This is a genomic window from Rhodococcus sp. 14-1411-2a (assembly GCF_002259485.1).
Lineage (GTDB): Bacteria > Actinomycetota > Actinomycetes > Mycobacteriales > Mycobacteriaceae > Rhodococcoides.
Genome location: NZ_NPGA01000018.1, coordinates 228,762 through 286,432, shown reverse-complemented (window position 1 = coordinate 286,432; position 57,671 = coordinate 228,762). Strand labels below are relative to the sequence as shown.

Here is a 57,671-nt window from a genome sequence, read left to right as displayed (position 1 = left end):
CCACGGCCGTGTCGGCGGGCTCGTCCGTCTTCTCGGGGTGCTCGGTCTCGCTGGTCACTCCTACCTCGGGCTGGGCGGGCGCGGCGTCGTGAGCGTGAGCTGTCAACGCGGAGTACGACGTCCGACGCCACAGGAGGTCGAGGGTTCGATCGAATCGTGCGGCAGCGACGGCGAGGTGCGGTTGCTCGGGACGAATCCAATGTGCGGTGGACGGCTCGCCGGGCCCCACCGGTTCGACCGAGATGAGGCCTGCTGCCGACCCGACCCAGGATTGGAGCCGGTTCGCCGTCGTCGCGTCGTCGAGAACCTTGTACGACGGCTCCGGCAGAGCAATTCCGGGGATGCGTCCGAACAGCATGCGGTGCAGCGAGGACGTCGCGGTGTTTCGGCCCGGGGCCCACCACAGCACGATCCGACTCTCGGCGCGGGTGAGGCCGACGTAGAGCAGTCGCAGTTCCTCGCCTGCTTCCTCCTGGTCGTTGAGGATCTTCCTGGCCGCGTAGCCCGTTCCGGACGGTCCGCCGACGTCTCGGATTCGCGTGCCGTTCTCGTGCAGCAACAGCGTCGACGGCTTGCTGAAGTACAACGTGTCCCACGCGTAGGGCAGGTAGACGACCGGAAATTCGAGCCCTTTGCTGCCGTGTGTCGTCATGATCTGCACTGCGGCGGAATCACTGTCGAGTCGACGACTGCGGTCGGTCGACCCGCCCGCTGCCGGTTCCTTGATTCGGTCGGTCAGCCAGCGAGTGAGGGCGGTGATTCCGTAGGACTCGGATACCGCGACGCGATTGAGCAATTGGGCGATGTGCCGCAGGTCGGTCATCGTGCGTTCACCGGCTTCGACCGCGAGCAACCGGGCGTCGAGTCCGGACTGCGCCGACACCCGCTCGAAGACTGCCGCGAACCCGGCCTCGTCGAACAGCACCGAATACTCACGCAGCCGGCTGCTGACCTGGGACAGCGCATCCTCGGCCCCGGCGTCGAGCTGCGCAGCGGTCCACCCGAGCAGAGGAGTCAACGCGGCCAAACGTACGCGATCGGTGCGATGCGGTTGCTCGATCGCCTGCAGCAACCACAGCCAATGTCGGGCACTCTCGGTACCGAACACACTGGTGCTGCTCGACACGACGGACGGCACCCCTACCGCGTCGAGTGCGTCCCGAATCAACGCCACCTGCTTGGTCGTTCGGGTCAACACCGCAATGTCACGCGGTTCGATCACCCGGCGGCCGTCGGGTCGCTCGAGCTCGGCATGTCCGGACAACAGCTCGACGATGTCCGCCGCAACGTCTGCCGCAACCCTGGATCGGAGCCGGTCGACTGCCGGAAAGCCTTGCCGCAGTGGACCAGCGCCGGTTCGCGGTAGGTAACGCAGCCGCAGGGGAGGATGTCCGACCATGCGCGAGAGAGGGTTTCGCGCTTCGACTGGGTGCACCACGATGTCGTCGTGGCCGAGGGCTGCGCCGCCGTACAGATGGTGCAGGGCGTCGAGCAACCCCGAATCACTACGCCAGTTGGCGGTGAGCTCGTAGAGGTGGTCCGCGGTCTGCACGGCGTCGAGGTAACTCAGTACCTCGGCTCCGCGAAACGCGTAGATGGCCTGCTTCGGATCGCCGACGAGGATGAGCGTCGTGGAGCCGTGAAACGCCCGCCGCAGAATGTCCCACTGCATGGGGTCGGTGTCCTGGAACTCGTCGATCAACACGACGCGGAATCGATCTCGCACTCGCGCACAGGCAGCCTCACCGTGGACGGGGTCCGACAACACCGAATGCAGAAGTCCCAGAAGATCGTTGTAATCGCGCACACCGAGCAGGCGTTTGCGACGTTCGATCTCCCGGCGCGCTTCCCGGGCGAACCGCACACGCAGTGCCGGCTCGCGATTGCCGTCGTCCGAGTCCTCGGTGTCGGGATACAGAATCGACTGCTGGTCACCCACGGCCGACAACGCCAACTGCTGGGCATCCCGCCTGCTGAATGCCGGTGCTTCGTCGTCACCGCTGAACATCTGCAGATACAGATCGTCCACGACCTGTTCGAGTAGGTCCGAGACGGATTCGACAAACGTCGATTCCGGTTCGCGCTCGCCTGCGATGCCGAGTCCGTCGAGCATGCGCTGACAGAAACTGTGAGTGGTGACGATGGTGCCGGCGTCGAAGTCCGACAGTGCCCTACGCAACCGTCGACGCCGCCGGTCGACTTCTGCGTCGTCGACTGCGGCCAGAAATGCCACGAGTGGATCCCGAGATGCACGAGCGGTGTCCGGGTCGGCCAGGTCCCGGGCGATCGACGCGAACCTGCTTCGGGTGCGATCGCGGAGTTCCTGGGTCGCGGCTCGACTGAACGTCACCAGAAGCAGGTCCGAGATCTCGGCGATCCCTTCGGCGATGTAGCGCGCGGCCAACCCCACGATCGCGTACGTCTTGCCGGTCCCGGCGCTGGCTTCGAGGACGGTCGTTCCGGTCGGCATCGGACCGAGCAGATCGAATCCGCGGGCGGCGGTCATGCGTTCCCCATGTTCTCGGCGATCAGCAACGGATCCCACAGCTTTCGAGCGAGAATCCCGAAGCGGCTCTTCTCGTTCGAGGGCTCGGTCTCGTCGTCGAGCGGGGCCGCAGCGAGCAATGCCTGAAACGACAAGGCCGAACCGTGGACGTACCGCAACGATCGATCGGTGCCGTCACCGAAGTCGCCCCGCCAAGCCCACGTGGCCGAGTCGTAGCCGTCCTCGATGGACCCGCCACCGAACCGCTTCTCTGCGTACGCCGATGCGGTACCGGTCGATATCGGCAGCGGCGACGTCATTCCACGATCACGCAAGTCCACCAGATCTTTCAGTACGGCAACGGGATCCCGCGGGGCGCTAAGCCGAGAGCGACGAGGCGGGCGCATTCCGCTCGCGCGGCCGATGGTGACGGCGCTCCAGTCCCCTGCCTCCGATGCCGCTACCGCCAGCAACCGCACCCACGCGGCCAGCCGGTGCTTGGCGGCCAGTCGCGAGTACGACGAACGTGCCAGCGTGCGGCCGTGGATCCCAGTGACGGTGCCGGTCAGGCGTCGGCCGTCGCCGAGATCGACCGCGACGTCGATCGTCTCGGCCGGACCCTCGTGGAAGGGAGCGGCCGCGTCGGCGATGATTCCGACGATCTGCCGGATGTCGGACATCTCGCGGCGGCCCTGATGAAACGGCGGCAGGGTTCCGCGCCGCCACTCGGCGTCGGCGAATTCTCCGATGTCCCCACCTGCGAGCACTGCTGCAAGCATCCGATCACCGATGTTCCACCGGGACAACGGATCCAGCTCGATGTCCAGGCTGTCTGCCAGGTCGTCCTCGAGCTCGGGAACGCGGAAGCCGAGTCGTTGCCGCAGAAAAGCCTGCACCGGGTTCTCGACGAAGGCGATGAGTTCGGCGAGTTCGACGTCCCCTCGATCGGCCGGAGGGAGCGCGTCGGGCAGAAACGGTGGTACTGGATCGGGCGTCCGTTGCTGGGAGACGGCTCCGGCCAGGGCCACCGTGTCGAAGCTGAACGGGTGTTCGGCTTCGAAATTGTGTGGGTCGAACGGCTGCAGCGGATGCCGATGTTCGACGCTTCCGCCCGCGGTCACCTCGAGCACGTCCATCAACTCGCGCAGCGGGATCGCGGGTGGCTTGGCCGACCCGTCGACGGGGTCCGCTCCGGTGTAGAACAACAGCAGTTTTTCCTCGGCCGACATCACTGCGTCGAGCAGCAGTTGCCGATCCTCGCTGCGAATGTCTCGTTCGCCGACGGCCGGATCGCGGGCGAGGATGTCGTCTCCGTCGATACTGCCCACTCGGGGGAACACCTCGTCGTCGAGCCCGAGCAGCACCACCACTCGGTGCGGCACCGAGCGCATCGGCACCATGGTGCACACGGTCAGCTCGCCGGTTCGAAAGTTCGCTCGGGTGGGTCGGCCGGCCAGTCTTCCGGCCAGCATGGCACGCACGTCCGCGAGCCGCAGCTCGGCGGTGCCGCCGTGTTCGGTGGCGTCGGAGATCTCGCGATGTGCTTGTGCCAGTTGCCATTCGTCTGCTGTTGGCACGTCGGCGAGGAGATCGAGGGCGCGCCCCAGCTGCCGCGTCCACTCGGTCACCGATGCCGGACCGGCCAGTGCCCGGAGCACCGACGCGAGCCGGTCCACCAGCTCGGCGAAGCGGCCGGCGAGGGTGATGTCGTTGCTGTCGACATCGTCGAGAGGCAGCGCCAGGTCGAGATACTCGTTCCGAGTCTCGTCCGCGGCCACTCCCAGCAAGATGCGATCGAGCGCCGACTTGAAGGTATTCTGCCGAAAACCGTTCAGGCCGTATGCTTCTCGTTGTCGAACTGTCAATCCCCAGCGGGCACCGGAGCTCGTCACCCACTCGCGCAGTCGCTCGAGATCGTCGTCGGTGAACGAGAACTTCTCGCGCACCGGACCACTGGCGGCGAAGTCCAGCAACTCGCTCGCCGTCACCCGGCCCTCCGAGAAATCCAGCACCGTGGCGATGACGTCGAGGACGGGGTTGGTACGACGCAGGCCTCGATCGGCCAGCCGCACCCGTAGCCGATGTCCGGGATGTACCAGTGCCGTCTGCCCGAAGTTCGCGCGGATCAACGGCGCGTAGGTCTCGACATCCGGACACATCACCAGCACATCCCGTGGTTCGAGCGTCGGGTCGCCGGCGAACAGATGCAGCAACGACTCGCGCAGAACTTCCACCTGACGAGCGGGTCCATGACACGCGTGAATCTGCACCGATCCGTCGGCGAACGTCCTGCCGTCGTCGAATTCGGGAGTAGGAGCCGAATCCGCGGTGATGTCCGATTGAATTCGACCGAGCAGGGTGTTCGCTGCTTCCGGTCCCTGGTGATGCACGGTGTGCGTCGCCACCGACGCGATGGTGGCCTGGAGTTCTCGCACGTCTCGCGACAGGCCGGCCAGCAGTGGGTGCACGACGGCCAGAGCTGTCGTGTCGTCTCGTCGGCGCGTCACCGCCGGGATCTCGGCGAGGGTGCGCCACATCGACGGGCTTGGATGCGGAACCCAGATGTGCACGTCGCGAGCCTGCGACAGCGCACCCAGTATCTCGAGCTGATCGGTCGCCAGCCGGGTCGGACCGAACACCGACAACCGGCTCGGTAGGTCCACCGACTCCGGTGCGTCCCGGAGTCGTGCGCAGGTCTGCGGCAGGCGCTCGGCTGGGCTCGGGCTGCCGATTCGCTCGCGCAGCGCGGCCCACACTCGCGGTTGCCACAGCAGGTCCTCGTCGAGATCACCACCGTGGCCGTCGGTGAAGCGCCCGTCGAACCAGTCGCGCAGCATCTGGGGACGTTGAGATCCGTAGGTGCGGAACAGTTCTGCCACATGCGATGCCGTCGACCAGCGGCGTCCCACCCGATGATCCTCGGAACCTGCACCGAGATGCTTGAACAGCACCGACGCCCAGGTTTCGGTGCGACACTCGTCGATCACCTCCAGCGCGGTCCAGAGAACCCGGCCCGGAGCCCAGGGATCGTCGTCGGGATCGATGTCGTCGACCGCAGCAATGGCGCGCGAGACCAATCGCGTCGGGCTCGGGAAGTCGATGTTGGCTGCGATGCCGTCGCCATCCGAACCGCCCAGCGTGCTCGACAGTCGCTGCGTGAGCCACCGCTCGACGCCCTTCGCCGGGACCGACACGATCTCGGGCACGAACGGATCGTCCAACGGCACGGACAGGATGTCGGCCAGTGCAGCCGCGAGCGTTCCGGCGCGTTCGGCGCGATGAAGCGTCAACACCGTCGCGGTCCCCTGCCTGCTCGTATCGATGCCCGATTTCGGGTTCGTGACGACCCTACTCGAGCCACCGACAGATTCTGCGCGATGAGTCGGGCCGTCGGATCCGGTCCATATCTGCGCAACCGAACGATACGAAGGAGAACGCGATGATCGAACATGTTCTTGCCGTGGTGGCAGTACACGATATCGACTCGGCACGAGAGTGGTACGAGAAGCTGTTCGACCGGCCTGCAGACAACAATCCGATGCCGAGTTTGGTGGAGTGGCAGGCCGCCCCCGCTGCATGGGTGCAGGTGACGGTCGACCCCGAGCGAGCAGGGTCGTCGCAGTTCAACGTTGCCGTCGAAGACATCGAGTTGTTCGTCGATGCCGCTCGTTCCCGCGGCATCGACTTCGGCAACATCGTGGACGCGAACAAGGGAGTAAGACTGTCGACGGTCTCCGATCCCGACGGCAATTCCGTTTCCGCGATCGGCGGCTTTCGCGAGCACTACTGATCGAGCGGCCCTCGATCGTCACCCCACCAACCGCCGCGTCAGGTTCGCGGTTTCGCGGGAGTAGGCGATCAGCATGACGAGGTCGACCGACGGCCGGGCAGCTTTGACTGCCACCACCTGCTGGGTGACTGCATCGTGCATCGGCCATCCGTAGGAGCCGCCGGAAATCAGGGGAAATGCGATGGACTTCAGGTTCATCGACGCAGCCAGCGCCAGGCTTCGGGCGTAGCAGAGTCGCAGCAGCTCCGATCTGTCCTCGTGCGGGGAGTAGCGCGGGCCGACGGTGTGGATGACACAGCCGGCACGAAGTCGTCCCGCGGTGGTGGCGACGGCTGCGCCGATGTCGAGGCCGTGGGGCAGGGTGGTGGCCCGCAGCGCCTTGCATTCTGCGAGGATGTCCGGCCCACCGGCCCGGTGGATGGCACCGTCCACTCCCCCGCCGCCGAGCAATCGCGTATTGGCGGCATTGACGATCGCGTCTGCGGCCACGTCCGTGATGTCGCCCTGGACGACGTCGATGATTGTCATGAACTCCCCTTCGCTGCAATGATGTTCGAGGTGATTCGGTCGAGATCGTCGGCGCGCAACCCTGGGTAGCCGTGGACGATGTCGCGCCATTCGCTCGGCACCGCCGATGCGCCCCAGAGCGCTCCGAGGAGCCCTCCGGCTATGGCCGCCGTGGTGTCGGTATCGCCGCCGGCTCGGACACACAGTTCGAGAGCGGCAGGCAGAGGCCGGTCCGCGTCGGCAGATCGATGGATTGCCCACCACGCCGTCTGCAGAGCGTGGACCACCCAGCCGTTGTTAGGGAAGTCGGACGGCTGTCCCTCCTGTGCCTGGTGGAGCAGGGGCTGCCAGAACTCACGGACGTCGGCTTCGGCGGCGGCCAGAAATTCACGCACCCCGCCGTATGTACCGCGAAGAACCGCGTATCGAATTGCGTGAGTCCATAATTGGCATGCCTCACCGGCATGCGGGTCGAAATGGGTGAGGGCACTGATCCGTGCAGCAGCAGCTCGACATCCGGCCGCATCGTCGAGGTAGGCCAAGGCGACGGGTGCGGTACGCATGAGCGATCCGTTGCCGCCGGTTCTACCCGACAGTGACGCTGCCGCCGCGGTCATCTCTGAGCCGCTGAGTGTGGTCTGCGCGAGCACGGAGCGCGTTTGATTTCCTACGTCCGGAGGGTTCTGGGCAAACCACGCGCGAAAATTCTCGGCGATGTCGTCGATGTCTCCGCCCTGTTCGAGAGCACGCGCGACGCAGAGCGCCATCGAGGTGTCGTCGGTCCATTCCCCCGGGGCCCAATCGAATGCGCCGCCGCCGACCATGGCGATCGTCGTCTCGGGTGAGGGGTATCCGAACTCGTAGCCCGCGCCCAAGGCGTCACCCACTGCCGTTCCGAGGAGAACGCCCCGCGCTCGATCGCGCTGAATGTCCGTCAACTGCATACCTACCCCTTAGATCGATGTTGAGCTAACTATAGATCATTACTGCGCTAAGCTACAACGCATGACCTGGCGAGACCGAGACGGCAACGCGCTGACCGACTACCCGCGCCCCTCCGTGGCAGTCGACGTGGCGGTACTGACCGTCCGCGAACAGCAGTTACACGTCGTCGTGGTGCCGTCGGAGCGCGGCCCCGCGCTACCGGGCACCTTTCTGCGACCGTCGGAGACTCTCGCCGACGCGGCAGACCGCGCCTTGAGGACGAAGGCCGACTTGATCGATCTCACTTTTCACCAGCTGAGGATGTTCGACGATCCCGACCGCGACGACCGCGGCTGGGTCCTGTCGATGGCGCACGGCGCAGCAATCTCGGCTCGATCATTGGCTCCCACAACCGAATCGATGCCGATAGACGACTCCGCACCGGTGTCGACACTGGCCTTCGACCACGGCACCATGGTGACCGAGGCAGTTCTCGACCTCCGTGATCGCTACGCGCGTGAGGTCGATCCCGCACTGTTGACGGACGCGGAGTTCACCCTTCTCGAACTTCGCGAGGTGTACGAGATCGTGTTCGATCGCGCTCTGCCGAAAGACACGTTCCGACGTCACGTCATCGGGTCGCTCGAAGGGACAGGCACAACCTCGACCGCAGGCGGCGGCCGACCCGCAGAGCTGTATCGTCGCGCATCGAATCCAGCTCTTCCTGCATCTGCGGGCTCGTTCCTACTTCGCTGAGGGCACGGATCGACGAAACCGGACATGCCTACCGATAAGCTGGCAGTCATGGGATCGAAGCGGCCTGCCAACCGCGGACAGAAACGTGCAGAAAAGACCAAGGCCCGGCAACGGCGTCACCAGCAATCCCGACCGGCCCCCACCGGTGCCGTCACCGAACGCATCGCCGATCTGATCGACGGTTTCGTCGAATGGCTCGACGAGAGCGAGATGTCGGAACAATCGGAGGCGATCTCTCGACTCGTGTCGTCGACACTGACCCAGCTGGCCGGAGCCCGTAACGGCTTTTCCCCCAGTGCCTGGCTGCCCGCCGATGCACACTTGCTGGTGGACGCCGCGGAACGCATCCTGCAGGACGAGTCCGACACAGCCGAGGACACCGCGGTCAATCTGGTACTCACGTCACTGCAGTACCTGACCTTCCTCGACGAGACCGATCTCTGGGACGGCACTCCCGAGGACTACTCGCACTGCATGGAGGATCTCTCGGACTTCCTCCAAGGCGACGAGCCGGACATGCTCGACGCCGACGACATCGATCTGCCCGACGTCTCGCTGGCCCAGGAACTCGCCGCGATCTCCGCGTTGCCGCTGCTACCCGCCCTCGACGACATCGTCGCGCGCGTGGCCGACGGGTTGGCGGTGGGCGAGGACGCCGACCTGCAGCGCGCGGTCGGCTCCACCCCGCTCGATCCCGCCCGGCTCGAGGTGGGTGCCGCGGTCGACTACTGGTCGACGGCCATCGCGACCGAATTGATTCGCATAGACGGTGACACCGCCAGGCCGGGCGACAATGCGCATTCGCTGGCCGGCCGAGGCGCGGAGACGGTGCACGAGCTGGTTGCCGAACACGTTCGCGTCCAGCTGTCGGGAGATGCCGACGACCCCGATGTGTCACGGTCGCTGGCGAACACGTTCGCGGTACAGACGCTGCTCGCCGCCATGACGGACGAGCTCCCCATCAACAACGAGGGCGAGGACTACGCCGAACTCGACGGTGAGGATCTGCGTACGGCGCAGTTGATCGACCACCGCGTCCGATCCCTCATCGAGCAGGGCATCCTCGTCAAGATCGAAGAAGTACTTGCCGTTCCGCACGCGTTGCGTCCGGCAGTGCTCGACGGTGTCGCCGAGGCCCTGCCGTTCGGTGTGATCGACGAGGAGTCTCAGCACGACCCGCTCCACAGCTCGGTCGAGGATTCAGCGTCGTCGTGACGGCCCCCGCGAACACCGAGACCGTGTCGGTGGTCGCCGCTAGCGTCACCGACTGTGCGTTACGCCAACGCGATCTGGGTAAGGAGCCGACATGAGCGATTCACTCGAGTTCGACTTCGACGTCGACGCTGCCTGGATGCAGTTCCAGCGCAGACTCGGCGACTACGTCAGCGCGATGCGCGACGGCGATGCGCTGGTGATCGAGTCGCGATACGACAGCACCGACGGCGTGCCCGACACCGCAGCCTGCGTGCAGTTCTACGCCTGGGATCTCGATATGGTTCGCTGCGAGATCCCGCCGAACGAGCACCTGCATCACAGCCGTGCCATCACCGAAGAGCAGCGGGAAGCGCTCAGCGCGTTGGGGTTTCGCATGTCGGTCGATTCCGAACCGACTGCACCGCACGTGGACCGGAATCGATCCTGGTCCGACGATCTGGCCAAGACGACCGTTGCGGTGTTCCGTGACATCTGGGGTCTCCCGCATCCGTCGTTCCTGAGCTCGCGCGCCACCGGCCGATACGACGTACCGAGTTTCGACGTCGCCACCCCCGAGCCCGGCATCACTGTCGTTCCGATGTGCGTACAGCCCAAGGGCAAGGAACACCTGCAGCAACTGGTCGATCGAGCGCTCGAGCCGTGGTTCGGTTTCCCGCCGGATCACGACCCCGACGGCGACATCCCCCTGCGGTTCGTCAACGGCACCGCATACGTGTCGGTCAAGCCCACCGAGCCTGTGGTCGAGATCAATTCGACGCTGGTGCACGCCGTGTCGGGACGAACCCGCGCAGCCGAGTTGTTGGTCGATCTCAATTTGCAGCTACCCGATGTGATGCTGCACCTGGTCCAAGACTGCATCGTCGCCCAGGTGCGGGTGAGCGGCTCCCCCTTCGTCGCCGATCACTTGCTGTGGGCAGTGCGGATGCTCAGTCACGTATGGGAGCAGGTCGACGAGAAATTCGCCGAGGATTTCGGTGGAGCGCTCGGCGAACCGACGCCGCCCCCGATCGAGGCCGAGGACTTTCCGGACGGTCTGCTCGAATTGGTCGATCTGATAGCCGAATCCGCGGAGCCACTCGACCTCGACACCGTCCTCGAACGTTGTGACTCCGATCGCGATGTAGTCGCCTCCTACCTGCGCATCAGCGCCGAGCAGGAGGCGTCGTGGCGTGGCATGGCGGTCGCTGCCGATCTCGGGGACGAGCACTGCGACGTCGACGAGGCCGACCGCGAAGCCGGCAAATGGGGCCGCGCCGTGGCTGCGCTGCGCGAGGTACTGCGCAGCACACCCGAACAGGTCGCGCCGGTGGTCGATCCGTCGGCGATCCAGTTGCAACTGTTCGAGACCGACGAGGTGGCCGAGGTATCCGACGAACGTTCGGACGAACAGTAGACGGAAACCGAACACGGTTTTTCAGCGCGCTTCCCTTTCGTGTTAACTGGGGTTACATTAACTCCATGTTCGCACCTCGTTTGGAGAAGCCATGACACTGACGACAGGCACCACGTCCGTTTCGGTCGATACCGACACCGCGGACGAGCAGCAATACATCGAGACACTCACCCTGTTGTCCGAGGGTTCTGTTCACAAGCACTTCGACCCGTACGTGGATATCGACTGGGAGTCCGAGAAGTTCGCGGTGCCCGCGAACGATCCTCGCTGGGTACTGCCCGCGAAGACGGACCCGATCGGCGGCCACGCCTGGTACCGAGCACTGCCGCTCGAGAAGCAGATCGAGATCGGCATGTGGCGTCAGGCCAATGTCGCCAAGGTCGGTCTTCAGTTCGAGAACATTCTGATCCGCGGCATGATGCAGTACGTGTTCTCGCTGCCCAACGGCTCGGCCGAGGCACGCTACTGCACCCACGAATCCATCGAAGAGTGCAACCACACCCTGATGTTCCAGGAGATGGTCAACCGCGTCGATTCCGATGCTCCCGGCATGAGTCGGCCGATGAAGATGCTGTCGCCGTTCATCCCCCTGTTCGCCACTTTGTTGCCCGAGTTGTTCTTCGTCGGCGTTCTCGCAGGCGAGGAGCCCATCGACCACATTCAGAAGTCGGTCCTGCGGTCCGGTGAAGAAATCCACCCGATCATGCAGAGTGTCATGGCAATTCACGTCGCCGAGGAAGCGCGGCACATCTCGTTCGCACACCAGTTGCTGCGTCGCCGCGTCCCCAAGATGTCCAAGGCCGGACGGTTCTTGCTCTCGCTGGCCTTCCCGATCACGATGCGCATTCTGTGCGACGTCATCGTCATTCCGCCGAAGAAGTTCTGGACGAAGTTCGACATCCCGAAGCAGGTGAAGAAGGACCTGTTCTGGGGCACTCCGGAGTCGCAGCACGCACTGCAGGACTACTTCGGAGACGTCCGCATGCTGGCCAACGACACCGGAATGATGAATCGCGCCGCTGGCCTGATGTGGAAGCTGTGCGGAATCGACGGCAAAGCGTCCCGTTTCCGCAGCGAACCCGACCGCAGTTCCAGCCAGTTCGCCGCATAGCTCGCGCCCCAGCCGTCAGGAAACCTCATGCCCCACGTCGTCACCCAGTCATGTTGCAGCGACGCATCGTGCGTCTACGCGTGTCCTGTCAACTGCATTCATCCCACTCCCGACGAGCCGGACTTCCTGACGGCGGAGATGTTGCACATCGACCCGCAGTCGTGTGTCGACTGCGGCGCGTGCGTCTCGGCCTGCCCGGTCGATGCCATTGTGCCGCAGGCGAAACTGACAGAGGCACAACTGCCGTTCCTGACGATCAATGCGGATTTCTACAAACAGGAGCGCCCGCCTCGGCCCATCCTGGCACCGGTCACGCCTGCTGCGTCGGCCTCGCGGGATCGTCAGCCGCTGCGAGTCGCGATCGTCGGGTCGGGCCCATCGGCCATGTACGCCGCGGACGAACTGCTCACGCAACCAGGCGTGAGCGTCGACGTCTACGACCGACTCCCGCAACCACACGGCCTCGCTCGCCTCGGCGTCGCACCCGATCATCAGAAGACGCGTCAGGTATCGCGCTTGTTCGAAACCATCTCTGCGCAAGAGGGATTCACGTACCACCTCGGCGTGGAGGTCGGCAAGGACGTCACGCACGACGAGTTGATGGACACCCACCACGCCGTCATCTATGCGGTCGGGGCGTCATCGGATCGTGAGCTCCGCATTCCCGGTGCCGAATTGCCCGGGCGCAGTTCGGCTACCGACTTCGTCGCCTGGTACAACGGCCACCCCGACCACGCACATCGCACGTTCGATCTCTCGCACGAGCGCGCGGTGGTCGTCGGCAACGGCAACGTTGCCCTCGACGTCGCCCGCATTCTGACGATGAATCCGGATGCCCTCGCTCGGACCGACATCGCTCCGCACGCCTTGGACGCATTGCGCCACAGCTCCATTCGCGAGGTGGTCGTCGTCGGTCGCCGCGGCGTGGCGCAGTCCGCCTTCACCGTTCCCGAGTTCGCCGGGCTGCTGACCGTCCCCGATATCGACTTGGCCATCGACCGCAGCGAACTCGCGCTCGATCCGGTCACCGTCCGACTCGCGAGCACCGACGACCTTCCCCACGCCGTGGCGCAGAAGCTGCAGTTGCTTCGCCACGTCGACGAATCCCCCGAACACAGCGACGGCCGCAGGCGAATCACCCTGCGCTATCTTCTCTCCCCCACCCGCATCCTCGGCACCGATCGAGTGACGGGCGTCGAGTTCGAGCGGATGGGCCTGTCCGCCGACAGCGAGGACGTGGTTCGCAGCGTCCCGACCGGCGACGTGGACATCGTCGAGGCCGGGCTCGTCCTCACCTCGATCGGCTACCGCGGCGTCGCGCTCCCCGGAGTTCCGTTCGACGATCGTGCCGGCATCATTCCCAACAACGGCGGGCGCGTCCTGGAGGAAGTAGGTGGGTCGACCGCGACCGGCACCTACGTCACCGGCTGGATCAAGCGTGGCCCCTCGGGATTCATCGGCACCAACAAATCCTGCGCCCAGGAAACCGTCGGACACCTGGTCGACGACTTCAATGCCGGTCGCCTGACGGACCCCATCGAGTTGCCCAGCACGTGGCCGGCCGACTCGAGTCGAAGCCCACTGCGACGCTCGAAAGCACTGCTCTCGACGCTGCGCCGCTCCTGACCGATCGCGCACCCCGGTTGGGATCAATGTGCCTTTCGGTCGCTCCGAGTGCAACAACGTCGCATTCATCCGGACGGCCTCGAGGTTGAAGCGTCTACTATCGGGGTAACTACAGTCATCGGTCACCGACTCACGGCGGGCCAACACCTCGAGGAGCACGAGATGCCGGCCCTGCGACGCATCTTCACCAGAACCGCTGTCCCAATTGTCGGTATTGCCATGGCGTTGGTATGCGCGGCACCGGCCCAGGCTTTGCCGACACCCGGCGACCTCTCCGATGTCCCGGCACGGACGTCGTTGTCGTACGAACATCTCCCGACAGGGACCTATGTGGGCAGCGCTGAGGACAATTCGGCGCGCCCGGGACTGTCGACGGTCAAGCTCTACATGGCCGATTACGTCGTCCGCTTCGGCGATGGTTCGCCGAGAGACCTCGACCTCGCCGCGCGGATGATCCAGGTCAGCGACGACGGTGCCGCATCGACCCTCGACAACAAGTACCCCCAGGCAATATCGGCGACCGCCGCGGAGTACGGACTCACCTCTACCTCGCGGGGAGGTTTCTGGGGCAGCTCGTCCACGAGCACAGCCGACACCGTGCGATTCTTGGCGGCGAAGAAGCGCACCGACCCCGCCAGCCCGGTCCTCGCCTGGATGAACACCGCGGCTCCTGTGGCACGCGACGGAATGGTTCAGGACTGGGGCACCCAGCAGTTGGCCGGCGTGACGGGGAGCAAGTGGGGATGGGCCGACGACCGGTCGAGTGTTGTCGCGTCAGCGTCGATCGGCGATGATTTCGTCGTCGCCTCCAACACGTACGGACCGAGCAGCACCAACACCGACGACGTCTTGGGCGCGCTCGGCGGAATCGAACTGACGGCACCGCCCGCCGCCGTCTCTGTTCCCAACCTTCCTGTGATCCCCGGTCTGCCGTCGGTCGAGGAATTGCTACAGATGCTTGCCCCTCGCTGACACGTTCGAATAGTTTGTCGGACCCCTCCCCTACTCTGCGTCTCACCGAACAGTTCGGTGACCACACCGGGGGACGTGGAGGGGACGACGATGAGTCGTATCGATTTGGACAGTTTTTTCAAGTACACGCGGGCGACCAGCGCGTGGCAGGATGCCGATCCGAGCGAATTACTCGACAGCGGAATCGGATTCGCCCAACTCGGATCAGCGGGAAAAGACAGGGTCCGGCTGGTAGCGGAACGCTTGGCCGCTCTGGATGCGCAACAGAGTCGTTCGGTGCACGATTGCGCGGCGCGAACACTCGACGATGCTCTCGACACGGCGTTCGAGAACGGTTGGCAGCCAACCGAACTCGTTCATGTCACGCTTCAGTGCGCCGGAGGCGACGGCATAGTGGTCATCGTCGAGGCCATCGGAGCACACACGGCACGAAGCTCGGCCGAGCGCCTCGCTCCGGATTCATGGCGTGATCAGCTATCCGAGCTGCGAGTCGACTCCGCCGGGGGCACGACCGCCGAGAGACTTCAAAGGTGGCGTTCGTACAACCGACGATCGTCGGCGCAGTCCTGGTACACCCTTTTGCTCGTACTCGGTTGTTCGACATGGCTGTTGCCCCTCGAGAAGCTCCTGCCCCCTCCGGCCAGGTGGACCTCACAGTCGGCAGCGACCGGCCCCCGGCGAGCCACGGACTCGAAGATGCTCGGCAGAATCCGAGGGCTGCTGGCCAAGGCCGAGTCGACGCAATTCCCCGCTGAGGCCGAGGCGTTATCGGCCAAAGCCCAAGATTTGATGACGCGCTACGCGATCGACAGCGCGCTTCTCGATGTGGGGAACCCTCGCAGCCTGATCGACGATGTCGTCACGCGACGCATCATGGTGAGCAATCCGTACTCCAAAGCCAAACTGCTTCTGCTGCACTGCGTGTGCCATGCAAATGGTGCCAGGACACTGTGGAAGAAGAAGTACTTGCTGGCCAGCATCATCGGCATGCCCGTCGATCTCGATCTGTGCGAGCTCCTCTACACCTCGCTACTCGTGCAAGCGACGCGCGCACTCGACGAGGTGGCCGATTCGCCGGCAGCGCGGACCCGTAGTTTCCGCAACGCATTCTTGATCGCCTACGCCCACCGTATCGGCGAACGACTGACCGAAGCACGCGACCGCGCCACCGCGGCCGCCACTCGACAACACGGCTCTGCGCTGGTGCCCATCATGGCGGAACGAACCGACGCAGTCGACCGAGCGTTCGCGGCCCGGCATCCGACGACGAGAACGATCAGGTTCAGCAGCGACAATACAGCGGGATCGCATGCCGGCCGCGCCGCCGCCGAACGCGCGGACCTTACCGGTGGGCGCGAACGTATCGACAAATCCGATCTGGCCTCGTAGTGCGCGCTACATTGACTGCCATGACCGGTCTCGATACTCCCCTGACGCCCCTTCGCTTTCTCGAACGCGCAGCGGAGGTCCACCCCCACAAGACCGCCGTGGTGGACGGGCCCAGGACATTCACCTACGAGCAGTTCGCTGCCGACGTCACCCGGCTCGCGCACGCACTGCGCGCGTCGGGTGTCGGCCACGGAGATCGGGTGGCCTACATCGCGTCCAACTCTGCAGAGCTGTTGTTCGCGCACTACGCGGTTCCACTGGCCGGTGCCGTTCTGGTCGCAATCAACACCAGACTGTCGCCCGCCGAGGTTCGCTACATCTGCGATCACTCCGGTTCGGTTCTGCTGGTGGGTGATTCGGAGCTGCTGTCCGGACTCGGAACAGATCCGATCGCCGATTCGGTCCGTGAGATCGTCGAGACACCCGCCGTCGACGGCAGTTACGCAACGCTGCCGCACGCCACTCGATACGATGCCTTCCTCGAGAGAGGCTCCGACGATCCACTGGAGTGGGAGGTCGACGACGAGACGTCAACCATCACGATCAACTACACCTCGGGCACCACCGGTCGACCCAAGGGCGTGATGTACACCCACCGCGGTGCCTATCTCAATTCGCTCGGAGAACTGCACCACCAGGGATTCGGCATCGACACCCGATACCTGTGGACACTGCCGATGTTCCACTGCAACGGATGGTGCACCACCTGGGCGGTCACGGCCGCGTCGGGCACGCACGTGTGCCTCCGCGGAGTGCGCGGAGACGCTATCTGGTCGGCCATCGACAACGGTGTCGATCACCTTGCCGGCGCGCCGACGGTGCTGACCACTCTTGCCACTGCCGCAGAGGCGCATTCGCTCGACAGACCCCTGACCATCGTCACGGCGGGCGCTCCACCGAGTCCGACGATCATCAGCAAGATCCGAGCGCTGGGAGCGACGCTCGTACACGTGTACGGCCTCACCGAGACCTACGGTCCGTACTCGGTGTGCGAGGCGAAACAGGAATGGCTCGAATTGGACGCCGACGACCAGGCTCAGCGCTTGGCTCGACAGGGAGTCGGCATGCTCACTGCCGACCGTTTGCGCGTGGTGCGAGACAAGCCGGATGCAGGCGGAACGTTGATCGACGTCGAACCCGACGGCGTCGAAATGGGTGAGATCGTCATGCGCGGCAACAACGTCATGAAGGGGTACTACGACGACGCAGCCGGTACGACGCAGGCCTTCGCGGGCGGCTGGTTCCATTCAGGAGATCTCGGGGTGATGCATCCCGACGGCTACGTTCAGCTGCTCGATCGTGCCAAGGACGTCGTCATTTCCGGCGGCGAGAACATCTCGACGATCGAGGTCGAACAGGCACTTGCCAGCCACCCAGCCGTCGCCGATGTGGCGGTCATCGGAGTGCCGGACGACAAATGGGGAGAGCGACCGAAGGCATTCGTGGTGCTGGTGCCGGGTGCGGACGCCTCCGAGGCAGAGCTCGTGTCGCACGTGAAATCGGCTATCGCGTCGTACAAAGCCCCGCGCGCAGTCGAATTCATCGTCGAGTTGCCGAAGACATCGACCGGCAAGATCCGAAAGAAGGAGTTGCGCGACGCCGAGTGGGGCACGTCCACGTCGAAGATCAACGGGTAGCCCGGAAGGTCAGGCCATCTGCACACCAGCGATTTCGGTGACGCCGCCCTTGCCATCGAACGACAACTGCCGAAAGGCCACCTTCTCGACGAAGAACCTGTCGTGACTCACCAGAATCACCGCACCGGGAAACGCCATCAAGGCGCGTTCGAGTACCTGAGTGCTCTGCAGGTCGAGATGGTTGGTGGGCTCGTCGAGCACGATGACGCCTGCGCCGAACAGTAGGCACTGAGCCAGGGCAACGCGCGCTTTCTGGCCTCCGGACAGAACTCCGATCTTCGACTTGAGATCCAGCTCGGAGAACTGCAGCAGCGTCAGGAAGCGGTGCACTTCCTTCTTCGTTGCCGTGAGTGCGAGACTGCCCGGCATTGCGTTGACCGAATGCGACACGGTGTCGTCGAGATCGAGATCGGCCAGCACCTGGTTGTAGTAGATGAACGACGGAGCCTTGGTCTTCCATTTGATCTTGCCGTCGTCCGGTTGCTCGGCACCGACGAGGATGTCCACCAGAGTGGTCTTTCCACATCCGTTGGGTCCGGTGATGGCAATGCGGTCGCCGCGGTGCACGGTGAACGAGATGTTCTCGAAGAGTCGTTGCTCGCCATAGCTTTTGGAGATCCCCGTGATCTCGGCCAGGTTGTCGTGCACGTGCAGTCCGCCGTAGATTGCAGTGACCACTGTGTCGACCGGGCGCGGACTCTTGCTCTTCTTGATGTTCGCCAGCCGACGCTTGAGCACCCCGCTGGGGTTCTTCACGGCTTCCTTGCGATCGCTGATCGCTTCCTGCTCGTAGGCCAGCAATTGTTGTTCGTTGCTGAACTCACGTTCGAGGTTCTTGAGCCTGAACTGCTTCTGCTGAACGTATTCCGAATAGCTTCCGTCGTACGTCTGCAGGTGATGGTTCTCGATTTCGACGATGCTGGTGACGACCTGCTCGAGAAACGCACGGTCGTGCGAGACGACGAGGAGCGCACCGCGGAAGTCACGTAGCCACCGTTCGAGCCAGGCGATTCCGGCAACGTCGAGGAAGTTGGTCGGCTCGTCGAGCAGCAGGACGTCGGGTGCCTCGATCAGGATCTTGGCCAGCGCGGCGCGGTTGCGCCAACCACCCGACAGTCGATCGACGGGTAGCTCACGTCGTTCGGCGTTGAATCCGAGCATCGACAGCACCGTGTCGATCTGCTGGTGGTAGGTCCAACCGCCGCTGTTCTCCATGGCGTCGAGCAGTTCGGCTTGCCGATCGACGAGCTTGTACATCTGCTTCTCGTCGAGATCACCGCCGAGTGCTGCCTCGACTTCGGCCAACTCGACCTCGATCGCGTGGACAGCGACGAAAAGCGATTCGAGCTCCGCTTGGATGCTGCGATCGCCGTCGAGTTCCGAGAACTGTGAGAAGTACCCGATTCGTGCGCCCTCGGTGACATCGACGGTTCCGGAATCGGGCGTCTCACGCCCGAGAAGGAGCTGCAGCAGGGTGGTCTTGCCCGTGCCGTTGCGGCCGATCAGACCGATGCGATCGCCGTCAGCGAGACGAAAGAACACCTCGCGCAACATCACCTTCTGGTCGTATCCCTTGGCGACGTCGTTCAAGCGGATCCAGCTCAAGCGTTCACTTCTCCTGAAAAAACGGGTCCGCTGAGTCGTCGAACCGGGCCAGCTCACTGTAGCCGGGCTGGAGCCGTCGCCATCCCCGTCGTCCGCCTGATCGGCTCCCCTACTTCGAATGACCGACGCCGATCGGAGGCACATATCCAGAACCGAGGGGCTGATTCACACCTCGCCGTCGGCCACACTCATCGGTCGGTGATGGTCGCGAGCGAATCGACAGGCGGGGAGACCACCACGGGATCGCGGCCGGACCACAAATCCAGCACGGCCTTGGGACGCGCCAACAACTCTCGCGCGTAATTACGCACCACCGCAAGGGTATTGCAGTCGATGCACTCCGCCGTGACCCCATCGACGTCGAGGTCCATGTCCTCGCACAACGCTACTGCTCGCGATACATGAAGGGGTTGGCTGATGATGAGTCCGCGTTCGACCCCGAAGGTCTCTTTCGCCCGTGCGCAGGTGTCGTAAGTGTCGATGCCGTGATCGTCTCCGATGATCACCGCAGGATCGATTCCGTGCTCGATCAGATAGTCGGTCATCGCTTGAATCTCGTTGCCCGAGTTACCGTCTGCATCACCGGAAACCAAAATTGCCTTGATCTTCCCCGCCGCCATCAACGCAATCGCAGTGTCGAGACGTCCGGAGAGAAATCGCATCGGCTTGCCGTCGCGCACCTGTGCACCGAGGACGATGGCCACCGGTGCGTCCGGCGCATCCTCGACGTCGTAGACCTTCCCCGCCGTCGTGTATGCCACCCACCCGGCCGATGCCAGAACGACGGCCACCAGGGCTGCGACCACCGCGCAGAAGACACGAACGAGTCGCCCGGCCAATCCTCGGGGCTTCGATACGGTACTCATGATCTCGTTTCGTCGGTGGGAAGAAACCTCAAGCTAACCCACCAATACGGAGTCCGAGCGTCCCCGAAGCGCACCCATACCGATTCCACAGTGATCCCTCAGAGCCCGCCCCTGCTTGATTGCACTGTTCGGACACGGAGTACCGTTCGATCAGTGAATCCGCTGCTGACCTCTCGACGCTATGTCGACTTGCGTCTGCAAGCCAGCGCTACCTGTTGACGGTTCTCTAGACCGCATCCCCTCCGCTCGGCCGATCGGCCGGCGAGTATTTCTGTCGTCCATCCTCGGCGACACCTCTCCTTTTCGAAAGGCATATCCATGTCTGCGCCCAGCGCTACCCGAACGCGCCGTGTCCCTACCTGGGCAACCGCGTTCGGTCCACAGATCGTTGCCGGTCTCGTCCTCGGTGTCGTATTCGGACTCATCGCCCGGTCGATGCCCGATGCTGCAGACGGCAACGAGAACTGGTTGGTCGGCACGCTGTCGACCATCGGTTCGAGCTACGTCAAACTGCTCACCGTCGCGGTGATCCCGCTGGTGTTCACCGCAATTGTCAGTTCGATCGCCAACCTGCGCGAAGTCACCAATGCCGCGCGTCTCGCCATTCAGACGCTGTGGTGGTTCGCCATCACGGCATTCATCGCCGTCATCATCGGCATCGTGATCGGGTTGGTCGCGCAGCCCGGTTCGCGTACCAGCGCAGGTGCCGATTCGGCGGGCGATCCGTCGAGTGTCGGATCGTGGTGGTCGTTCCTCACCGGACTGGTACCGAACAACTTTCTCGCACTCGGCGCGAAGACCACTGTCGCCGAGAGCGGCACCGCAACCACATCATTGAGCTTCAACATCTTGCAGTTGCTGGTCATCGCCGCTGCCATCGGTATCGCAGCGCTCAAGGTCGGCAAGAAGGCCGAGCCGTTCCTCGCGTTCAACGCGTCGCTGTTGGCCATCGTGCAGAAGGTTCTGTGGTGGATCATTCGCCTCGCGCCGATCGGCACCGCCGCACTCATCGGCAACGCGGTGGCGACCTACGGCTGGGATGCCATCGGCTCGCTCGGCGTCTTCACCGTGTCGATCTACGTCGGTCTGGCTGTGGTGTTCTTCGTGATATACCCGGTGATCGTTCGCGCACATGGACTTTCGGTACGCAACTTCTACTCGGGAGTGTGGCCTGCCACCCAGCTGGGCTTCGTTTCGCGTTCGTCGATCGGAACCCTGCCACTGACCGAACGCGTCACCGAACGTAACCTCGGAGTCCCGCGGGAGTACGCGTCGTTCGCTGTTCCTCTCGGGGCGACGACCAAGATGGACGGTTGCGCGGCAATCTATCCCGCGATCGCGGCACTGTTCGTCGCTCAGTTCTACGGCATCGATCTGACCATCACCGACTACCTGCTGATCATCGTGGTGTCCGTGATCGGTTCTGCAGCAACGGCAGGAACAACAGGTGCGACGGTGATGCTCACCCTCACGCTGTCGACCCTCGGATTGCCGTTGGCCGGCGTCGGTCTGCTGCTCGCAGTGGAGCCGATCGTGGACATGGGTCGCACCGCAGTCAACGTCACCGGTCAGGCATTGGTGCCGACCATCGTTGCCAAGCGCGAAGGAATTCTCGACCTCGAGCGCTACAACGCTCCGCGGAACGGCGATCCCTTCGTCGACGAGGAAGCGGAAGTGAAACTGGCCCGCTAGCAGCGTATTTCGAACGATCGATCCCGACGACCGAGCAACTGGGTCGTCGGGATCTTTCGTCTATCTCGGCGGGGACAGCGCCTCTACGGTGGCGGCAGTCGCGATATCCGTGGCCTCGACACTCGCGAAATAGTGTTGAAAGAACTCCCGCATCGTCTTGACGATCTCGATCTGCTGCTCGATCGCAAAGCGCGCGGAGCCCTCCTCGGCCACCGCGAGGCGATGAAATTTGGCTTGAAGTTGTTGGGCTGAGTCCAAGTCACCCCAAGACTGCGGCCAAGCAAGCGAAGTCGTCATTTCGAGCATCCGGTCGAGCTTCGTCAGATACTCGGCGCAAACAGCGTCGCAGCGAGCGGCGACTCCTGGTTCGACATCGAGTTCGCCCGCGACCGCCTGATCTCGGAGTGAACGCCAGTGGCCGAGATTGTGGTTCAGCCCGTACGGCTCCATTGTTTTCAGTGTCCTATCTAGGTCGGAAAGAACGGTTCCAAATCAGCTGCATGACGATTGACTTCGGTGCACGGTTCACCCTCCAGGTCGCGTGAACCCTTCTTTTGAAGGTCGAGCACGATCAGACCGTCATCCGTGTTCAGAGCGACTGCGCAACCGAGGAACTGCATCTCGTCGGCATGGCGCAGTTGGGTGGCGGTGCGCTCGGACAGTTTCAAGTCCACCCCGCGCACGAACGAGGGGCTGAGCAGCAATTCGTCGATGGACTCCAGCGATGACAAGACAGCAACGTAGTACCAGCTTTTCTGCGCGACCCCATCCCAGGTACAGCCCTTCCAGCCGGGGTACGTCGTGATGCCCGCGAAGTCCGGTCGCTCGGTGCTGACGTCCAATCCACTTGCGGTCACGGCAGATTTGGGGATGGTGCAGGGGTCGAATGGCTCCGGGCCGGCTGCCACCGTCGTCGATTCCGGCGAAGAGGATTCACTGGCGGCGGGTGTTCCCTGCGTCGATCCCGTGCAACCCGCCAACACCAGGGCCGAAGCACACACCGCCGCGAACCGCCGCCCACCCATTACCCGCATTCGTTCAACCTCTCGACACAGACGTCACTGAGAGGTTGGACGCGAGGGGCACCCGATCGGTTCCCTATACGCGCTGCGAGGCCTTGATCTTCTGCGACTCGACCGCGTGAACACTCCTACGCTCCGCCGCCCACACCCACAGGGCCAGCGATATCAGCGCGATCACTTCGGCGACGACGAGCACTCGCTCCACGTAACCGAGGGTGACCACCCGGTACCAGGGTCGCGGGCCGGTGGCACCGGCGACCAGTGCGTAAACGATGGGCAGCAACGTCACGACCGACAGCATGCTCAGTCCCAGAGTGATCCGGGCCCGAGCCGCCCACACGGCGTCACGAATCCAAGGACGGGAGAAGAGAAAGACGGCTACCGGGATGCTGACGAACGCCACAGCCGCACCGAGTCGGTGAATCGTCCCGCCGACGCTCAGCGACGCGTCGTTGGACCAATCCTGTTTCGGCACCGCGACGACGGCCACGAGTCCCACGGTCCACAGAGTCAGGCAGATCGACGCGGCCGATGTGGGCCGAGTGAGTCGATGCCGAAGTGCGGCCGCAAGAGTGAGTGCCGAACCGAAGGCGAGCAGGACGACCCCGATCGAGAACACCCATTGCTGCGCACCGAGTCCGTATTCGCTGATCGTGCGGCGCAAGTGCGAGGGCGTCTGCAAAGCGGTGTACAGATCGAGAACCAGCACCACCAGCGCACCCAACACGATCAACAGAGCGCCGATCCTGGCCGGTCGAATCTGCACCTTGTCTCCACCCTCCGGGACGACGTCGATCGCCGTCCACACTCCATGTTGCCCGAAGAACCGATCTACATCCCTTGACCGAGGCTGTAGCGTCGAATAACGTACAACCACATGGTTGTAGATCAGCTGGATGACGTCGGCATCGATCGCCTCTTCCAGGCATTCGCAGACACGACGCGTCGTGACATCGTCGCGAAGGTCACTGTCGGCGAGCAGTCGGTCTCTGAGTTGGCTTCCCACTACGCCATGAGTTTCGCCGCCGTACAGAAACACGTCGCAGTTCTCGAACGCGCTGCGGTGATCACGAAACAGAGGCGCGGCAGGGAGCAGATCGTGCGAGTTCGATTGGAGACCATCGCCCGAGCCCGCGCCTTGCTCGACGGATACGAAGAAATCTGGCGAGATCGCGTCGGGAGGATCGACGAACTTCTTTCCCAGGACGAGAAAGGCTGAATCATGCCGTTCATCAGCTCACACAAGGATGCAGAAAACTTGACCATGACCGTGGTCGCGGAGTTCGACGCGAAAGTAGAACGCGTCTGGCAGATCTGGGAGGACCCCCGTCAGCTCGAACGGTGGTGGGGTCCGCCGACATGGCCTGCGACATTCGTCTCCCACGACTTCGTTCCGGGCGGCAAGGCGTCGTACTACATGTCCGGGCCCGACGGCGAAAAGGCCGCTGGCTGGTGGCTTTTCACCGATATTTCAGCTCCGACCACGCTGTCCTTCGACGACGGGTTCGCCGACGATTCCGGCAACCCGTCGTCGACGCTGCCCGTCACGCACGCCGTGGTAACTCTCGAGGACGTCGACGGCAGAACGCGCATGACCATCCGGTCTCGATTCGACAGCCTGAGCCAGCTCGAAGAACTGGTCGCGATGGGCATGGAGGAAGGCATGGCGTCGGCAATCGGTCAGATCGACGCCGTCGTCGCCGAGTGATCGTCGTGCGTGGAAACTCGACCCCTGCTACGAGTTTCCGTGCACCTGCGGCGCAGCCGCTCTACTCGGGAACGGAGCTGACGGTGAACGGCTCGACGGGCTCTCCCCCACGCTTGTCGAACTGACTGTTGACCACGAGCAGTCGATCGTCCACTGCCGCAACGGTTGTGGGGTAGGCGAACGATGCATCGGTGATCTCACCGGTGACCGCGCCGGTTCTGCCGTCGTCATCGAGGTCGACCTTGGCGATGAGCCCGTCACGATTGCGGACGACGTACAAGGTGTCGTCGTCCATTTCGAGGCCGTCGCCGTTGGTCAGGGTCGCGCCGCCGAGGTCCACCTGCGTGACCTCTTTCGAGGTCTTGTCGATTCGATAGAGGTTGCCGGTACTGGACTGCACGACGATCAACGCCGATTCGTCGTCGTTCTCGACGATGCCGTTCGCGTTGAAGCCCTCCCCGTACGCGAACGGAGTGCCGTCGAAGCTCACGAACGTCTCCAACGGAGCGTCCTGCGTTCCGGCCGTCATCTGCTCGACGGGAATGCGGTACAACGCCGGGCTGCGTGAGTCCGTGATGTAGGCATCACCGTTGTCGGCAATGGCGACGTCGTTGAGGAATGTCGCATCGGTGCCGAGACCGTTGGTGAACGTTCCGATCAGATCACCGGAATCGGCGTCGTACACCCACACCTTGCCGGTGGCCCCACCGGCGATCACCAAGTAGTCGGCGCGATCGTCGTCGTCGGTCACGTCGATTCCGGCAGCCGCGGTGCGTCCGTCCGCGCCGCCGGGCAGGAACACCGAGACGTCCGGGGAGCCGACGGTTCCGCGGAACACCGCGCCATCGGATGTGGACGTCACATAGAACGTGTCGTCCGCGGCCGTGATGCCCTCGGGGAACACTCCACTGCCGGGCAGGTTGTAGACCGTCGCCGAGCTCGAATTCGGAGATGTCGACGCAGGCGTGGACGAATTGCTCGTCGTGGCCGGTGCCGGATCGGGCGAGTCCGAGGACCCGCAGGCACCCAGAAACAGTGTGGCGACGGCAACAGCGGGGGCTACTCGGGAGACTCGGTTCACACCGTCGAGTGTTCCATATGTCTCAATCTCCGAGCATTTCGCCTGGTGAGCAGATTTCAGGCCTATCAGTTTCGTACTGTCGTAGTCATGAGTGCCTCCTCCTCCCTTGCCGCAGCCGACAGCGACCTCGGAGGGATCGCCGGATGGGCAGTGAGTCTGATGGAGGCCATCGGTGGCCCCGGCGCAGGAATTGCGGTGGCCGCCGAGAACTTCTTCCCGCCGCTGCCGAGCGAGATCATCCTGCCGCTGGCGGGCTTCACCGCATCCCAGGGCGGGATGACTCTGCTGAGTGCGCTGTTCTGGACGACGGCCGGATCGGTACTCGGCGCACTGGTTCTGTACTGGCTCGGCGTCAAACTCGGACGCGACCGGATGTACGCCATCGTCGATCGGATGCCCTTCGTCGGAACCGACGATCTGACCAAGGCCGAGGATTGGTTCGCCCGCCACGGACGGTCGGCGGTGTTCTTCGGCCGCATGATCCCGATGGTCCGTTCGGGCATATCCATCCCGGCCGGAGTCTCCCGGATGCCGGTTCTGCAATTCCTGCTGTACACCACCCTCGGCAGCCTGATCTGGAACTCGATCTTCGTGCTTGCCGGCTATTTCCTCGGCGAGAACTGGCACTACGTGGAGAGCTACGCGTCGGTGTTCCAGTACGTCGTCATCGGCATCGTGGTCGCGCTGATCGGCTGGTTCGTGGTCAAGAAGGTGCGGTCCCGCCGCGTCGAGGTGCAGTGACTGCTCACAGATCGTCGATGTCGATGAACCCGTCCTGCAGCGCACGCACCAGCAACGTCGCTTTGGTCGGCGCCGTTCGTCCCACTGCCGTGTACTTCGCTCTGATGCGAGTCAGGTGTGTGTTGACGGTTCCCATCGAGAGATAGAGCGAGCGCGATGCCTCCGCTTTGGAATCCGAGATGAGCCATGCGGTGAGAACCTCGATTTCACGAGCGCTGAGCCGTGGGTCGGGGGCATCGCCGATGCGGATGTCGAGCACTGTCATGAAGATCCTCGTTTTCGGGCGTCACCGCTGTCCCGGTGGCGCTGACACGGCCAATGACACAGCACTCGCTCCGCTGCGTCACTCCAAGGAATGACCGAGGTTGCTCTCACCCGAGAGTGAACACTGTCACCTGCGCCGTCACAGTGGGCCTCACCTCGGTAAAGTCCGCCACTATGACCGAGCTCGACGCGACCGCCGCCCACTTCGTCGAGGCGGGTGTCACACTGTTGGTCACCCATCCGCAGAAGATTCTCGAACGCGGATTACGTATCGAAGACGTCGTTCACGAGGCCGACTCGTCGACGGCAACGTTCTTCCGCAAGTTCAGCACCAAATCCGACTTTCTCGCCACGGTCGTCGAACATTTGTCTCGAACTCCTCCACCCACCGACGTTCACGAGACTGTTCGCACCCAGATGACGGACAGCGGTGCGTCGATTCGCGCGACGGTGACTGCGCTTGTTGCGCGTTACTTCCCGGCGATCGTCGACCGGAGGAGCATCACCGAGTCTCTTCTCGATCTTGTTTTCAGCGGGCCGACTTCCGGGGCCCTCGCCGGAAGCTACCGCGTTCGAGACGATGCCGTACTCGAGGCATTCGAGGCACTGTTCGATCCCGACGGTGGAGCCTTTCGCCGTCCCTTCACGGCCCGATCGTTCGCCATGACAGTCAATGCTGTCGTCGACGGTTTTCGCATCCGCAGTCAGGTGGACGCCTCCTCCGTATCTCCCGATGTGATGTCCGACGCGGTGCTGGCCTTCCTCGGGGCCGTCGTCGACACGTCCGGACATCATCAGCACCTCGACGACGTCGTGCGGGATGTCGGAACACCGGTCGAGGAGCGGCCGCTTCCTCGCGATCCGCGTGCCGCGATCGTCACCGCGGCGCGCGACGAGTTCGGTAAGCGTGGGTACTTCATGACGCGTATGGACGACGTCGCCGATATCGCCGGAGTGCCGAGGGCAGCATGCAAGACTCTGTTTCCGACCAAGCCGTCCGTCATCGTTGCGGCACTGCAGAGCCGGGTCGATCGTCTCCGTGAGTCGGTGGCCGACGACCAACTGCTCGGCCTCGACGAGCTCACGATTCTGCAGAATCACATGCTGCGGTGCGCGCAACTCGCCTCCGAAGAACTCGAATTCATGGACGCTCTCCTCGTCGCCGTCGCCCACGACACTTACGGCGAGCCGGAGGGACTGATCTCGATCAAGGAGAAGCTCAACCTGCCGGCGATCATCGCACCGGTCATCGCGCGAGGGCAGGACACCGGCATCTTCCGAAAGAGCTCGAGCCCAGTCGATCTCGCGGCAGGCATTACCAACACTCTGCTGATGCGGTGTTTCACCCGACGACAGAACAGCCCGCAGGACAACGCGACGTTCGTCGGTGAACTCCTCCTCGACGGACTCAGTGCGCGCTGAGCATCGACCGCGTGCCATCGGGTCCCGCTGGATTTCTCCGGCGAACCGGTCGGGTGCAGTGAGGATCTCGTCTGCCTGCCACACCCACCTCGATTAGCAAAACGAATGGTATGAATATTGCGCGACGTTCGTCGCAATGGTGACGAACGGAGCGAGGGCGATGGACGAGGACACGCAGCCCACCGAACGCAACCATTCTGCGCTGCTGACCACACTCGTCCTGACGTCGATCGTGGCACTCGGCGTGGTCGCAGCGGGATTGACCGCTCCAGCCGAAGAGCCTGAATTGACTTCCCTACCAACAACATCGGCGACTCCCGTTCCGGAGCCCCCGCAACCTGAGTACGTGGTGGTCACCCCGGAAGTCGACGCGTCGGCGAGCATCCCGGGGTGCGATACCGTCGAGCCTCCGAGCGAATCCTCGTACTTCGGCATCGCCACGATGGGCGACGAGTCGTACGACAATCCAGCCGCCCCCTGGTACGACGGACCCAGAGCTCACCTCATGTCCGAGGCGTTGATGGCAGCGCTTCCCGCCGAGATCTCATCGACAAGGTCCTTGTACTTCGGCCCGATACCCGCGTCGGACGAATCTCAGGATTTCGTCCTCGACTCGGCGCATGCATCCGCCCCACTGGCTGCGGGTGGCGGGTCCGACTATCTCAGTGTTTCTGTCGGCCCGGCAGACTCGGCCGAACCACCACCGTGTGTGGCAGGACAAGTGGACGAGCGACGGAGTCTTTCGGACGGAACGGTGCTGGACGCCGACGACACGTGGCGCGAAACCAACGGTCAGCGGTCCTACTCCCGGACGGCCACCGCGTACACCCCGGACAACACTGTCGTGTCTGCCTCCGTCTCGGGCGGGAACGACCCGGACACGTTGACACTGACGCTCGACGACCTGGTCCGAATAGCCACCGATCCTGCGCTCAGAATCACTGCTCCCGTCCCTGCGGGAACACCGGGCAATGTCACCGACTGCTACGGCGGCTGGGACGACTCACCGACGGCCTCGTTCTCTCGCGACGAGACTCGAAGGCTCAACGACGCCTTACGCCGAGCCGACGTGGCAGCTCTAGCACCGACTCCACCCCTCGGCGCACTGCACACCAGTGACTTCGGTTCCGGGCTCTGTCAGACGGTGAACAGCACTGCCGGGCAACTCACGATCAGCGTTACTCGGGCCACGTCTGATATCGAATCCGATTCGACGACAACGGAGGAACCCCAGCTTCTGTCACCGAACGAGTACGGGACAGGGTCCTCGGTCTTCGTCGTCACGCCGTCAGGGCTCGAGATCGCGGTGTCGACGGACCGACCGACGGCGGATCCAGCATTGCTCGAGAATCTGGCGAACACACCAGGATTGGACCTTCCATGACGCGATGGAACGAGACGACGAAATTGGTCGTTGCGGCGGTCGTCACGACGCTGTCGGTCGGTGCTGCGGTAGTCGTTGTGGCACAGGACCGATCGACGACCATCAAGAAGATCACGGACTCCTCGGACGACGCGCCGGGGTTGGCGTGGGCCGTCGACGCGGCGGACATGGGGCTCGAGGGAGCTACCTTCGCCTCTCCGCGTACCGGTTCCATGTATGCGTGGGGTCTCGGCTCGATAGTGATCGGCGGTACAGCTCTCACACTGGCCGTGGTGTCCTCGGAATCCGGCAACGACGAGGCAGTCATGGTCGGAATCGACACCACGGACGGCACAGTTCTGTGGAAGACCCCGGCCCCGGACCTAGCGGCGTGCGCCGACGAGCCGCTCGACGGACAGCTCGTCTGCCACCAGCCCACCTGGGGCGAGACTCCCGGCTACGTCACCTTCGATCCGGCCACCGGCGAATCGCGAAACTACCCTACTGATCTCGATCTTTTCGCCGTCACCGTCGCAAACGATCGCGTGTACACGACATCGGGCGACCTAGAGGGCAACGATGTTCTGCTGCACCGCGGAACGCTGGAGAATCCGAGCGCAGAGTGGACGGTTCCGCTGCACGCGTGGGCCGGTTGGGAAGACGACTACGCCACCGCACTGAAGGTCGATGACGACATCGGAACCTTCGACGTCGGGGGCGGTTTCTCCACGTTCGACGCCGCGACCGGCCGACAACTCTGGAAGACGGACAGCCTCGAGGATTGCCTCGGAGCCGTGAGACGCACCGCAGGCGACCTGGCCATTGCATCGGTGCAAGATTGCGAAGGTACGGGTTCGGAATCGAAAGGGTCGGTCGCCTTCCGACTGGACGGCACGGTCCTCGCACGGTCGGACAGTCCTGTCGTACAACAGCCTTCACTGGACGAGCCCACCGACACGTCGATCCCGATCGTTCTCGGCGATACGGCCTTCGATCGCACCACAGGTGAGCAACTGTGGCGCGACGACGCCTTGTCGTACGACTTCCCCGGAGACGAACTCAACGAGCCCCGCACGTACGCCACTCTGAAGTACGTGATCGGCCATGTCGGGTTGCTGCAGGCATCCAACGGCACCACAGCGCTCGATCTGCGAGACGGCGAGCATCTGTGGCAGGCCGGGCTGACCGGCAGCATCATCGGGCGCGACGGTGATCTGATGTTGACCTCGGCCGGCACGGATCTGTCCGCGGTCGACGTGACCACCGGTGAGACCGAGTGGACTGCGTCGACGTCGATGATGTTTCCCGATGACGAATCGATGAGCTTCGAGATGCTGGTCGACGCCGCCGAGGGCAGCTATCTGGTGCAGTCGGGCACCAAACTGGCGATGCTGCAACCACTCCCCTGAATCAGTCCTTCGGAACGCGGTACCGGCCACCTTTGACGACGAACACCACGTATCCCAGAATGGCCAGCACGTACAGCGCCGTCGGTACCGCGAGAACCCAGACGCTGACGGAGTCGCCTGTGGTCGCGCCCGCAACGCCGGTGATCCAGGCGAAGAGCAATGCCGTTGCTGCGCCGATCCACTCGAGGTCCTCGGCCATCTTCCGGTTCAGCTCCGGTCGATTCTCGGCGGCAGTCCAGTACTCGTGCATCTTTCGACTCGGCAGATTCACCATGGACGCCGGAACCTTGGGCAACCACCAACCGATACTCGCGAACAACCCGATCATCGCGAATCCGATGCCGCCCATCGTGAGCAGGAAGGACAGCTTCGACTCCATGCGATCGACCTGACCGGACGCGTCGAAGTGCGCGGGAACTCGATCCCCCGCGGTGACGGCGACCCAGATCAGAGCAACGATGAACACCAGAGTTGACAGCAGCAGGGCCGCACGCGAAAGCTTCATCGAAGTCCACATTAGTGCCTCCAGCATCGGTGTGGTGCCGTGGCTCCGGGGCTTCCGCTCCCGTGTCACGGAAGGCACTTGTCCGCACCACTGCCGGAGGCACCGATGCCCAACAACGAGTTCGGGGACTTCCAGACCGCTATCGAGTTGGCACGTGCGTTGGTCAGCACCCTGCCTCGAACGGCGTGGACCCGCGTCCTCGAACCCACGTGCGGTGTCGGGAACTTCCTGTCGGCCATCGGGGAGCGTCATCCCGATGCAGAACGTGTCGGAATCGAGGTGCAACCCGAGTACGCCGCGGCCGCATCGGCATTCGGCCGAGTGATCACCGCCTCGATTTTCGATTTCGACCTTGCACGCGACATCGCATGGACATCTGCGACCGGCCCGACTCTCGTCGTCGGCAACCCACCATGGGTGACCAATTCTCAGCTCTCGGTTCTGGGCTCGAGCAACAGACCGGCTCGCGCGAACACCGAGAACGCGCGCGGAATAGATGCGATCACCGGAAGCTCCAATTTCGACATCGCAGAATTCATTTGGATCAAGCTCCTCGCCGAGTTCAGCGATAGACCGGTGACCATCGCGATGATCTGCAAGACCCAGGTTGCTAGAAACGTGCTGTTGCACTGCGCTCGGCAGCAGCTTCCGGTGACCGGTTCGAGTCTACGAATGATCGATGCGAAGAAGTGGTTCGACGCAGGGGTCGACGCCTGCTGGTTCACCGTGGAACTCGGGCCGGGTAAGACCGACTACACCGCGGCGACCTATCCGAGCATCGTTGCGTCACAACCGGACAACAGAATCGGGGTCATCGACGTCCAACTCGTCGCGAACGTCGATGCGTACCAGCGCAGCAAGCAGTTCGATGGCATCAGTTCACTGATGTGGCGGCAGGGCATCAAACACGACGCGTCTGCCGTCATGGAACTGACCGAGAACGACGGTCCACGAACCAAACTCGGAGCTTCGGTGGACGTCGAGAGCGAGTTCCTGTTTCCACTGTTCAAGTGCACCGATGTCTACCGCGGTAAGCTCACCGAAGTATCGCGGTGGATGATCGTTCCGCAGTCGCATACCGGTGACGACACCGCGCAGTTGGCGGACAGCGCGCCGAAGCTGTGGAAGTACCTGACCGACAACGCGGGTGCTCTCGATGGCCGAAAGTCGTCGATCTACCGCAACAGGGCGCGCTTCTGCATCTTCGGAGTGGGGCCGTACACGTTTGCGCCCTACAAGATCGCGATCTCCGGATTCCACAAGGTTCCGCAGTTCAGAATGATCGGCCCCTACGACGGCAGACCTGCGGTGTTCGACGATGCCACCTATCTCCTTCCGTTCGAGGACCCAGCGGCCTGCGCGGTTGCCCATGCGCTGTTGACCGGCCAGGAGGCCACGGATCTCATTGCTGCACTGGCTTTTTGGGACAGCAAACGACCGGTGACGAAGAAGCTGTTGCAACGCATCGACCTGAGCGCCATCGCACGTGCAACCGACCGGCGCGCCCTGCGGGACCGGGCGCGAGCCGTGCACCAGGACAGCAGCTCGATCGATCAGGCGATCGACAACTTCACAGATCCGACTTGATCGTTTCGGCAAATCGGTCGAGGAATGCGTCGTTGCGTTTGTAGTGCACCCAGGGACCGATCTTGGTGCTTGTCACCAGCTGCGCGCGTTGCAGCACGGCCATGTACTGCGAGGCGGTGGATTGAGACACGCCCGCCCTCGACTGAATGTGCTTGAGGCACACTCCCACATCTTCGGCCGGCTCGAGCTGCGGCGGAAAATCGCTCGGGTCCTTGAGCCACTGCATGATCGCCAATCTCGCGGGGTTGCTCAGCGCACCGAACACTGCTGCGAGCTCCGCGGGGTCCAGTTCGTCAGCCACCCTCGAAGCTTACTCCGATATCGCGATATCCCGATATGTGGTCTACTTGAGGCATCGCAATATCGCGATATCGAGATTGGAGTAGGTCATGTCACGCGTAGCAGTAGTAGTGGGAGCCAACGGAGTGATCGGCGGCAACTTGGTCGATCACCTGCAACGGACGGGCGAGTGGGACATCGTCGGGCTGTCACGCCGAGGTGGTACGGACGCCGGACGCGTCCGGCACATCGCGGTGGATCTGCTCGACGCCGACGAGACCCACCGTCGACTGGCGGAGCTGACCGACGTCACACACATCTTCTACGCCGCTTACCAGGAGAGACCGAGCTGGGCCGAACTCGTCGCCCCCAATCTCGCGATGCTCGTCAACGTGGTCACGGCCGTCGAGGAGAGCTCACCGGACCTCGAGCACGTGAGCCTGATGCAGGGCTACAAGGTGTACGGCGCGCACCTGGGCCCTTTCAAAACCCCGGCGCGAGAATCGGATCCGCCGCACATGCCGCCCGAGTTCAACGTCGATCAGCAGCAGTTTCTCGAGGCGCGGCAACTCGGTAAGCGGTGGACGTGGTCGGCGATCCGGCCGTCGGTGGTGTGCGGTGTCGCGCTGGGCAACCCGATGAATCTGGCCACCGTCATCGCCGTGTACGCCACCATGTGCAAGAAACTGGGCGTCCCCATGCGGTTTCCGGGCAAGCCCGGTGCCTTCGACGCACTGCTCGAGATGACAGATGCATCGTTGCTCGCCGAGGCGACAGTATGGGCGGCCACCACGCCGAGCTGCGCCAACCAGGCGTTCAACATCACCAACGGCGATCTGTTTCGCTGGAGCGACATGTGGCCGCGTGTCGCGGGTCTTTTCGACCTCGATACCGCAACTCCCCTACCGATGTCCTTGGCAGATGTCATGGCAGACAAGGAACCGCTGTGGAATTCGATCGTCGCCGAGAACGGGCTGCAGAAGATTCCGTATTCCGACGTATCGTCCTGGGCCTTCGGCGATTTCGTGTTCGCGTGGGACTACGACGTCCTTGCCGACGGTTCCAAAGCGCGTCGACTGGGTTTTCACCGTTTCGTCGACACCGAGGCGATGTTCGCCGAGATAGTCGCCGAGCTACGTCGCCAGCGAATCATTCCGTGAGGGAGCCACCCTGCGTACCGCCCGAGTGGGCCGGATAGTTTGAATCGGCACGAACGACGATAGAGACCTACGGGAGAACAATGCATCCGTTCGACACAGCAGTCGCCCTCGAGACCGTCGGCGACGGCACGTATCGCGGCAGGACATCACCGCCGTACAACAACATGGTCGGCCCGTTCGGTGGCATCACTGCTGCGACGTTCATCCGAGCCATCGAACGGCATCCGGAATGCCTCGGATCACCGGTCTCGCTGACGGTCAACTTCGCCGGTCCGGTGGCCGAGGGCGAATTCGAGATCTCGGCGCGCGCCGTGCGAACCAACCGGAGCAATCAGCACTGGTACCTCGAACTCGTCCAGGACGGTGCCGTCGCAACTACGGCTACGGCGGTGTTCGGAACCAGGCGCGAGACGTGGGACAACACCGAGGCCGTGGCACCGGCCGTCGCCTCCCCCGCCGAGACGCCCCGAGGCAACTTTCCCGACGCGATCGCCTGGGCGCAGAACTACGAGATGCGTTTCGTTGCAGGCGCTCTGAACGACCAGGAATCACCGGACTCGACCGAGACACTGTGGATCCGCGACACACCGCCACGTCCGGTGGACTTCGCTGCGCTGACCTCGCTCAGCGATGTGTTCTACCCCAGGATCTTTCAGCGCCTCGGTCGCTACGTGCCGGCCGGCACCATCTCGCTGACGATCCACTACTTCGCGACGCCCGAAGATCTCGAGCAGCACTCCGACGGGTACGTCCTCGGTACCGCACGAGCACGCCGGTTCCATCAGGGCTATTTCGATCAGACGGCAGAACTGTGGACCGAAGGTGGAACGTTGCTGGCCACGAGCCACCAGGTGGTGTACTACAAGGTCTGACCCACTCCGACCGACTGTTCCAGCACGCGCCGCACTGCTCCGCGGGCACCGCTGTCCTGAAGCGAGCGCTTGGCCCTTTGGTACGCCCCGCGTAGCCGCGGACTCGTCGCCAGATCACCGAACACGGCTGGGTTCGCCAGGAAAGCGCCGGGGTTGTCGTGATCCTCCCACGACAAACGCTGCAGGTGTTCGGCGTTCGCGTCGACCATCGGGATGTCCCCACGCTCGTGGACTCCGCACCACGCGGCGAGCACCAGCGCTCCGTGGTCGACCGATCGGTCCTGTGCCAGCCGGTCGCGGATCACCGGCAGCACGAACTTCGGGATGCGGGCGGACGCGTCGACGATCTGACGTTCGAGCGTGTCTCGCACCGCATGGCTCGAAAAACGTTGCAGCAGTTGTTCGATGTAGGTGTCGATGTCGATTCCGTCGACCGGGTCGAGCGTCGGTGCAGCCTCGGTTCGCATGTACGACGCCACGAACTCGTACAGGTCGGGACTTCCCATCACCTCGTGCACGTGGGTGTAGCCGGCGAGGATACCGAGATAGCTCAGTGCTTGGTGAGATCCGTTGAGCAGCCGCAGTTTCATGTGTTCGTACGGTGCGACGTCGGCGACGAGTTGCACTCCGACCTCGCCGAAGGGCGGTCGGCCGAACGAGAAGGTGTCTTCGACCACCCACTGCGAGAACGATTCCGACCGCACCGGCCAGCCGTCGTCGATTCCGAAGTCGCAGCGCACGTCGTCGATGACTGCGGTCGTCGTAGCAGGGGTGATGCGGTCGACCATCGAGTTGGGAAACGCGACCGATGCGTCGATCCAGTCTGCCAGGTCGGCGTCGTGCCGACGGGCGAAGGAGGTCAATGCCGTTCGGGTCACCGACCCGTTGTGGACGATGTTGTCGCACGACATCACGGTGAACGGCGGAATCCCGTGGTACCGGCGGGTGGCGAGCGCAACGGTCAGAAAGCCGAAGACACTCGACGGTATCGAGAGGTCCCGGAGATCGTCGAGCACTGCAGGATCGCTGGGCTCGAATGCACCGGTGATGTCGTCCACGCCGTAGCCCGCCTCGGTGATCGTCAGTGACACGATCATCGTGGCGGGTGAGCTGAGCACATCGAGTACCCCCTGGGGATCCTCGGGCGCGAAGACGAAATCCGCGACCGAACCGATGACCCGGGCGTCGCGTCGACCGTCCGGATCCACCGTGACCAGGGTGTAGAGGTGGTCCTGCGAGTCGAGGACGTCACCGATCTTCCTGTCTCCCGGCAACACTCCCACTCCACACAGTGCCCAGTCGAGATGGCCGGCCGCGAGAAGCCGATCGAAGTACACCGCCTGATGAGCGCGATGAAAAGCACCGACTCCGAAATGCACCACACCGCAGTGCAGTTCGTCCAAGTCGTAGTCCGGCTTCGCGACGGTCGCGGGCAGGTGTTCCAACGTCGCGCGGCGAAGCTCGGTCATGACAGGTCCTCGGGGTCGGACGAACGTGGTGAGCGGTGGCGCTCCCGGGCATGGTCTGCCACCAGGAGCACCACCGCAGCTGAAGGGGGGTTACACGTCAGGGATCAGCAGGACGACTTGTAGACGTACTGCGCGCCCTCGCCGTCGATGTTCTCGGCGGTGATGACATGGAAGCCGGTCGAGATGTCGGCGGTGACCGGCTCGTCGTTGATGGCGGCCATGGCCTGCGCGACACCGTCGGTGCCGATGGTGTCGGGCTGCTGCGCTATCAGCGCCTGCACTGTTCCCTCACGAAGCTGCTTGACCTGGGCGGGGCCTGCGTCGAACCCGACGATCTTGACCTGATCCTGCTTGCCTGCCTGCCGGACGCCCGTAGCCGTGCCCTCGGCCGCGAACGTGTTCGCGGCGAAAATTCCGACGATATCGGGGTCCTTCGCCAGAGCGGCCGAGACCAGACGAGCAGCCTCGGCCGGGTCGTTGTGGCTGTACTGGACTCCGAGGTAGTCGAATGCCGAGTTGGCCCCGACGGCTTCCTCGAAGCCGGCCACCCGGGCGTCGGCGGTGGAGATCCCGGGATCGGTGGAGATGACGAGCACCTTGCCTCCCGATGGGTTGAGCTGCTCGATGGCGCTGAACGCTTCTGCCCCACCTCCCTTGTTGTCGGACGAGATCGAGGAGACCGCGATGGACGGGTCTTCCAGGGTGGTGTCGACGAGTACGACCTTGATACCTGCTCTGGAGGCTGCCTCGAGTGGTGCCTGCATGGCGGCCACGTCGGTGGGCGCGATGAGGATTGCCGACGGCCGCGATGCGACAACCGAATCCACGATCGGCTTCTGCAGGGTGGGATCGAACTTGACCGGGCCCTGAGTGTCGACTGTGACGCCTGCGTCCTTTGCCGCAGCTTCGATTCCGCACTGCATACTGATGTAGAACTCGTCGCCACTGACGCCCTGAATGAAGGCGATGTTGTTGCTGCCGCCACCGCTTCCGGAGTCGGACGAACAACCCGCCAGGAACATGGCGGAGACCGAAGCGACACTCAGTGCAACGACGGCGGTGCGTGATGTGATCATGGTCGACTTTCTTGTAAGGGATTTGAGTAAAGGGAGTTTCGAGGCTGGCCGGAACTAGGGACTTCGAGACCAGAGTTTCTTGAGGGAGCTGGGCGATTGACCTCGGCTCGCTGCGTCACGTCGGCGCTGATCGAAGTAGACCGCTGCGATGAGGACAGCACCGACGGCGACCTGCTGCCAGAAGGGCTGGACTCCGACGATGACGAAGCCGTTCTGCAGCACGGCAGGGATGAACAGTCCCACGACGGTGCCGAACATGGTTCCGATGCCGCCGAAGAGGCTGGTTCCGCCGATGACCACTGCCGCAATGACATTGAGGTTGGTCTGCGACTGTCCGGCGATGGCGGTGGTGCCGTACTGCGACAAGGACAGAATGCCGGCCAGTCCAGCGAGAGTGCCGGAGAGTGCGTAGACCTTGACCAGGTGCATGTCCACCTTGATGCCGACGCGCCGAGCAGACTGTTCCTTGGAGCCGACGGCAAAGGTGTAGAGGCCGAACTTGGTGCGATGCAGCACGATTCCGAAGATCACCACGAGCACCAGCGCGATGCTCGAGATCAGTGGAATGGTGGTGGCCGGGAAGTTTCCGTAGCCGATGGTATCGACCAGAACCGGTGGTACGTCGCGGATGTCGACGCCGCCGGTGATGACCTGCGAGAGCCCGAGAGCTCCGCCCAGGGTCCCGAGAGTCACGATCAGCGGAGGCACGTTGGCCTTACCGATCAGGAAACCGTTCAGCAATCCCCAGCAGAGGCCACACCCCAGTGCCACCACGATTCCGACGGCGGCAACTCCCCACCCGTCGCCGCCGATCGCGGCCATGGTCTTGGCCGAGACGACGCCGGAAAAGACGAGAACGGAGCCGACCGAGAGATCGATGCCACTGGTGACGATGACGAACGTCATGCCGATCCCGAGGACGGCCAGGATGGAAACGTTCTGGATGATCTGGCGGATGTTGCCCCACTCAGGGAAGCTGCCGGGCGCCATGATCGAGAACACGAGGCAGATCGCGGCCAATACGAGCACGATCTGGAACACCTGAACCCGGGCCAACTTACCGAGCGCTTCGACGAGATCGAAGGAGTGGCGAGACGGTGTGTCGCCGGGTGGCATCGGCTCGAGAGAAGGGCTGATGGTCTGGTTGGTCATCGTGTGGCTCCGGTGGTTGCGCCGGTCATCGCGCCGACGAGTTCTTCCATGGTCGTGTTCTTGGCGTCGAGAGTGGCGACGCGTTTGCCCATCCGCAGTACCTGAATGCGGTCGGCGACCTCGATCACGTGCGGCATCGAGTGACTGATGAACACCACGGCCACTCCCCTGTCCGCCACGCGGCGAATGGTGTCGAGAACGTTTCGGGTCTGCACGACGCCGAGCGCCGCGGTCGGTTCGTCCAGGAAGACAACACCTTTGGCCCAGGCGACCGCACGGGCGATCGCAATGGCCTGCTGCTGGCCACCCGACATGGCTCCGACGGGAACGGTGAGGCTGCGCACAGTGGCTCCGAGTTCGTTCAACGCGTCCTGCGACTGCTTGCGCATCGTGGACACATCGAGAAACCCTAGGTGCCCCAGTAGCCCTTTCGCCTGCAGTTCCCGGCCGAGGAACATGTTCTGCTGCGCATTCAGGTGGGGCGCGAGAGCCAGATCCTGGAACACCGTCTCGATGCCGAGTTCCGCTGCCACGGTGGGACTGTCGAGATCGACCGCAGTGCCGTCGAACAGGATCTCACCGGTGTCGACCGCGAGACTGCCCGAGAGCGCCTTGACCAACGTCGACTTGCCTGCACCGTTGTCGCCGATGAGGGCGACGACCTCGCCGGGGTAGATGTCGAAATCGGCGTCGTCGAGGGCGCGCACGTTTCCGAAGCTCCTCGACAATCCCCTCGCCTCGAGGATCGGTGTCGCCACAGGTGCAACGCTGGCCATGGATACTCCTTGGTCGAATCGAAAACCGTCGGGTGCGGGATGAACACCCCCACCGGTGCCTGTGCAGCACGGTCGGAGATCGTGATCTGCGAGGCAGGTCGAGCTCCCTGCGGGGCTCGTTGTGTAAACGAGTGTGACCCACGCAACCCGCATTGTCACGTGTTTCGTGAAAATTCATGTCACCGGTGACATGGCACAGATCCTGCCCACGGCAGAAGCCGCACCTTCGACCCGCTATCGGACCGAGCGGTACCGTCTCTGAACTGGAGATAGTTGCGATCTACTCGATTTTCGACCCAGCGGAACGGCGCTACGGTACCGTCCATGACACCGATGTCATCAAGCACGCACATGCGGCGGATGACATCGATGACATGACCGATTCGGAAACAGTGAAGGTTGGCGCACATGGCGAAGTTCGACGGCCGGAAGATCTTGGTGACCGGTGCCAGCGGCGGTATCGGCTCGGCCACGGTGCGACGACTGGTGGCCGACGGGGCCGACGTCGTCGCAGCCGGTCAATCGGTGGATGCGTTGGACAAGCTCGCCGACGAGACCGGCGCGCAGCCTCTCGCGTTCGACCTGACCTCCGAGGACAGCGTGCGCGAGGCCGTCGAGGGACTCGAGCTCTACGGAGTGGTGAACTGCGCCGGCTTCGGCGGCGAGATCGCCACGCCACAGGACACCGACATCTCCGTCTTCGACAAGGTCATCGCCATCAACGCGCGTGGCGCTCTCCTCGTCATCAAGTACACCGTCCCCGCGATGATCGCCGCCGGTGCTGGAGCAATCGTGAACGTGTCGAGCCAGGCCAGTCTCGTCGCCCTGACGGGCCACATCTCGTACGGCTCCTCGAAAGCCGCCCTGGACAACATCACTCGGGTTTCGGCCCTCGAACTCGGCCGCCACGGAATCCGGGTCAACGGAGTCAATCCGACCGTCGTGATGACGGAGATGTCCGCGTTCTACTGGGGCCGTCCGGAGATCGAGGAGCCGTTCCTGGCACAGATGCCGCTGGGGCGATGGGCCACCGAGGACGAGATTGCCGCGCCGATTGCCTTCCTGTTGAGCGATGATGCTTCCATGGTGACCGGGGTGTCGTTGCCGGTGGACGGCGGCTACACGAGTCGATGACGAGCGGACGACGAGCAGACGGGGGTAGATCATGACCACCATGCAGGATGTCGCGGCACTGGCCGGAGTCAGCGCCAAGACCGTCTCACGGGTGTACAACAACGATCCGCACGTCGACCCCGAAACGCGCGCTCGCGTCACCGATGCCCTGAATTCGCTGAACTACGTTCCGAACACGATGGCGACGTCGTTTCGCAACGGTCAAGCGGCAGCGATCGGTGTGGCCGTGCCCGATATCGACGATCCGTTCTTCTCCTCCATCGCACGAGCCATCGAGGAGCGCGCTCGCGAGGACGACATGGCCGTGTTGGTCACGAGCCTGGGGCACGACGGTGACCAGGAGCAGGCCCTGGTCGAGTCGCTGCTGCGTAGACAGTTGAGCGGCTTGATCATTGCGCCGACGGGTTCCGATCACGGTTACCTGGAGCGCTGGATCGACAAGACTCCGACGGTCTTCGTCGATCGCGCACCCGACGGCCTCAAGGCCGACAGCTTCGTCGACGACGATCACGGCGGGGCGGTGTTGGCCACCGATCATCTGCTTCGGTTGGGACACACTCGCATCGCGGTCATCGGTGACAGTGCCAATATTCCCACCAGCCGGAATCGGCTCGAGGGATACCGAGAGTCGCTGCAGACCGAAGGAATCGAGTTCGACGAGTCGCTCGTTGCGCTCGGCGTCATGGGCCGCGACGATGCCCGCAACGCCCTGACCGCATTGACCGCACTCGACGATCCACCGACGGCGCTGTTTCTGTCCAACGCACGCGTGGCCATGTCATGCGTGCCGGTGCTGCAGCAGATGGAATTGCTGCATCTGGCGTTCGTCGGATTCGGCGACTTCCCGCTGGCGGATGCAGTGTGGCCGCCGGTGACGGTGATCGACCAGAATCCTGCTCGGCTCGGCCGATTGGCCATCGAGCGACTACTCGGCCGAATCGAGAATCCCGGCAAGCGCTTCAAGCGCCGCAATATCCTCGGCGTCGAGCTCATCGAACGCCGATCCTGCACGCCTGGAAGCGATCACCGCTGCGACTGATCCTGGAGCGCATGCGCAACCAGATCGACCTGCAGTGTGGTCGACAATTCGGCATCGATCCGTAGATGTGGAACACGCGGCTTCTCCACCGGGCGATCCGTCGACCGATGCGCGTCGCGCTCTGCCCCGCGGGCCGCCCGCCGACGCGCCAGCAGCTCCGGCGAGCCGTCGACGTGCACGACCATCGTTGCTGCGGGGGTCACCTGCGAGACCAGTCGTTCCCACTCCGTGCCCGCGGTCAGTTCGCGGGTGAAGGGCGCGACCAGAACGGGGCGCTGACCGATTTCCACGAGGTCCCTCGCAGCAGCGAGCAGTACTGCATACCGGCCGGCACGAATGCGTTCTGCGTGCGGCCCTGCACTGTTCCAGTGCGGCCCGTCCAGTAGCGAATCCAGTTGATCGAGTAGTGGATTGGTGAGTGTATCGAGGTCGAGCAATGCCGTGCCGAAGCGGCGCGCCAGCTCGCGTCCGAGGGTGGTCTTTCCACTTCCTGCAGCACCCGCGACGACCAGAACCGGCAGTTGATCCCGATCGATCACGGAAACATCTTGACAGACACGAGGCATGACGTGAATCATACAAGACAACGTTGTCTCGCACCGTTGCTACAGCGAACACAATTCCTCCGATCGAGAGTTCACGTGACCGAGCGCGCAAGCATCAAAGACGTCGCCGCATTGGCAGGCGTCAGCTTCAAGACCGTCTCCCGTGTCGTCAACGGCGTGGACACGGTCTTGCCCGAGCTGCGCGAACGCGTCGAGGCCGCGGTGCAGACGCTCAACTACGTCCCCAATTCCGCTGCGCGCTCGTTGAAATCGGGATCGGGAAACACCATCGGGATCATCGTCGATTCCATCGACGACGTGTTCTTCGCCTCGTTGGTCAGTGCGGTCGAGGATCGCGCTCTCGAACACGGACTGGCCGTCATCGTCGGCAGCACCGGGTTCGACGCTCACCGCGAACGTGACCAGCTGGCGCTGCTGGCCGGTCAACACGTGCGGGGGATCATCCTCGCGCCTGTCGGCGATCACAGCGACTTCCTCGTGCCTCGGCGTCGAACATTGCCGACCGTGACCATCGACCGTTCCATCCCGGGATTCGATTCGGTCATCGTCGACGATTACGGTGCCGCCAAGCAGGCCGTCGAGAAACTGGTCGCGAGCGGGCACGCCCGAATTGCGTTGCTCGGCTTCGACGATCGACTGCAGACGGCCCAGCTCCGCCGCGAGGCGTACCTCGACGTCCTCACCGACCTCGGTCAGACACCGGACGCCGCCCTCGCACCCCCCGTCTCGCACGCCGCGGATTCGGTACGGCCGGTAGTGAAGAAGCTACTGGCACTGCGCAATCCGCCGACCGCCTTCTTCGTCGCCAACGCACGGCATGCGACGGCCGTGGTATCGGTGCTGCACGAGATCGATCGCACCGACGTTGCGATGGTCTCGTTCGGCAACTTCTCGCTCGCCGATGCTGTCAGCCCGTCCGTCACATGCATCGACCAGGATCCATACCGGATCGGCACCCTCGCGTTCGATCGCCTGGTGCAGCGCTTCGACGATCCCTATCTCGAAGTGGAGCAACAGATTGCGCCGACCTCCCTGGTCGAACGACTCTCACATGCACTCCCCTTACCTGCACAGAAATGAGAACATCCCCGTGAATCCCAGACTTGTAGCGGGACTCGACCTCGGTAGCACCGGCATCAAGGTGCTCGTGATCGACGAGGCCGGAAGCGAACTGCTCATCGAGCAGAGTCCGACGCCGTGGCATCACGGCCCGGGCGGAACCACCGACCTCGAGGCCGAGGACCTGCTCGCCACCATCGCGAATCTGCTCGACGCCGTCGCGCGGCGATTGCCCGAGGTGACCGGCGATCCCGCGTCGCGCATCGATGCGATCGCCGTGTCCGGAATGGGCGAGACGGGCTTCCTTCTGGATAAAGACAACGTTGTCCGCGCTCCGGCATTCGCATGGTTCGATCCGCGCGGGCAGCAGCAGGTCGATTCACTACCCCAGGATCTTCGTGATCGGTTCGCCGGCAAGACAGGCCTGCCCGTCGGCGTCCAGGTATCAGTGGTCAAGATCGCGCACCTCCGCGACAACGGACTGAACCTGGCCGAACTGCGCTGGTTCAATCTGCCCGAGTTCGTCGTGTTGGCCCTCGGTGGCCGCGCGGTGGCCGACTACTCGTTGAGCTCCCGGACCGGACTGCTCGATCAGAACACCGGCGAGCCGTGGACGGAGATGTTGACACACTTGGGTGTCGGGGCCGAGTTCATCCCGCCCCTCGTCGACGCAGGCACCGACCTGGGGGTCGCAACCGGACATGCACTTCCCGACGCCATCGTGGGGGCACGGTTGACCGTGGCCGGTCACGACCACCTCGTCTCCGCCGTATCGGGTGGGGCAATCCCCAACGATCGATATCACGTGTCGATGGGCACCGCCGAGGTTCTGCTGCGAGTGCTCGACGCTCCCCTGACTCCCGCGGCGCGAAGCCGTCTGGCCGATCACCTGATCAATTCGGTGCGGCATGTGGTTCCGGGCCAACACGTACTCGTCGCCGGGGTCAAGACCGGACTGTTGATGCGACGGGCGTTGCAGATGTGCGACATCACCGACCGCGCCGGGCGTGACCTGCTCGATCAGCGAGTGTGCGCGTTGCCTGCCGCCGGACCGTCCACCGACGGCGGGATAGAGATCGCCGGGGCGCGGAACGACGACGGCGTGCTGTCCATCACCGTGCGCACCGACGGGGTGAATTCGGCGGAGCTGTTCCGTTCGATCCTGTTGCACGGCAACGAGGAGATCGCCCGCCTCATCGCTGCCCTCGACGCCGAGGTTGCGCCCGCTCGGACCACGCTGCTCACCGGCGGTTGGGCGGGCATGGCCAGCGTCCGGGATGCCCGCGCGCAGGTGCTCCCTGATGTCTCGGTCTCGACCCGCTCTCAGGACACCGCTTACGGCGCAGCACTGTTCGCTGCGCGACTACTGACGCTCATAGAAATCTGAGCCCACATTTCTGCAACGAGACAACGTTGTCTCACTTGCTCGCAGCCCCAACCCATCACCAGGAGAAGACAATGAACGAACTCACCACCCTCGAGCGTCGCGGAATGGCCGCCATCTCCACCGCCGACGGCAACATGCTCATCGTCGCCGGAGATCAGCGCAACGGCATGAAGGCGGTCATGACGGATGCTCCCGACGGACCCGGCTCGGTCACGCTCGAGCAGCTCGCCGACGCCAAGGCCGATCTGGTTCGCTACCTCGGCAATCACGCCCCGGCGATCCTGCTCGACCCCGAGGTCGCACTGCCGAAGATCGTCGACGAGGGTGTGCTCTCGCGCAACACCGCACTCGTCGTCGGCATGGACGCCTCGGGCTTCGAGGAGACCGATGGACTGCGGTACACCCGGTACGTCGACGGAGTCACCCCGCGCGTCGTACGCGACCTCGGTGGCGACGTCGCCAAGATGCTGTTCTACATGCGCCCCGAACGGCAGGGCGTCGATTCCCGTGTCGCCGAGGAGATCCGCGACCTCGTCAAGGCCTGCTCCGCCGAGGGCCTGCTGCTCATCGTCGAAATCCTGACCTACAAGCTCGAGGGCGAATCGGACGAGGAATACAAGGCCGGCTTCGGCAAGATCATCGCCGACTCCACCCGCATCTCGGTCGAATGCGGTGCCAAGGTGCTCAAGCTCCCCTACCCCGGTTCCGCCGAGGCATGTGCAGCCGTTACCGAAGCGGCACAGGGTGTTCCGTGGGCAGTGCTGTCGGCGGGCGTCGACCACGAGACGTTCATCGAGCAGGTGCGCATCGCAGTGGCCAACGGCGCGCGCGGCGCGATGGCAGGCCGCTCACTGTGGAAGGACAGCATGGCCGTCTCCGCCGAGACCCGCGAGGACCTGCTCACCAACCGCGCACTCCCCCGTCTGCGCGAGCTGAACGAGGCCGTCGACAACTGACATCGTCCTTCGACCGAGCCCGGACACCCCGTCTCGGGTTCGGTCGACGCTGTTCTGGGTAGCGTGAACCCATGACGCACATCTCGACGCACCTCGACATCGTCGCCGTTCCCGGCGTTTTCGCCGATCTCGCGACGGCGCAGGAATTGGTCGCCAGGGCGCTGTCGGCCCGAGGACTGACGGGCGGAATCGTCGACACCGCAGCCGGTTCCGACGAGGTGATCGTCGTTCCCGGTGACGGGATCCCGATCGACACGTCGTCGCACGGCGGTGTCGTTCGGGTCGATCTCGGCCAGTGCACGCCGGACAGATCACCGGGCATCCGCGCTCACATTCGCGGCCGCGGACTCGACGGTCTGCGGTTCGCGATCGACAGCGTGTACTTCCACCGCTTCCACCCCGGAACGATCCTGCACTACGGGGATCACCCCGAGCAACGCGTCGAACAGCGGTTACCCGAGGGCGATGGCCCGTTTCCCGTCGCCGTGCTGATCCACGGTGGCTACTGGCGTTCGCGATGGGAATTCGACCTGATGGACGCGATGGCCGTCGATCTGACCGGGCGGGGTTACGCCACGTGGAACGTCGAATATCGTCGCCCCGACGAACACGGGTGGGATGCGATGACCGGCGACGTCGCGTCCGCTCTGGCGGCGCTGGAGACGGCACCCGGCAGTCTTGATCTGTCCCGAACAGTGCTGATGGGGCACTCGGCGGGCGGTCAACTCGCTCTGCGCCTCGCAACCGATTCGGCCGGAAAGGCCGTAACCCCTGCTCTCGCAGTGAGTCTGGCCGGCGTGCTCGATCTGAAGGTCGGCGATGAGCGCTGGCTCGGTGAGGGTGCGGTGTCGAATGCGATCGGTGCGCGATTCGCCGGTGCGCAGGAGACGTACGAGGCATCGTCGCCGATCGCGAGGCTTCCGCTCGGAGTTCCGCATCTGGTGGTGTGCGCGGTATCGGACGATCCCAACCTGCTCGAGATCAGTCGGGCGTACTACGCCGCCGCGTCGGCGGGCTCGGATTCGGTCGGCTCGGTCGAAGGACCCGGGGGCCACTTCGCGGTCATAGACCCCGCGGCGGAGATCTATCAGGACATGGTTCGCGAGGTCGACGCCCGAATCCGAGGTACCCGAGACCACGCGTCCGAGTAAGTCCGTATCGTGCATGGTGTGACGCGCAACACAACGACGTGTATGCCGAGACTTCAGGAGCGAGATCGATGAAGAGCACCATGCAGGACACCCCACTGTCCATCGGCCAGCTGGTTCGATTCGGGACGTCCATTCACTCCTCGGCCGAGATCACCACCTGGACGGACACCGGTCCGACCACGGTGACCTTCGGGGAATTGGGTAGGCGGGCAGCGCAACTGGCACACGGTCTGCGGTCGATCGGCATCGACGACGATCAGCGCGTCGGAACGTTCATGTGGAACAACGCCCCGCACATGGAGGCGTACATGGCGATTCCTGCGATGGGCGCGGTGCTGCACACGCTGAACATCCGACTCTTTCCCGATCAGCTCACCTACATCGTCAATCACGCCGAGGATCAGGTGATCATCGCCGACGCGAGTCTGCTCCCCCTGCTGACACCCTTGCTGCCGACGTTCGAGACCGTGCGGCATCTCGTCGTCGTCGGCGTCGACCCGGCGCAGGTCACTGCACCCGACGGTATCGAGGTGCTGGGTTACGAGGACCTACTCGCAGGCAAGCCGGAGGAGTTCGACTGGCCCGAGCTCGACGAACGATCCGCTGCCGCAATGTGTTACACCTCGGGCACCACCGGCGACCCCAAGGGGGTCGTCTATTCACATCGCTCCATCTACCTGCATTCGATGCAGGCCTGCATGACCGACGCGATGGCAATTGCGCAGTCCGACAAGGTCTTGGCCATCGTGCCGATGTTCCACGCGATGTCGTGGGGATTGCCCTATGCAGCGCTGATGGTCGGTGCGTCGCTGATCATGCCCGACAGGTTTCTGCAGCCGGCTCCGTTGGCGGAGATGATGTCGACACTGCGTCCGACGGCCGCGGCGGCCGTTCCGACCATCTGGCAGGCCCTGCTCGCTCACCTGGACGAGCACCCGGCCGATCTGTCGAGTCTGCGTGACGTGGTGGTCGGCGGTGCCGCGTGTCCACCGAGTTTGATGCGGGCGTTCCACGAGAAGTACGGGGTGCACATCTCGCAGGCCTGGGGCATGACCGAGACCTCGCCTCTGGGCACGTCCGGCAAGCCCGATGCCGGGCTGTCGGCTGAGGACGAGTTCGATTTACGTTGCACGCAGGGCAGATTCGTCGCCGGGGTTCGCGCACGACTCGTCGACGATGCAGGCACGGTGTTGCCGTGGGACGGTAAGACCGTCGGTGAACTCGAAGTCCGTGGCCCATGGATCACCGGCAGCTACTACCGCGCCGACGCAGACGACAAGTTCGACGACGGCTGGCTGCGGACGGGTGACGTGGGCACCATCTCCGAGGGCGGCTACCTACGACTGACCGATCGCTCCAAGGACATCATCAAGTCCGGGGGCGAGTGGATCTCGTCGGTGGAACTCGAGAATCAGGTGATGGGACACCCGGCCGTTCGCGAGGCCGCGGTGATCGGTGTGCCCGATCCGAAGTGGGACGAGCGGCCCCTGGTGGCCGTAGTCGTCCGCGAGGGCGCATCGGTGACAGCCGAAGAACTCAAGGAGTTCCTCGACAGCCGCGTCGCGCATTGGCAGCTGCCGGAGCGCTGGACCTTCATCGACGAGGTCCCGAAAACCAGCGTCGGCAAATACGACAAGAAGCGACTGCGCAGTTCGCATGCCGACGGGGCATTGAACGTCATCGAGCTGGTGTAGCGGCACCGTTCGGAACACCGTGGCCGACCGCCCCGAGCGCCCGCTCGGGGCGGTCTTCCGCGTCCATTTCCTGACTCCTACACCGCCGAGCGTTGCTACACAAGATATTTGCCGAGACTGACTAAACAAACCTCGAGTTCAGTAATAAACCAGTTTCACTGCACGTCGGTACGTAAAGAGCCGTTCCAACCTACGCGGAGTTTGCTACCGTTCCATCGGGGTTCCGAGCAAGTGGGATACGACGGGGCGCACAGTTGCGCGGGGGTAATGGTGACCGATTCAAATCAGGTACTCGGGTTCGTGACGTTGGACGACGACTACGAAGATACGTTCGAGTTGACGTCCTCGCAGTACGCGATGTGGCTGGCACAGCAGTTGCATCCGCATGCCGCACACAGCGTTGCGCACTACATGGACGTCCGTGGCGACCTGAATTTCGATCTCCTCGTCGACTCGGTGCGCATCACCGCCGCCGAAACGGGTTCGCTGTTGACCCGACTCCTCGCCCCCGGCGACGGCCAGGACGGTCCGCACACCGTGCGTCAGTTCGTCGATGCAGCGATTCTGCCCACCGAACTCGAGTACCACGACCTCACCGGATCTCCCGACCCGATCGCGGCCGCACGCGATTGGATGAACGCGGAGTTCACCGCTCGGATCGACCTGTACTCGACACCACTGTCCAGGTCGGCGGTCCTGAAAGTCGGTCACCTCCGGTACTTCTGGTACGCACGAGCACACCACACCGTGATCGACGGATTCGGTTCGGCAGTGGTCGCGGTCCGTACCGGCGAGGTCTACTCGGCACTCGAACGCGGTGAGATCCCGCCGCCGCGCAGGGCGAGGCACCCACGCGCGTTCGTCGAGGCCGAGGCGGCGTATCGGGCGTCGGCACGAATCGAGAAGGACCGTGCGTACTGGGCGGCAGTGGCGGCCGAACTCCCGGAACCGGTGTCGTTCTCCGGACGCACGGCCGAACCGTCGTCGTTCAATCATCGGTGCAACAGGACGCTGGACCTGCAGACCGACCAAGCCCTTGCCAGTGCGGCCGGAACGCACAAGACCACCGTCGCCGCTCTGGTGGTCGCGGCTTTCGCGGCGTACCTCGCCCGCGCTACCGACACCGACGACGTCGTTCTCACCCTTCCGATGGCTGCTCGCGTCACCGCCTGGGCGAGATCATCTGCATCCATGACGGCGAACGCCGTTCCCATCGGAGCCCGAGTCGGATCGACGACCACCATTGCCGATCTGATCGAGAACATCGGCCATCGCATCGGAGGTGCTCTTCGGCACCAGCTGCTCCCCGCGGCGGAGATCGCCGGAGACCTGCGGGCCTCGGGGGCAACCCTGGGGCCGACCATCAACCCGATGCTGTTCGGTGACCGGATTCGGCTGGGCGATCTGGACGCGCGGCTGGACCTGTTGACCTCGGGTCCGACGGCAGACATGGCCGTCACCCTGCACACGAACTCCGACAACGGGCAGATGCGCGTCGACATCGAGGGCAACCCTGCCACGTACGAGCTGGCCGACATCGAAATGCACAGTGCGCGTTTCGCTCGATTCCTGCACGAGTTCGCAACCCGGCAACCCGACTGCCCGATCGACTCCATCGGCGTGCTCACCGACTCGGATCATCGACTCCTGCTTGACGAGTGGAGCGGCGGTGCGCCTGCTGCTCTGGCAACCCTGCCGGAAATCTTCGGCCGCGGTGTGCGTCGTGCGGCGGATCGTCCCGCGGTCGTCGATGGTGACACCGTGGTCGAGTACCGCGAGCTCGACCGTCGCTCGAATGCGTTCGCACGCCAGCTGATCTCGATGGGGGTCGGCCCGGACGTGCCTGTGGCCGTGGTACTCCCACGCTCGCACAGATCCGTGACCATAGTGTGGGCCATCACCAAGGCAGGCGGTGCGTACGTACCGATCGATCCTGCGCATCCACTCGATCGCATCGAGCGCACGCTGGCGGACTGTGGCGCGCGCGTCGGTGTGACGACGCGAGACATGCACGGCCGACTGCCGTCCGAGATCGACTGGATCCTCGTCGAGGACGATCCCGCGCGTGGATTCACCGACGGTGCGATCACCGACGCCGACCGCCTCGCCCCACTCACTCTCGATCATCTCGCGTACGTGATCTACACATCCGGCAGCACCGGCGTCCCCAAAGGCGTTGCCGTCACCCATCGCGGTATCGGCCCCATCGCCGACGCGGCCATCGCGGCCCACGCCACGATCGTCGGGTCACGGGTGATGCACTTCGTGTCACCGGGTTTCGACGCATCCGTGCTCGAGATGTTCCTGGCTTTCGGTGCCGGCGGAACCCTCGTGGTGCTGCCCACCGGGGTGTACGGCGGCGACGAACTCGGGGCGCTGCTCACCGAGCACTGCATCGACGCCGGGTTCATCACGCCGTCCGCGCTGGCGACGGTCTCCCCCGCCGCCGGGTCGACACTCGTCTCGATCGGAGTCGGCGGCGACGCCGTGCCTGCCGCGCTGGTCGACGACTGGGCTCCCGGACGGCGGATGGTCGACGTCTACGGCCCCACCGAGACCACGGTCGCCGTCACCCTCGGCCCGCTCGAAGCAGGAAAGAAAGTTGCGCTCGGGCGTCCTATCGCCGGCATTCGCGCCTACGTGTTGGACCGCCGACTCGACCCGACTCCCCCGGGATGCGTGGGCGAGCTCTACATCGGCGGGACCGGGGTGGCGCGTGGCTACCACGATCGACGCGGACTGACAGCGAGCCGATTCGTGGCCGACCCCTTCGGAGGGGGTCGGCTGTACCGAACCGGCGATCTCGTCAGATGGACTGCCACAGGAGAACTCACCTACATCGGCCGACGCGACCATCAGGTCAAGGTGCGTGGGTTCCGGATCGAGCTCGGTGAGATCGAGGAGGCACTTCGCGCCCACCCACAGGTCAGTGACGCCGTCGTGGTCGTGCACGGCGACGGGGTGGCCCGCACCCTCGTAGGCTATGTCGTCGCAGAGACCGGTGCGGTGCTCGACCCCGACGAGGTGACCGCCTCGCTCGTCGGCGTTCTCCCCGCGTACATGGTGCCCCACCGCGTGAACGTGCTCGATGCGTTCGAGTTGAACGCCAACGGCAAGGTCGATCGCCGCCTGCTGCCCGAGCCCGTCGAACAGGTCGTGGCCGATCGGCGCGAGCCTGAATCACCGCAGGAAGTCATTGTCGCCCAGGTGTTCTCGGAGGTACTCGACGTGCCGTCGGTGTCGGCCACGGACGACTTCTTCGCCCTCGGCGGCAACTCGTTGCTCGCCACCGTCGTCGCCGCTCGCCTCGCCGCCGACGGCCGATACCGCGTCGGCGTGCGCGAGGTCTTTCTGCATTCGACGGTCGAGCGACTGGCCGCCGCCGTCGTCGACCTCGCCGACGACGCTGGATCCACTGCACCGGTTGCTGTTTCGCGTACAGTGCCGTTGCCCGCCTCGCCCTCGCAGCGCAGCATGTGGTGGATCGAGCGCTACCAGCCGTCGGCCGCGTATCACATTCCGCTCGCTCTTCGAGTCCGCGGCGAGCTCGATATCCCTGCCATTCGGCTGGCACTCGAGGACGTCGTCCGGCGCCACGAGAGCTTGCGCACCGTCTTCCGCATCGACCCGTCCGAAGATGTGCCCCTGCAGCTGATCCTGGACGCCCCGAGCACCGAGAATCCTCTGCCGTTCGATGCCGTGACCATCGACGGCGCTGATGTCGACGACACAGCACTGCTCGACTCCCTGTCCGAGATCGCTACGCGCCCCTTCGATCTCGAACACGATCTGCCACTTCGTGGCCGAGTGATCTCGCTACCGGACCGCGACGAACACGTCGTCGCGATCGTCCTGCACCACATCTGCGTCGACGGGTGGTCAATGGGCGTCTTGGCTGCCGACATCGGCGAGGCCTACCGGGCGAGATTGGAAGACACTGCACCGCAGTGGGATTCACTTCCCGTGCAGTACGCCGATGCCGTCGCGTGGCAGTGTGCCCAGTTGGGCGAGGCCACCGACACCGCTTCGTCGCTGAGTGCTCTCCGGACGTGGTGGTCCGATACTCTCGCGGGCCTTCCCGACACCCGTCCACCGGGCACCATGCGCGCCCGTCCCAGTACGCCGACCGGCCTCGGCGGGGCCGTCTCCACCGTGCTGAGCCCCGACGCGAAGGCTGCCATCGATCGCCTGGCCGCAGGCACCGGATCGACGGAGTTCATGGTCGTGCACGCCGCGTTGGCGCTGCTGATGTCCCGTTCGGGTGTCGGCGACGATGTGGTGATCGGTACCGCTGTGGCGGGGCGCGGGCATCCCGACCTCGACCGCGTGGTCGGAATGTTCGTCAACTCTGTTGTCCTGCGCACCGAGGTCACGCCGAGCCATTCCGTGCGCGAGCACGTGCTCGCAGTCCGAGGTGTCGACATCGAGGCGCTCTCTCGCGGACACATGCCCTTCGACTCCCTGGTCGAACATCTGGATCCGGTACGCCTCCCCGGTCGCCACCCGCTGTTCCAGGTGATGTTGACCGACCGCGTCACCCCCGATGTCGATATGGAGATCGGCGGCGGAACCGTGAGCGCGTACGGCATCGATCTGCCGGTCACCAAATACGACCTCGAGGTGGTTCTCGCCCGATCGGCCTCCAGGCCCGACGAGACGACGATCGTGCTGACCTACGCCCGAGACCTCTACGACGAGCCCACCGCCGACGCGCTGCTGCAGCGTCTGACGTCGGTACTCGCCCAGATGACCGCCGAACCCGACCGTCCGATCCAGCGGATCGACGTGCTGGTTCCCTGCGAACGGGCGAGGCTGCTGCCGATGCTCAGCGGTCGAGCCGATCCGGCCGGAGTGAGCATCGACCGCGCTCTGCGAGACTGCGCGCGGCGTTCGCCGACAGCCGTGGCGCTGGTGGAAGACGAACGATCCATGACGTACGGCGATCTCGATGCGCTCGTCACTTGCGGGGCCGCGACTCTTCGCAGTCGAGGTGTGCGGGCCGAGACGAGGGTCGTCGGAATGTTGCCTCGCTCCATGGAAGCTGTGCTGTGCGTGCTCGCCGTCGCTCGCTCCGGCGGCGTGTACGTTCCCGTCGATCCCGCCTACCCGGAGGATCGCCGCGAGTTCATGGTGCGCGACAGCCGCGCCGTCGTCGGTCTCACGCACCTGCGCACGGATGGATCGAACGGCTTCTGGCTGTCGCTGGACTCGCTGTTCGCTCAGGCCGGGACGTACGGCCGGGACGCCCCGGAGGTGTCTGCAGCCAATGCGGCGTACGTCATCTACACCTCGGGAACCACCGGCACTCCCAAGGGCGTCGAAATCTCCCGGCAGGCCTACTCCGACGCCGGGGCCGAGCTGGTACGCGCGTTCGAGGGCGATTCGCGTTCTCGCGTATTGGCCTTCGCCTCCCCGAGTTTCGATGCGTCGATGCTCGAGATCGCGCTCGCGATTCGCTCGGGCGGCACGTTGGCGGTCGCTCCGGCCGACATCGTCGGTGCGGAAGAACTCGAAGCGGTGATCGCCGTTCATCAGGTGACGCACTGCTTCCTGACGCCGTCGGTGCTGGCCACCCTCGACCTCACCGGTCCGGATCTGTCGCCGATGACCACGATCGGCATCGGAGGCGAGAACTTCGGACCGGAGTTGCTCGCAGTTGCAGCGGCCGGGCGTCGCATCGTCAACGTCTACGGCCCGACCGAATCCACCATCTCCACCCATCTCCCGGTTCTCGACCCGACCCGGGACGTATCCATCGGGATGCCGGTCGCCGGAGTCCGCGCGACCGTTCTCGACACCCGGCTGTCTGCGGTGCCGAGTGGCGTCACCGGTGAATTGCACCTGTCCGGTGGACAACTCGCGCGCGGATATGTCGATCGTCCCGCGCTGACGGCCACCCGATTCGTCGCTGATCCATTCGGCCCTCCCGGGTCACGGATGTACCGCACGGGAGATCTCGCGTACGTCGACGGCGCACACGACCCGACGGTCAAGATAGTCGGCCGCAGCGACTTCCAGGTGAAGATCCGCGGTCTGCGAATCGAATTGGGTGAGATCGACGGCGTTCTCGGTGCGGCACCCGGGGTCGATCTCGCCGTGACGACGACGGCCACCTCCCCGTCCGGGGAGACCGTGCTCGTGTCCTACGTGCACGGTGAGGACACCGTCGACGTCGGTGAGTTGACGCGGATCGTCCGGGAGCGGCTGCCACGACATATGGTGCCCGCCCGGATCGTGGTCCTCGACACCATCCCGCTCACTCCGGTCGGCAAATTGGACCGATCCGCCTTGCCTGCACCGTCGTTCGATGTCACTGCCGTCGGCGACGAGCCGCGAACAGAACTCGAATCGACTCTGCTGCAGATTCTGTCCGAGATCGTCGACGTACCGTCGGTGGGAACCTCGGCCGACTTCTTCGCCCTCGGCGGCACGTCGCTGTCCGCGACGCGATACGCCACCCGGATCGGTGAGAGCCTGGACCACCACGTCCCGGTTCGGACGATCTTCGACAACCCCACGGTTGCCGAGCTTGCCGCGCACCTCGACACACGTCGAGAGAGCCCCGAGAACTCGATACAACGATCGCACTGGCTCACCACCGAACTGATCGAGAGCGTTCGCTCCACGAGGGGCCCGTCGATCCCTCTCTCACCCCAGCAGCAGGCCATGTGGATCACGAGCCGAATCGCCTCGACGGCAACGGCGTACAACATCGTGGGCGGCCTCCGCGTCACCGGTGCCTTCGACCCCCATGTGCTGGAAGAGGCACTGAACGATGTGGTGCAGCGCCACGAGTCGTTGCGGACCACGTTCCCGACCACGCCGACGGGACCGGTGCAGCGGGTCTGGCCGCAGCGACGAGTCGAGGTGAGCATCTCGGACTCGCGCGAAAACGGCTCGATCACCGATCTTCTGGCCCAGGCCGGTGCGTACCGCTTCGATCTGTCGATCGAACTGCCGGTCCGAGCCACGGTGGCGCGGACCGGGGACGACGAGCACGTGGTGGTCCTGGTCGTGCACCACATCGCCGCGGACGGTGAATCGATCGCCCCGCTGTCTGCTGATCTGTTGTTCGCGTATACCACTCGTGAGAGTGGCAACATCCCGATGTGGCCGAGCCTGCCGCTGCAGTACACCGAGTACCAGCTCGCACTCGAGTCGGCGATGACCGACGGAGCGCGAGCAACGGGCCTCGACTACTGGACGGAAACACTGCGCGACGCACCCGTCGAACACGCCGTCCCGTTGGACATGTCGCGACCGAGTGCTCCCACCGGACGGGCGGCAACCGTCACGGTGCCGATGTCCGCCGAGGTGCGTGCCCGGGTGAGCGGCCTCGCCCGAACCCACCGGTCCTCGGAATTCATGGTGGTGCACACCGCGCTCGCCGCGCTCGCATCCGTCGGAACTTCGGCCGGCAGCACCACGGACGTCGTGATCGGTACACCGCACTCGGGACGCGGTGGTACGGCTCTCGACTCGATGGTGGGCATGGCGGTCAACACGCTCGCACTGCGCACCGGCTTCGCAGGGTCCGCGTCGTTCGCGGAGGCACTGGCCGAGGTACGCGACACCGACCTCGACGCGTTCGAGCACGCGATGATCCCGTTCGACGAGGTCGTGTCCGCGCTCGGACAACCGCGTCACCCCGCCCGCAATCCCGTCGTTCAAATCGTGCTCGCCGTGCAGGATTCACCGCCGCTCACGATCGATACCGGCGACCGAACCATCGCCACGATCGAAGCCCCGATCACCACCTCGGCATTCGACCTCGTGGTGTCCGTCCGCCCAAGCCACGACGGCAGCGCCGACGTGCGCATCACCTACGCACGAGACCTGTTCCTTCCCAGTACCGTTCGTCATCTGGGGCAACGATTGGTCGAACTACTCGATCGAGCGGCCGGAGAGCCGTCGAGCACCGTCGGTGATCTGCTCGACGCGTCGGAGATCGTTCTTTCTCCTCCCACACTCGGCGCGCTGTTCGACGCGGCCGTCTCACTCGATCCGAATGCGGTGGCAGTCGCTGCGGCGGACGGTTCGATGAGCTATCGCGAGCTGGACGAGGCCGTTGCGACCCTGGCCGATTCGCTTCGTGGGGCCGGTGCGGGGCCGGGAACCTGTGTCGCCCTCGCGACGCAGCGTTCCCTGGCCTCGGTCACCGCGTTCTGGGCAATCGCGCGAACCGGTGCGGCCGTCCTGCCGCTCGACCCGTCTTACCCGAGCGAGCGGTTGCGCTACATCCTGGAGGATTCGGCTCCGATCCTGGGACTGTGCGACGACCCGGACGCCGACCTACCGCGCGAGAGCGTCACGTGGAGATCGATTCGGGACGTCGAGCCGAGTGACCGGAATAAGCCTGCACCACGGCCGCATCCCGACGACATCGCCTACGTCGTCTACACCTCGGGAACGACGGGTCGGCCGAAGCCGGTCGCAGTCACTCACCGCGGGCTCGAGCGATTCGCGGTGTCGCTGGGGCTGCAGTTCGACACCGGCCCCCGGTCCCGGGTTCTGCACGTGGCGTCACCGGGATTCGATGCAGCGATTCTGGAAATGCTGTTGGTCGTCGTTCGCGGCTCGACCTGTGTGGTCGCACCGTCGTCGACCTTTGCGGGTACACAACTCGGCAACCTGATCCGCCGCGAACGGGTCGACACGATCTTCATCACCCCGGCCGCACTGGGGACACTCTCGCCCGACGCACTGCTGTCGGTCACCACGATCGGCACCGGAGGCGAGGCGCTGTCGGCAGCGCTGCTGGACACCTGGGCGGACGGCCGTCGCTTCGTCAACGCGTACGGCCCGAGCGAGTCGACGGTCGCAGCAACAAT

45 protein-coding genes (2 of these 45 cut by a window edge) are annotated in these 57,671 nt (G+C 64.2%); 27 read left to right on the top strand and 18 right to left on the bottom strand.

Going from position 1 to position 57,671, the window contains the following annotated elements:
• Both CH291_RS18595 and recC read right to left on the bottom strand, forming a co-directional pair.
• On the bottom strand, positions 1-2,506 hold the 5' portion of the coding sequence (locus tag CH291_RS18595; RefSeq protein ID WP_094688303.1) for a UvrD-helicase domain-containing protein. 836 nt of this gene lie to the left of the window's left edge; only the first 2,506 of its 3,342 coding nucleotides appear in the window; it begins with the start codon at positions 2,504-2,506; its stop codon lies beyond the left edge, outside the window.
• Complete coding sequence (gene recC / locus CH291_RS18590; protein WP_094688302.1) at positions 2,503-5,778, bottom strand: exodeoxyribonuclease V subunit gamma; 3,276 nt, start codon at positions 5,776-5,778, stop codon at positions 2,503-2,505. Before recC ends, CH291_RS18595 begins: the two co-directional genes overlap by 4 nt.
• A 146-nt stretch (positions 5,779-5,924) precedes the next feature.
• Here recC and CH291_RS18585 point away from each other — a divergent pair, with 146 nt between their 5' ends.
• Positions 5,925-6,275, top strand: a complete 351-nt coding sequence (locus CH291_RS18585; protein ID WP_068050895.1) for a VOC family protein — start codon at positions 5,925-5,927, stop codon at positions 6,273-6,275.
• 18 nt (positions 6,276-6,293) lie between these two features.
• On the opposite strand, the gene CH291_RS18580 is transcribed toward CH291_RS18585, so the two are convergent.
• Together CH291_RS18580 and CH291_RS18575 are read right to left on the bottom strand one after the other, a co-directional pair.
• Entirely contained in the window at positions 6,294-6,803 is a 510-nt protein-coding gene (locus CH291_RS18580; RefSeq protein WP_094688301.1) for an O-acetyl-ADP-ribose deacetylase, read from the bottom strand.
• Positions 6,800-7,726 (bottom strand): ADP-ribosylglycohydrolase family protein, encoded by a 927-nt coding sequence (locus tag CH291_RS18575; RefSeq protein WP_094688300.1) that lies wholly within the window; start codon positions 7,724-7,726, stop codon positions 6,800-6,802. The genes CH291_RS18580 and CH291_RS18575 overlap by 4 nt, the downstream gene beginning before the upstream one ends.
• A 61-nt stretch (positions 7,727-7,787) precedes the next feature.
• On the opposite strand from CH291_RS18575, the gene CH291_RS18570 reads away from it, so the two are divergent.
• The 8 genes from CH291_RS18570 to CH291_RS18535 all read left to right on the top strand — a co-directional run bounded on the left by CH291_RS18570 (position 7,788) and on the right by CH291_RS18535 (position 17,805).
• On the top strand, positions 7,788-8,462 hold the full coding sequence (locus tag CH291_RS18570) for an NrtR DNA-binding winged helix domain-containing protein (RefSeq protein WP_094688299.1): 675 nt from the start codon (positions 7,788-7,790) through the stop codon (positions 8,460-8,462).
• 48 nt (positions 8,463-8,510) lie between these two features.
• A complete protein-coding gene (locus CH291_RS18565; protein WP_094640007.1) occupies positions 8,511-9,677 on the top strand; it encodes a hypothetical protein in 1,167 nt (388 codons plus the stop codon).
• A gap of 91 nt (positions 9,678-9,768) precedes the next feature.
• Positions 9,769-11,070 (top strand): T3SS (YopN, CesT) and YbjN peptide-binding chaperone 1, encoded by a 1,302-nt coding sequence (locus CH291_RS18560; protein WP_094688298.1) that lies wholly within the window; start codon positions 9,769-9,771, stop codon positions 11,068-11,070.
• Between the two features lie 91 nt (positions 11,071-11,161).
• Positions 11,162-12,181, top strand: a complete 1,020-nt coding sequence (locus CH291_RS18555) for an AurF N-oxygenase family protein (protein ID WP_094640005.1) — start codon at positions 11,162-11,164, stop codon at positions 12,179-12,181.
• Between the two features lie 27 nt (positions 12,182-12,208).
• Positions 12,209-13,807: an FAD-dependent oxidoreductase gene (locus CH291_RS18550; protein WP_094688297.1), complete on the top strand. Its 1,599-nt coding sequence runs from the start codon at positions 12,209-12,211 to the stop codon at positions 13,805-13,807.
• Positions 13,808-13,969: 162 nt separating this feature from the next.
• Positions 13,970-14,779, top strand: a complete 810-nt coding sequence (locus CH291_RS18545) for a hypothetical protein (RefSeq protein WP_094640003.1) — start codon at positions 13,970-13,972, stop codon at positions 14,777-14,779.
• Between the two features lie 90 nt (positions 14,780-14,869).
• A complete protein-coding gene (locus tag CH291_RS18540; RefSeq protein WP_094688296.1) occupies positions 14,870-16,168 on the top strand; it encodes a DUF2786 domain-containing protein in 1,299 nt (432 codons plus the stop codon).
• A 20-nt stretch (positions 16,169-16,188) separates the two neighbouring features.
• On the top strand, positions 16,189-17,805 hold the full coding sequence (locus CH291_RS18535; RefSeq protein WP_068050914.1) for an AMP-binding protein: 1,617 nt from the start codon (positions 16,189-16,191) through the stop codon (positions 17,803-17,805).
• Between the two features lie 9 nt (positions 17,806-17,814).
• On the opposite strand, the gene CH291_RS18530 is transcribed toward CH291_RS18535, so the two are convergent.
• On the bottom strand, positions 17,815-19,410 hold the full coding sequence (locus CH291_RS18530; protein ID WP_179276603.1) for an ABC-F family ATP-binding cassette domain-containing protein: 1,596 nt from the start codon (positions 19,408-19,410) through the stop codon (positions 17,815-17,817).
• Between the two features lie 188 nt (positions 19,411-19,598).
• Complete coding sequence (locus CH291_RS18525; RefSeq protein WP_094688295.1) at positions 19,599-20,276, bottom strand: SanA/YdcF family protein; 678 nt, start codon at positions 20,274-20,276, stop codon at positions 19,599-19,601.
• Between the two features lie 318 nt (positions 20,277-20,594).
• Here CH291_RS18525 and CH291_RS18520 point away from each other — a divergent pair, with 318 nt between their 5' ends.
• Positions 20,595-21,968, top strand: coding sequence for a dicarboxylate/amino acid:cation symporter (locus tag CH291_RS18520; RefSeq protein WP_094688294.1), 1,374 nt, complete (start codon positions 20,595-20,597; stop codon positions 21,966-21,968).
• A gap of 60 nt (positions 21,969-22,028) precedes the next feature.
• On the opposite strand, the gene CH291_RS18515 is transcribed toward CH291_RS18520, so the two are convergent.
• The 3 genes from CH291_RS18515 to CH291_RS18505 all read right to left on the bottom strand — a co-directional run bounded on the left by CH291_RS18515 (position 22,029) and on the right by CH291_RS18505 (position 23,756).
• Positions 22,029-22,418 carry a hypothetical protein gene (locus tag CH291_RS18515; RefSeq protein ID WP_094639999.1) on the bottom strand — a complete coding sequence of 130 codons (390 nt, stop codon included), beginning with the start codon at positions 22,416-22,418 and terminating at the stop codon, positions 22,029-22,031.
• A gap of 17 nt (positions 22,419-22,435) precedes the next feature.
• Positions 22,436-22,993, bottom strand: coding sequence for a DUF3558 domain-containing protein (locus tag CH291_RS18510; protein WP_256980903.1), 558 nt, complete (start codon positions 22,991-22,993; stop codon positions 22,436-22,438).
• Between the two features lie 73 nt (positions 22,994-23,066).
• Positions 23,067-23,756 carry a DUF998 domain-containing protein gene (locus tag CH291_RS18505; protein WP_094688342.1) on the bottom strand — a complete coding sequence of 230 codons (690 nt, stop codon included), beginning with the start codon at positions 23,754-23,756 and terminating at the stop codon, positions 23,067-23,069.
• A gap of 111 nt (positions 23,757-23,867) precedes the next feature.
• Between CH291_RS18505 and CH291_RS18500 the strand changes: the two genes are divergently transcribed.
• Positions 23,868-24,209: an ArsR/SmtB family transcription factor gene (locus CH291_RS18500; RefSeq protein WP_094639997.1), complete on the top strand. Its 342-nt coding sequence runs from the start codon at positions 23,868-23,870 to the stop codon at positions 24,207-24,209.
• Between the two features lie 3 nt (positions 24,210-24,212).
• Positions 24,213-24,698: an SRPBCC family protein gene (locus CH291_RS18495; protein ID WP_094639996.1), complete on the top strand. Its 486-nt coding sequence runs from the start codon at positions 24,213-24,215 to the stop codon at positions 24,696-24,698.
• Positions 24,699-24,759: 61 nt separating this feature from the next.
• Here CH291_RS18495 and CH291_RS18490 read toward each other — a convergent pair whose 3' ends face one another.
• Positions 24,760-25,779, bottom strand: coding sequence for an SMP-30/gluconolactonase/LRE family protein (locus CH291_RS18490; RefSeq protein WP_094668963.1), 1,020 nt, complete (start codon positions 25,777-25,779; stop codon positions 24,760-24,762).
• Positions 25,780-25,866: 87 nt separating this feature from the next.
• On the opposite strand from CH291_RS18490, the gene CH291_RS18485 reads away from it, so the two are divergent.
• The gene (locus CH291_RS18485; RefSeq protein WP_094639994.1) at positions 25,867-26,520 is read left to right on the top strand and encodes a DedA family protein; all 654 of its coding nucleotides are present in this window, start codon (positions 25,867-25,869) and stop codon (positions 26,518-26,520) included.
• Between the two features lie 4 nt (positions 26,521-26,524).
• Here CH291_RS18485 and CH291_RS18480 read toward each other — a convergent pair whose 3' ends face one another.
• Positions 26,525-26,785 (bottom strand): LuxR C-terminal-related transcriptional regulator, encoded by a 261-nt coding sequence (locus CH291_RS18480; RefSeq protein WP_068046957.1) that lies wholly within the window; start codon positions 26,783-26,785, stop codon positions 26,525-26,527.
• A gap of 173 nt (positions 26,786-26,958) precedes the next feature.
• Between CH291_RS18480 and CH291_RS18475 the strand changes: the two genes are divergently transcribed.
• From CH291_RS18475 to CH291_RS18465, 3 genes are all read left to right on the top strand, one after another.
• Positions 26,959-28,206 (top strand): TetR family transcriptional regulator C-terminal domain-containing protein, encoded by a 1,248-nt coding sequence (locus CH291_RS18475; protein WP_094668954.1) that lies wholly within the window; start codon positions 26,959-26,961, stop codon positions 28,204-28,206.
• Positions 28,207-28,366: 160 nt separating this feature from the next.
• Positions 28,367-29,590, top strand: a complete 1,224-nt coding sequence (locus CH291_RS18470) for a hypothetical protein (protein WP_141215341.1) — start codon at positions 28,367-28,369, stop codon at positions 29,588-29,590.
• A complete protein-coding gene (locus CH291_RS18465) occupies positions 29,587-30,978 on the top strand; it encodes an outer membrane protein assembly factor BamB family protein (protein ID WP_068046966.1) in 1,392 nt (463 codons plus the stop codon). Before CH291_RS18470 ends, CH291_RS18465 begins: the two co-directional genes overlap by 4 nt.
• 1 nt (position 30,979) lies before the next feature.
• Here CH291_RS18465 and CH291_RS18460 read toward each other — a convergent pair whose 3' ends face one another.
• Positions 30,980-31,483, bottom strand: coding sequence for a DUF1648 domain-containing protein (locus tag CH291_RS18460; RefSeq protein WP_231893676.1), 504 nt, complete (start codon positions 31,481-31,483; stop codon positions 30,980-30,982).
• 78 nt (positions 31,484-31,561) lie between these two features.
• On the opposite strand from CH291_RS18460, the gene CH291_RS18455 reads away from it, so the two are divergent.
• A complete protein-coding gene (locus CH291_RS18455) occupies positions 31,562-33,070 on the top strand; it encodes an SAM-dependent methyltransferase (protein WP_256980900.1) in 1,509 nt (502 codons plus the stop codon).
• Here CH291_RS18455 and CH291_RS18450 read toward each other — a convergent pair.
• Positions 33,054-33,371 carry an ArsR/SmtB family transcription factor gene (locus CH291_RS18450; RefSeq protein ID WP_068046973.1) on the bottom strand — a complete coding sequence of 106 codons (318 nt, stop codon included), beginning with the start codon at positions 33,369-33,371 and terminating at the stop codon, positions 33,054-33,056. The two genes, CH291_RS18455 and CH291_RS18450, sit on opposite strands and share 17 nt — an antisense overlap.
• Before the next feature lie 88 nt (positions 33,372-33,459).
• On the opposite strand from CH291_RS18450, the gene CH291_RS18445 reads away from it, so the two are divergent.
• Both CH291_RS18445 and CH291_RS18440 read left to right on the top strand, forming a co-directional pair.
• On the top strand, positions 33,460-34,509 hold the full coding sequence (locus tag CH291_RS18445) for an SDR family oxidoreductase (protein WP_094639989.1): 1,050 nt from the start codon (positions 33,460-33,462) through the stop codon (positions 34,507-34,509).
• An 80-nt stretch (positions 34,510-34,589) separates the two neighbouring features.
• Complete coding sequence (locus CH291_RS18440) at positions 34,590-35,381, top strand: acyl-CoA thioesterase (RefSeq protein ID WP_094688291.1); 792 nt, start codon at positions 34,590-34,592, stop codon at positions 35,379-35,381.
• Here the strand turns inward: CH291_RS18440 and CH291_RS18435 are convergent.
• The 4 genes from CH291_RS18435 to CH291_RS18420 form a co-directional block, all read right to left on the bottom strand.
• Positions 35,369-36,850, bottom strand: a complete 1,482-nt coding sequence (locus tag CH291_RS18435; protein WP_094639987.1) for a mannitol dehydrogenase family protein — start codon at positions 36,848-36,850, stop codon at positions 35,369-35,371. The genes CH291_RS18440 and CH291_RS18435 overlap by 13 nt on opposite strands.
• Before the next feature lie 104 nt (positions 36,851-36,954).
• Positions 36,955-37,926 carry an ABC transporter substrate-binding protein gene (locus CH291_RS18430; protein ID WP_068046985.1) on the bottom strand — a complete coding sequence of 324 codons (972 nt, stop codon included), beginning with the start codon at positions 37,924-37,926 and terminating at the stop codon, positions 36,955-36,957.
• A gap of 54 nt (positions 37,927-37,980) precedes the next feature.
• Positions 37,981-39,078 (bottom strand): ABC transporter permease, encoded by a 1,098-nt coding sequence (locus tag CH291_RS18425; protein ID WP_082898561.1) that lies wholly within the window; start codon positions 39,076-39,078, stop codon positions 37,981-37,983.
• A complete protein-coding gene (locus CH291_RS18420) occupies positions 39,075-39,854 on the bottom strand; it encodes an ATP-binding cassette domain-containing protein (protein ID WP_068046988.1) in 780 nt (259 codons plus the stop codon). Before CH291_RS18420 ends, CH291_RS18425 begins: the two co-directional genes overlap by 4 nt.
• A 408-nt stretch (positions 39,855-40,262) precedes the next feature.
• On the opposite strand from CH291_RS18420, the gene CH291_RS18415 reads away from it, so the two are divergent.
• Together CH291_RS18415 and CH291_RS18410 are read left to right on the top strand one after the other, a co-directional pair.
• Positions 40,263-40,988, top strand: coding sequence for an SDR family oxidoreductase (locus tag CH291_RS18415; protein WP_068046991.1), 726 nt, complete (start codon positions 40,263-40,265; stop codon positions 40,986-40,988).
• Between the two features lie 31 nt (positions 40,989-41,019).
• Positions 41,020-42,027: a LacI family DNA-binding transcriptional regulator gene (locus tag CH291_RS18410; RefSeq protein ID WP_094688290.1), complete on the top strand. Its 1,008-nt coding sequence runs from the start codon at positions 41,020-41,022 to the stop codon at positions 42,025-42,027.
• Here the strand turns inward: CH291_RS18410 and CH291_RS18405 are convergent.
• Positions 42,012-42,566 (bottom strand): AAA family ATPase, encoded by a 555-nt coding sequence (locus CH291_RS18405; RefSeq protein ID WP_179276602.1) that lies wholly within the window; start codon positions 42,564-42,566, stop codon positions 42,012-42,014. The two genes, CH291_RS18410 and CH291_RS18405, sit on opposite strands and share 16 nt — an antisense overlap.
• A 102-nt stretch (positions 42,567-42,668) precedes the next feature.
• Here CH291_RS18405 and CH291_RS18400 point away from each other — a divergent pair, with 102 nt between their 5' ends.
• The 6 genes from CH291_RS18400 to CH291_RS18375 all read left to right on the top strand — a co-directional run.
• Positions 42,669-43,673: a LacI family DNA-binding transcriptional regulator gene (locus CH291_RS18400; RefSeq protein WP_143545950.1), complete on the top strand. Its 1,005-nt coding sequence runs from the start codon at positions 42,669-42,671 to the stop codon at positions 43,671-43,673.
• 10 nt (positions 43,674-43,683) lie between these two features.
• Positions 43,684-45,039, top strand: coding sequence for an FGGY-family carbohydrate kinase (locus tag CH291_RS18395; protein ID WP_218829043.1), 1,356 nt, complete (start codon positions 43,684-43,686; stop codon positions 45,037-45,039).
• A 71-nt stretch (positions 45,040-45,110) separates the two neighbouring features.
• Complete coding sequence (locus CH291_RS18390; RefSeq protein WP_094688286.1) at positions 45,111-45,995, top strand: tagatose-bisphosphate aldolase; 885 nt, start codon at positions 45,111-45,113, stop codon at positions 45,993-45,995.
• Positions 45,996-46,066: 71 nt separating this feature from the next.
• Entirely contained in the window at positions 46,067-47,146 is a 1,080-nt protein-coding gene (locus CH291_RS18385) for an alpha/beta hydrolase (protein WP_094688285.1), read from the top strand.
• Positions 47,147-47,214: 68 nt separating this feature from the next.
• Positions 47,215-48,840, top strand: coding sequence for a long-chain fatty acid--CoA ligase (locus CH291_RS18380; RefSeq protein WP_094688284.1), 1,626 nt, complete (start codon positions 47,215-47,217; stop codon positions 48,838-48,840).
• A 267-nt stretch (positions 48,841-49,107) separates the two neighbouring features.
• Positions 49,108-57,671, top strand: partial view of a non-ribosomal peptide synthetase gene (locus tag CH291_RS18375; protein ID WP_094688283.1) — the 5' portion only. It continues 1,681 nt past the right edge of the window; the window shows 8,564 of its 10,245 coding nt (coding positions 1-8,564); it begins with the start codon at positions 49,108-49,110; its stop codon lies off the right edge, out of view.

What these genes read in the sequence shown, in the direction of transcription:
- CH291_RS18495 (WP_094639996.1), top strand. Translation starts at nt 24,213, where the DNA reads ATGCCGTTCATCAGCTCACACAAGGATGCAGAAAACTTGACCATGACC.
- CH291_RS18485 (WP_094639994.1), top strand. Translation starts at nt 25,867, where the DNA reads ATGAGTGCCTCCTCCTCCCTTGCCGCAGCCGACAGCGACCTCGGAGGG.
- CH291_RS18475 (WP_094668954.1), top strand. Translation starts at nt 26,959, where the DNA reads ATGACCGAGCTCGACGCGACCGCCGCCCACTTCGTCGAGGCGGGTGTC.
- CH291_RS18585 (WP_068050895.1), top strand. Translation starts at nt 5,925, where the DNA reads ATGATCGAACATGTTCTTGCCGTGGTGGCAGTACACGATATCGACTCG.
- CH291_RS18550 (WP_094688297.1), top strand. Translation starts at nt 12,209, where the DNA reads ATGCCCCACGTCGTCACCCAGTCATGTTGCAGCGACGCATCGTGCGTC.
- CH291_RS18545 (WP_094640003.1), top strand. Translation starts at nt 13,970, where the DNA reads ATGCCGGCCCTGCGACGCATCTTCACCAGAACCGCTGTCCCAATTGTC.
- CH291_RS18570 (WP_094688299.1), top strand. Translation starts at nt 7,788, where the DNA reads ATGACCTGGCGAGACCGAGACGGCAACGCGCTGACCGACTACCCGCGC.
- CH291_RS18390 (WP_094688286.1), top strand. Translation starts at nt 45,111, where the DNA reads ATGAACGAACTCACCACCCTCGAGCGTCGCGGAATGGCCGCCATCTCC.
- CH291_RS18410 (WP_094688290.1), top strand. Translation starts at nt 41,020, where the DNA reads ATGACCACCATGCAGGATGTCGCGGCACTGGCCGGAGTCAGCGCCAAG.
- CH291_RS18535 (WP_068050914.1), top strand. Translation starts at nt 16,189, where the DNA reads ATGACCGGTCTCGATACTCCCCTGACGCCCCTTCGCTTTCTCGAACGC.
- CH291_RS18435 (WP_094639987.1), bottom strand. Translation starts at nt 36,850, where the DNA reads ATGACCGAGCTTCGCCGCGCGACGTTGGAACACCTGCCCGCGACCGTC.
- CH291_RS18525 (WP_094688295.1), bottom strand. Translation starts at nt 20,276, where the DNA reads ATGAGTACCGTATCGAAGCCCCGAGGATTGGCCGGGCGACTCGTTCGT.
- CH291_RS18510 (WP_256980903.1), bottom strand. Translation starts at nt 22,993, where the DNA reads ATGGGTGGGCGGCGGTTCGCGGCGGTGTGTGCTTCGGCCCTGGTGTTG.
- CH291_RS18580 (WP_094688301.1), bottom strand. Translation starts at nt 6,803, where the DNA reads ATGACAATCATCGACGTCGTCCAGGGCGACATCACGGACGTGGCCGCA.
- CH291_RS18425 (WP_082898561.1), bottom strand. Translation starts at nt 39,078, where the DNA reads ATGACCAACCAGACCATCAGCCCTTCTCTCGAGCCGATGCCACCCGGC.
- CH291_RS18480 (WP_068046957.1), bottom strand. Translation starts at nt 26,785, where the DNA reads ATGACAGTGCTCGACATCCGCATCGGCGATGCCCCCGACCCACGGCTC.
- CH291_RS18565 (WP_094640007.1), top strand. Translation starts at nt 8,511, where the DNA reads ATGGGATCGAAGCGGCCTGCCAACCGCGGACAGAAACGTGCAGAAAAG.
- CH291_RS18430 (WP_068046985.1), bottom strand. Translation starts at nt 37,926, where the DNA reads ATGATCACATCACGCACCGCCGTCGTTGCACTGAGTGTCGCTTCGGTC.
- CH291_RS18470 (WP_141215341.1), top strand. Translation starts at nt 28,367, where the DNA reads ATGGACGAGGACACGCAGCCCACCGAACGCAACCATTCTGCGCTGCTG.
- CH291_RS18445 (WP_094639989.1), top strand. Translation starts at nt 33,460, where the DNA reads ATGTCACGCGTAGCAGTAGTAGTGGGAGCCAACGGAGTGATCGGCGGC.
- CH291_RS18385 (WP_094688285.1), top strand. Translation starts at nt 46,067, where the DNA reads ATGACGCACATCTCGACGCACCTCGACATCGTCGCCGTTCCCGGCGTT.
- CH291_RS18420 (WP_068046988.1), bottom strand. Translation starts at nt 39,854, where the DNA reads ATGGCCAGCGTTGCACCTGTGGCGACACCGATCCTCGAGGCGAGGGGA.
- CH291_RS18515 (WP_094639999.1), bottom strand. Translation starts at nt 22,418, where the DNA reads ATGGAGCCGTACGGGCTGAACCACAATCTCGGCCACTGGCGTTCACTC.
- CH291_RS18575 (WP_094688300.1), bottom strand. Translation starts at nt 7,726, where the DNA reads ATGCAGTTGACGGACATTCAGCGCGATCGAGCGCGGGGCGTTCTCCTC.
- CH291_RS18465 (WP_068046966.1), top strand. Translation starts at nt 29,587, where the DNA reads ATGACGCGATGGAACGAGACGACGAAATTGGTCGTTGCGGCGGTCGTC.
- CH291_RS18415 (WP_068046991.1), top strand. Translation starts at nt 40,263, where the DNA reads ATGGCGAAGTTCGACGGCCGGAAGATCTTGGTGACCGGTGCCAGCGGC.
- CH291_RS18560 (WP_094688298.1), top strand. Translation starts at nt 9,769, where the DNA reads ATGAGCGATTCACTCGAGTTCGACTTCGACGTCGACGCTGCCTGGATG.
- CH291_RS18520 (WP_094688294.1), top strand. Translation starts at nt 20,595, where the DNA reads ATGTCTGCGCCCAGCGCTACCCGAACGCGCCGTGTCCCTACCTGGGCA.
- CH291_RS18440 (WP_094688291.1), top strand. Translation starts at nt 34,590, where the DNA reads ATGCATCCGTTCGACACAGCAGTCGCCCTCGAGACCGTCGGCGACGGC.
- CH291_RS18380 (WP_094688284.1), top strand. Translation starts at nt 47,215, where the DNA reads ATGAAGAGCACCATGCAGGACACCCCACTGTCCATCGGCCAGCTGGTT.
- CH291_RS18460 (WP_231893676.1), bottom strand. Translation starts at nt 31,483, where the DNA reads ATGAAGCTTTCGCGTGCGGCCCTGCTGCTGTCAACTCTGGTGTTCATC.
- CH291_RS18500 (WP_094639997.1), top strand. Translation starts at nt 23,868, where the DNA reads ATGGTTGTAGATCAGCTGGATGACGTCGGCATCGATCGCCTCTTCCAG.
- CH291_RS18540 (WP_094688296.1), top strand. Translation starts at nt 14,870, where the DNA reads ATGAGTCGTATCGATTTGGACAGTTTTTTCAAGTACACGCGGGCGACC.
- CH291_RS18555 (WP_094640005.1), top strand. Translation starts at nt 11,162, where the DNA reads ATGACACTGACGACAGGCACCACGTCCGTTTCGGTCGATACCGACACC.